This is a genomic window from Streptomyces sp. Ac-502, assembly GCF_045222935.1.
Lineage (GTDB): Bacteria > Actinomycetota > Actinomycetes > Streptomycetales > Streptomycetaceae > Streptomyces > Streptomyces monomycini.
In genome coordinates this window covers 3902134-3959804 of the sequence record NZ_JBHFFO010000001.1, presented here as the reverse complement: position 1 = coordinate 3959804, position 57671 = coordinate 3902134, and the positions used below count along the sequence as shown (strand labels likewise).

The window sequence follows — 57671 nt, the reverse complement described above, 5'->3', positions numbered from 1 at the left end:
GCGTCCACCCAGGCCGGTGCGCGTCAGGTGCACATCATCGAGGAGCCGATGGCCGCCGCGATCGGCTCCGGTCTGCCGGTCCACGAGGCCACCGGCAACATGGTGGTGGACATCGGCGGCGGTACGACCGAGGTCGCCGTGATCTCGCTCGGCGGCATCGTCACGGCCCAGTCGATCCGGGTGGCCGGCGACGAGCTGGACAACGCGATCATCCAGCACATCAAGAAGGAGTACAGCCTCCTGCTGGGCGAACGCACCGCCGAGAGCATCAAGATCACCATCGGTTCGGCGTACGACCTGGAACAGGACGAGCACACCGAGATCCGCGGCCGCGACCTGGTCTCCGGCCTGCCCAAGACCGTCGTCATCTCGGCGGCCGAGGTCCGCAAGGCCATCGAGGAGCCGGTCAACTCCATCGTCGACGCGGTCAAGACCACGCTCGACAAGTGCCCGCCGGAGCTGTCCGGCGACGTGATGGACCGCGGCATCGTGCTCACCGGCGGCGGCGCCCTGCTCCGCGGCCTCGACGAGCGCCTGCGCCGTGAGACCGGCATGCCGATCCACATCGCCGAGGACCCGCTCGACTCCGTCGCGCTCGGCAGCGGCAAGTGCGTCGAGGAGTTCGAGGCCCTCCAGCAGGTACTGGACTCCCAGCCGCGCCGCTAGCGAAAGCCGACATTCCGCCGTACGGGCGGCTGATCGTCCGTACGGCGGATCGTTGATATACAAGCACCACGCCCCGACGGGCGAGCACTGCGTATAAAGGCACCACGCCCCCGAGGGGCGAGCTGTGCGCACCAAGGCACAACCGCACTCCCCAGCGCGACCGGCGCGGGCCCGCAGCCGGCCGGTCCTACGAGGAAGGACACGGCCGCCGCACGTGAGGGACACACGAGAGAGCCGGCTGCTACTGGTGCTGCTGGTCGCGATCGCGTTCGCGCTGATCACGGTGGACATCCGCGGCGGCGAACGGTCCCCGCTCGCCCCCGCCCGGCAGGCCGCCGCCGCGGCCTTCGGCCCGGTCGAGAGCGGTATCGCCACGGTCGTCGACCCGGTGGGCAACGCGGTCGGCGCGGTACGCGACTCCGGTGAGCGGCACACCCGGATCAGCGTCCTGGAGCGGGAGAACGCCGCGCTCAAGGCGAAGCTCGGCTCCTCCGACCGCAACCGCAACCGCGCCGCCGAGCTGGACAAGATGCTCAAGACCGCCGGCACCGGCCAGTACGGCATCAAGGGCGCCCAGGTCATCGCCATCGGCGCGGCGCAGGGCTTCTCCTGGACCGTCACCATCGACGCCGGCTCCCAGGACGGCATCGCCCGCGACATGACCGTCCTCAACGGTGACGGCCTGGTCGGCCGGGTCACCACCGTCGGCCGCACCACCGCCACCGTGCTGCTCGCCAACGACCCGGACTTCACCGTCGGCACCCGCATGGAGAAGACCAACGAGATCGGCTTCGCCACCGGCCAGGGCGGTGACTCGCTGCGCGTACAGCTGCTCAACGGCAAGGCCGAGGTGAAGAAGGGCGACCGGCTGGTCACCTTCGGCTCCAGCGCCGACAAGCCGTTCGTGCCCGGCGTCCCGGTCGGACGGGTGGTCAAGGTCGACCCGTCCAACGGCGACCTGACCCGCTCCCTCCAGGTCCGCCCGTTCGTCGGCTTCTCCCAGCTGGACATCGTCGGCGTGGTCGTCCAGCCGCCCCGCGAGGACCCGCGCGACACGGTGCTGCCGCAGAAGCCCGCCAAACCCAGGCCGACGCCGACGGTCACCGTCACGGCCACCCCCACCGCGAGCGCCTCCCCCAGGAGCTGACCGATGCGCATCAAGAGGATCCTGCTCTCCGCCGCGCTGGTGGTCGTGGCCCTGCTGGTCCAGGTCAGCGTGCTGGCGCGGCTCCAACTGCCCGGTGCCACCCCGGACCTGCTGCTCCTGGTCGTCCTCGGCCTGGCGCTGGTGTACGGGCATGTGAGCGGCGCCCTGGTCGGCTTCGGCGCCGGGCTGCTCGCCGACCTCGCGCCGCCCTCCGACCACGCCATCGGCCGGTACGCGCTGGTGCTCTGCGTCATCGGGTACGTGGCCGGGCTGACCAGGCCGGACACCGGGCAGCACCGTTCGGCGACCATGCCGCTTGTCGTCGTGGTCGCCGCCGCCCTCGGCTCGACGCTGCTGTACGCGGGCGTCGGCTCGCTCGTGGGCGACTCCGCCGCCCGGCACGTCGGCCTGGGCTGGCTGCTGTTCACCGCCACGCTCTACGACCTGCTGCTGGCCCCGTTCGCCGTACCCCTGGTGATGGCGCTGGCCCGCCGGACCGAACACGACCCGCTGGCGGCGGACGCGGCAGGCGGGCAGGGCGGCTCCGCCAAGGGCCGCAAGAGCGTGCACGGCTGGATCGGCTCCGGCACCGGCCTGAAGGCGAGCCGTTCGATGCGCACCGGCCTCCCGTCCAAGCCGGCCCGGATCGGCGGCCAGCGCGGCGGACTGCTCGGCAGACCGGCCCGTAACAAGGCAGGACGCATCAAGGGGGTCAAGCGACTGTGACCAACATTCCGGAGACCGGCCGTACCTCGCGCGTCACGATCCGGCTGATCGCCATCCAGATCCTGGTCTTCTCCCTGCTGCTGACCCTCGGCGGCCGGCTGTGGTACCTCCAGATCCGCAACGGCCGGGAGTACGCCGACGAGGCCCGCAACAACCACGTCCAGCAGGTCGTCGAACCGGCCACCCGCGGCTCCATCCTGGACGCCCGCGGCATCCCGCTCGCCGACAACCAGACCCGCCTGGTCGTCTCCGCCAGCCGTACCGACCTGCTGAAGATGAAGGACGACGGCAAGGCCGTGCTCGGCCGGCTCGCCAAGGTCCTCGGCATGACCGAGACGGAGATCCGCAACAAGGTCCGGCTGTGCGACGCCAAGACGCCGCAGCCCTGCTGGAACGGCTCGCCCTTCCAGCCCATCCCGATCACCGACGAGGCCACCACCCAGCAGGCCCTCCAGATCCGCGAACGCTCCGAGGACTTCCCCGGCATCTCCGCCGAGCCCACCGCCGTACGCCGCTACGCCGCGCCCGGCAAGGCCCAGACCGCCCAGGTCCTCGGCTACCTCTCGCCGGTCACCGACGAGGAGATCCAGAAGGCCAAGGACACCCGCTCGCCGCTGCTGCGCTCCGACCAGATCGGCCGGTCCGGGCTGGAGCGCACCTACGACAGCGCGCTGCGCGGCAAGGCCGGTGTGACCCGTTACGAGGTCGACAACCTCGGCCGGGTCATCGGCAAGGCCAAGAGCGACAAGGCGGTTCCCGGCTCCAACGTCGTCACGAGCATAGACGCCCGTGTCCAGGCCATAGCGGAGAAGGAACTGGCCCAGGCGATGAAGGACGCCCGCGACACCCACGACAAGAACACCGGCACCAACTACAAGGCCGACGCGGGCGCCGTGGTCGTCATGGAGAACAAGACCGGCCGGATCGTCTCCATGGCCTCCAACCCGTCCTACGACCCCAACGCCTGGGTCGGTGGCATCTCCGGCAAGGACTACGCGAAGCTGACCGGCAAGGAGTCCAACTACCCGCTGCTGAACCGCGCGATCCAGGGCCAGGCCGCGCCCGGCTCGATCTTCAAGGTCATCTCCACCTCGGCCGCGGTCAACGCCGGGTACGACTTCAACGGCACCTATCCCTGCACCGCCTCCTTCAGCATCGGCAACCAGGTCTTCAAGAACTTCGAGTCCAAGGGTACGGCCCGATCAACCTCGGCCGCGCGCTGGAGGTCTCCTGCGACACCGTCTTCTACGGCCTCGCCTACCAGCAGTGGCAGAAGGACGGCGGCAACAAGCCGAAGAACCCGGCCGACTGGTTCTACAAGACGGCACACCAGTTCGGCCTCGGCAAGGAGACCGGCATCGACCTGCCCAACGAGGTCACCGGCCGGGTCCCGGACCGCCAGTGGAAGAAGCGGTACTGGGAGGCCAACAAGGACAGCTGGTGCAAGCAGGGCAAGACCGGCGACGACTACGTCTCGAAGATCGCCAGGGAGAACTGCGAGTCCGGCATGAAGATGCGCGCCGGTGACTCCGTCAACTACTCCATCGGCCAGGGCGACACCCAGGTCACCCCGATACAGATGGCGACGATCTACGCGGCGATCGCCAACGGCGGCACCCTCTACAACCCGACCGTGGGCAAGGCCGTCGTCAGCCCGGACGGCAAGCACATCGAGAACATCGAGCCCAAGGCGCACGGCAAGCTGCCGGTGACGGCCAAGACGCTGTCCCAGATCGACGGCGCGCTGGCCGGTGTCGCCACCCGCGGCACCGCCGCCTGGCGCTTCCAGGGCTGGCCGCAGGACAAGATCCCGATGCACGCCAAGACCGGTACGGCCGAGGTGTACGGCAAGCAGACGACGGGCTGGTTCGCCACGTACACCAAGGATTACACGATCATCATGACCATCTCCCAGGGCGGCACCGGCTCGGGCTCCGCCGGCCCGGCCGTACGCAAGATCTACAACGCGCTGTACGGGGTGGACGACAAGGGCAAGATCGACGAGAAGGCCGCGCTGCTGCCCAGGCCGCAGACCGGTCTGCCCAAGATCCTGGGCGACGGCACGATCCAGGCACAGCCCATCGAGCCCGTCGCCGCCACACCGCCGAGCGCCGCGGCCGGAAGGCGGGAACAGTGACCAGCTCGCACACGGCGAACGGCTTCACCGTCCGCCGCTACAGCCCCGACCGCGGCGCCTGGGGCCGGCTGACGGCGCGCGACTCGGTCGTCCGCCGGCTCGACTGGGTCATGCTGCTGTGCTGCCTGGCCCTGTCCCTGATCGGCGCGGTGCTGGTCTTCTCCGCGACCCGCAACCGCACCGAACTCAACCACGGCGACGAGTTCGGCTTCCTGCTGCGCCATCTGCTGAACACCGGCATCGGCCTGGCCCTGGCGGCCGCCGCGATCTGGCTCGGCCACCGCACGCTGCGCGGGGCCGTGCCGATCCTCTACACCCTCTCGCTGCTGCTGTCGCTGCTCGTCCTGACGCCGCTGGGCGCCACGATCAACGGCTCCCGCTCCTGGCTGGCCATCCCCGGCGGCCTCTCCCTCCAGCCCGCCGAATTCGCCAAGATCACGATCACGCTGGGGATGGCGGTGATCCTCGCGGGCCGGGTCGACGCGGGGGACCGCCCGCACCCCGACCACCGCACCGTCGTACAGGCCCTGGGCCTGGCCGCGGTCCCCGTCGCCATCATCATGCTGATGCCCGACCTCGGCTCCGTCATGGTCCTCGGCGCGATCATCCTCGGCGTCCTGCTCGCCTCCGGCGCCTCCAACCGGTGGGTCCTCGGGCTGCTCGGCGCCGGCGTCCTCGGCTGCGTCGCCATCTGGCAGCTGGGACTGCTGGACGACTACCAGATCGCCCGCTTCGCCGCCTTCGCCAACCCGAGCCTGGACCCGGCGGGCGTCGGCTACAACACCAACCAGGCGCGCATCGCGATCGGCGGTGGCGGGCTGACCGGCTCCGGCCTCTTCCAGGGCAGCCAGACCACCGGCCAGTTCGTCCCGGAGCAGCAGACCGACTTCATCTTCACCGTCGCCGGTGAGGAGCTGGGCTTCCTCGGCGCGGGCCTGATCATCGTCCTGCTGGGGGTCGTCCTCTGGCGCGCCTGCCGGATCGCCCGCGAGGCCAGCGAGCTCTACAGCACCATCGTCGCGGCGGGCTGCATCTCCTGGTTCTCCTTCCAGGCGTTCGAGAACATCGGCATGACGCTCGGCATCATGCCGGTCACCGGGCTTCCGCTGCCGTTCGTCTCGTACGGCGGCACGTCCATGTTCGCGGTCTGGATCGCCATAGGGCTGCTCCAGTCCATCCATGTGCAGCGGCCGGTGTCGGCCTGATTCCGCGCCGGCCGTACGGCACCCGCGTACGGCGCGTGACCTCCGTACGTCAGCGGGCGGCGCGGTAGGAGCTGTACGCGACGAGTGCGGCGAGCACCGCGGCGCTCGTCACCGTGGCGAGGAGCACCCACAGGGCGATCCGCGCCCCGCCCGCCCGCTGCCGGGCCTGAGGCCGGTCCCGGCCGGGCCGGGGCTCCCGGGGCGCCTCCGGAGCGCCGCTGAGGGCCGTGTCGGCCAGCAGTCGGCGGCAGGCGGCGGCCAGTTCGCCTGTACCGCTGTCGAGCCGCATGACCGTTTCCGCCCGCGCGGGCGCACTCGTACCGCCGTCCAGGATGCGGCCCGCCCGTAACAGCACCTCGCCGCGCGTCCCGGTGACGGACAGGCTGATCCACCGCTGGACGTGCTCGCCCCGTATGACCACACCGCCCGTCCGGTCCCGGTAGACCGTGTGCTGCTGCCACAGGACCCGGGCCAACTGGCGAGCCGTGTCCGTCAGATGCGCAAGCATCGTCCCCCCTGCTGTGATACGCGCGAACCAAGGACCGCACTGTACCGGCAGGTTACGAGCGGCCCCGGGGGAGGGGCTCCCGATCCCGGCGGCCCGGTCCCGTACCGGGGGGAACGGGGGAGTGCCCGCCCCGACGGTGGGGCGGGCACTCCCGGTCAGCTCACGCTCCCTGCTGGAGCCGCAGCAAGGAGGCCGCCAGCTGGTCCACCTCCTCGGGAGTGTTGTAGAGGGCCAGGGAGGCGCGTACGGCACTGTCCAGGCCGTAATGGGCCAGGGCCGGCTGCGCGCAGTGATGGCCCGAGCGGACGGCGATGCCCTCCAGGTCGAGGGCCTGCGCCACCGCCGTCGAGTCGTGCCCGGCGAGCGTGAAGGCCAGCACCCCGATGCGGTCGGGGGCCTCGCCCAGCACCCGCAGACCGGGCACGGCCGCCAGCGCCTGCTGCGCGTAGGCCAGCAGCTGGGTCTCGTACGCGGCGATGGCCTGGAGGTCGAAGGACGACAGCCAGTCCAGGGCCGCGAGCAGCCCCACCACGCCGGAGATGTGGCCCGTACCGGCCTCGAAGAGGTGCGGTGCGGGCGCGAACGTCGTGCGGTCGAAGGAGACGGACTCGATCATGTTCCCGCCGCCCTGCCACGGCGCCATCGACGCCAGCAGTTCGGGCTTGGCGTACAGCGCGCCGATCCCCGTGGGCGCGAACAGCTTGTGACCGGAGAAGGCGTAGAAGTCGGCGTCCAGAGCCTGCACGTCGACCGGGAAGTGGGCCACCGCCTGCGCGCCGTCCACCAGCACCTTGGCGCCGTAACGGTGCGCCAGCGCCGTCATCTCCGCCACCGGCGGGACGGTGCCCAGCACGTTGGAGGCATGGCTGACGGCCACCAGGCGGGTACGGGAGGACAGCAGGTCGGCGTAGGCGAACTGGTCGATCTGCCCGTCCGGCAGCAGCGGGACCGGCACCACCCGGGCGTGCGTCTCGGCGGCCAGCTGCTGCCAGGGCACGATGTCGGAGTGGTGCTCCAATACGGGGACGAGGATGTCGTCGCCCGGACCGACGTTGGCCCGCCCCCAGGTCTGGGCGACCAGGTTGACCGCCTCGGTGGTGCCCCGGACGAAGACGATCTCCTCGGGGGACGGGGCGCCCAGGAACTCCGCGACGGCGGCCCGGCCCGCTTCGTACAGGGCGGTGGCGTCGCGGGCCATGGTGTGGGCGCCGCGGTGGATGTTGGAGTTGGCCGAGCCGTAGAACGCGGCCACGGCCTCGATCACCTGGCGCGGCTTCTGCGTGGTGGCGCCGTTGTCGAGCCACACGAGCGGCCGACCGTTGACCAGCCGGTGCAGGATCGGGAAGTCCCGGCGCGCCATCTCGGGGGAGAAGGCGCCGCGTTGGGCACCGGGGAACTGCTGGACGGTGGAAGAGCCGGGGACGGTGGAGGGAACCGCGCCGGGGGCTGGGGCGGGGGCCGCGGGGGTGGTGGGGACGGCGTCGGTGGCGGGGAAGGCGCTGGTGGCAGGGGCTGTGGCGGCGGGGGCCGCTCCGGTGGTGGCGGTGGCCGGAACGGCGTCCGCGCCCGGGGGCGCGCTCGTGGTCGGTGCCGCGCTCATGCCGGGTATCGCGTTCATGCCCGGGACCGCACTCATGCCCGGGACCGCACTCATGTCAGGGACGGTGCCCATGCCGAGGAGCTGGTCCGCTCCCGGTACTGCCGACGCCGTACCCGGTACGGCAGTTGTAGCCGGTACGGCACGTGACGGCGTGCCGCCCGCGGCGGTGTCCGCGCTCGGAACCTGCTGCATGCCCGGCAGACCCGCCATGGCCGCGGCCGGTACGACGGTCGCCCCCGCGCCCGGATCCGCGCCCATGCTCGGTGTGGTGGTGGACGCGGTGTGGGGTGCGGTGGCCGGCGCGGTGCTCGTCGCGGTGCCCGGGGCCGCGCCCGTCGCCGTGTCCGTGCTGGTGGCAGGGGCCGCGGTGCCCGTACCGAACCCCTTGCCGAGGAGCGCGCTCAGCGGTGCCGTGAGCCCCGTGACCTCAGGAGTAGTCATGGTACTTGGACACCTCGACGTTCTGGAGGACGGCGAGGGCGTCCTCGACCAGGACGGCGGTGTTGAAGTAGGCCGTGACCAGGTACGAGGTGATGGCTTTCTGGTCCACGCCCATGTTGCGGATGGACAGGCCGGGCTCCGCCTCGTCGGGCACCTGGCTGGGACGCAGACCCACCACGCCCTGCTCGGCCTCGCCCACCCGCATCAGCAGGATCTCCGTCGTGCCCGCGCCGTTGATGCCCACCTTGTCGGACGGCAGCAGCGGCACGCCGCGCCAGGTCAGCAGCGGACTGCCGAACCGTGTGTCGGTCACCGGGGGCACACCCCGGCGGGTACATTCGCGGCCGAACGCGGCGATCGCCCGCGGGTGCGCGAGGAAGTACGCGGGCTGCTTCCACACCTTGGCCAGCAGCTCGTCCAGGTCGTCCGGTGTCGGCGCGCCGGTGCGCGGCTGCACCCGCATCCCCGGCGCGACCTGGTTGAACAGGCCGAACTCCGGGTGGTTGAGCATCATCGACTCCTGCCGCTCACGCAGCGCGTGCACGGTCAGGTTGCTCTGCGCCCGGGTCTGGTCGATGGGCTGGTTGTACAGGTCGGCGACGCGGGTGTGCACGCGCAGCACGGTCTGGGCGAGGCTCATGTGGTACTCGCGCGGCGTGTCCTCGTACTCCACGTACGTACCCGGCAGCACTGGTTCGCCGACGTGCCCGGAGGCCAGGTCGACCGGCGCCTCGGCGCCCGGCGTCGGCCCTTCGCCGGAGCAGTACGACTCCATCGAGGTACGCAACGACTCGTCCCGGTCGGCCAGTTCGGCCAGCTTGGAGCGGTGGATGCACAGCGCGACACCGGGAGTGAGGGTACGGACCCGGTACGGCAGCGTCTCGCCCTTGGCCCAGGCCTCCAGGTCGAAGAACTGGCCGTCGCCGACGATCTCCAGGAGCGCGTCCTCGCCGTAACGGCCGGTCACCCGCTTCTCCGCGCGGCCCCGCACGAGCACCCAGAGCCGGTCGGCGCTGTCGCTCTCCGAGCACAGTAACTGCCCGGCCTCGAAGGTCACCTCGTCGCACGTCTCGGCCAGTTCGCGCAGCTGCCCCTCGTCCGCCTGCCGCAGGAACGGCAGTTCGCGCAGGTCCTCGGGCACGATGCGGTGGCTGTCGCCCTCGGAGAAGGTACTGATCCGGTCGTCGCCGAGGATGAACGTACGGCGGCGGTTGACGCGGTAGACACCGGCGTCGACGTCCACCCACGGCAGGGCGCGCAGCAGGTAGCGCGGGGTGATGCCGCGCATCTGCGGCGTGGTCTTGGTGGCGGTGGCGAGTTGCCGTGCCGCATCGGGACTGAGGCTCTGGCGTCCGTTGGTGGTCATCGGTCCTCCTCGGGAAAGGGCGCGCCGACGCACCGCGGCCCTCGTGGCCGCCGCGGTCCGCACGCGGGATGAGGGACCGATCGTCCGAGTGGCAACTGCCGACGGCAAGACGGCGTATTTCCGCAACCGGCCGGAAAGGAGCTGTCCGGCATTCGCAGGTGTTCGTGGAGAGATGAACTGTTTCGGGCCGGATGCCGCGTGGCCAGCCCGGCAATCTTCCGGTCGGTGGCGCGCTACCGTCAGAACGTCCGGTCGGGGACTGCCTCGGTGCCGCACACGCGGCTAGATTCGATCCATGGCGGACACCGTGCGGGAGATCGAGCGAAAGTACGAGGCCGATGACAGCACCGAACTGCCCGACCTGACCGGCGTCGCCGGGGTCGGAGCCGTCGCGGACCAGGGCACCGTAGTCCTGCTCGCCACCTACTACGACACCCCGGACCAGCGGCTCGCCGCCGACAGCATCACGCTGCGGCGGCGCACCGGCGGCGGCGACGCGGGCTGGCACCTGAAACTGCCGGTCGCGCCCGGCGTACGGGACGAGGTGCGGATGCCGCTCGCCGACCGGGTACCGCCGAAGCTCGCGGCGCTGGTGCGCTCGCGGGTGCGCGGCGCGCGCCTGGCCCCGGTGGCGCACCTGCGGACCCGGCGCACGCTGCGGGTGCTGGAGAGCGAGCAGGGCGAACCCCTCGCCGAGGTGGCGGTCGACGAGGTGGTGGCGCACCGGGTGGACGGAGCGGGGGCGGTGGACGGCGCGGGCCGGGGGAGGAAGGCCCGGACCAGGGCCATGACCCTGGTCATGACCAGGCCCCGCCCGGGGGCCGGGTGACGGCCGGTGTCCGCTGGCGCGAGATCGAGGTGGAGCTGGTGGGGGACGGGACTCCCGCTCTCCTGGATGCCGTGGAGGAGGTCCTCGCGGCCGCCGGGGTCCGGCCCGCCAGTTCGGCGTCCAAGCTGGCCCGCGCGCTGGCGGAGACGGCGGAGGTGGCAGAGGGGGAGAGCCGGGAGAAACGGCAGAGCCGACGGATCAGCAGCCGCAGGAGCGGACAAAGCGGGGAATGTCTTCCCTGGCCGGGAAACCGACCAAGCCCGCAAAGTCGGGCAAGACGAATAAGTCCGGCAAGACGAACGAGCCCGGTAAGGCAAGCAAACCCGGCAAGGCCGGAAAAGACGCCGCGTCCCCCCGTCCCGCCGGCCTCCGCACCGCCGGCGACGCCGTCCTCGCGTACGTCCGTGAGCAGATCCGCACCCTCGTCGAGCTGGACCCGGCCGTCCGCCGTGACGTACCCGACTCGGTGCACCAGATGCGCGTCGCCACCCGCCGTCTGCGCAGTGCCTTCCGCTCGTACGGCGCGGTGCTGGACCGGTCGGTGACCGATCCGATCGGCGACGAACTGAAGTGGCTGGCCGGTGAGTTGGGCGTGGACCGGGACCGCGAGGTGCTGGCGGCGCGCCTGCGGGAAGGGCTGGGGGAGCTGCCGCGTGAGCTGCGGCTGGGCCCGGTGGCCGCGCGTCTGCGCCTGTGGTCGCAGCGCCGCCGTCTGGGCTCCCGGCAGTCGCTGCTCGCGGTTCTGGACGGGGCGCGGCACCTGGCGCTGCTGGAGAGCCTGCACGCGCTCCTGGCGGACCCGCCGCTGCGCCCGGCCGCGGCCCGCCCGCCGGGGCGCACGATGGCGAAGGCCGTGCTCAAGGACTACCGGCGGCTGGACCGGCGGATGGCGGCCGCGCTGGCGGCGCCGCCCGGGCCGGAGCGCGACGAGGCGCTGCATTCCGCCCGCAAGGCGGCCAAGCGGGTGCGGTACGCGGCGGAGGCGGCGACGCCTGCGCTGGGCCGTCCGGCGAAGAAGTTCGCCACCCGCATGAAGCGGGTGCAGCAGCTGCTCGGCGATCACCAGGACAGCGTGCTGGCCCGCGCGGCGCTGCGGGACCTCGCCGTACAGGCGCACGGCGCGGGCGAGGGCGGATTCAGTTTCGGTCTGCTGTACGGGCGGGAGGAGGCGGCCGCGGCGGCCCGGGAGCGGGAACTGCCCGAGGTCTGGCGGAAGGCGTCGAAACCGGCGCACCGCAGGAAGCTGCGCGGGTGACGCGCCGCAGGTGATCCGCCGGGCGGTGGCGCCGGCGGTACGGGGCCGCGCCGCGCCCGGCGGGCCGCCGTCCGTCCGGTGACCCACCGTCCGTACGCCGTCACCCCTTGCCCACCAGGGCGGCCCCCGTCAACAGGGCCGCTTTCCCGGGGTACGCTGGATGGTCACCCCCGCCAGCTCACGAAAGACGCCGCGATGCCTGTCGAGACGGTCTTCCCGCGCCTGGAAGCGCTTCTCCCGCATGTCCAGAAGCCCATCCAGTACGTCGGTGGAGAGCTCAACTCCACCGTCAAAGACTGGGATTCCTGCGATGTGCGCTGGTCGCTCATGTACCCGGACGCCTACGAGGTCGGGCTGCCCAACCAGGGCGTCATGATCCTGTACGAGGTCCTCAACGAGCGCGAGGGGTGCTGGCCGAGCGCACGTACAGCGTCTGGCCGGACCTCGAAGCGCTGATGCGCGAGCACAAGGTGCCGCAGTTCACGGTCGACGCGCACCGCCCGGTCAGCGCCTTCGACGTACTCGGCGTCTCCTTCTCCACCGAGCTGGGCTACACCAACCTGCTCACCGCCCTGGACCTCTCGGGCATCCCGATCGAGGCCAAGGACCGTACGGAGGACCACCCGCTGATCCTCGCGGGCGGCCATGCGGCGTTCAACCCGGAGCCGATCGCCGACTTCCTGGACTGCGCGGTGGTCGGCGACGGCGAACAGGCCGTGCTGGAGATCACCGAGATCATCCGCGCCTGGAAGGCCGAGGGCCGGCCCGGCGGGCGCGACGAGCTGCTGTTCCGCCTCGCCAGGACCGGCAGCGTGTACGTCCCCAAGTTCTACGACGTGGAGTACCTGGCCGACGGACGCATCTCGCGCGTCGTGCCGAACCGCTCCGGCGTCCCGTGGCGGGTGTCCAAGCACACCGTCATGGACCTGGACGAGTGGCCCTACCCCAAGCAGCCGCTCGTCCCGCTGGCCGAGACCGTCCACGAACGGATGTCGGTCGAGATCTTCCGTGGCTGCACCCGCGGCTGCCGTTTCTGCCAGGCAGGCATGATCACGCGCCCCGTGCGGGAGCGAAGCATCACCGGCATCGGCGAGATGGTGGACAAGGGCCTGAAGGCCACGGGATTCGAGGAGGTCGGCCTGCTGTCGCTGTCCTCCGCGGACCACACCGAGATCGGCGACATCGCCAAGGGCCTCGCCGACCGGTACGAGGAAGACAAGATCGGCCTGTCGCTGCCGTCGACCCGCGTCGACGCCTTCAACGTCGATCTTGCCAACGAGCTGACGCGCAACGGCCGACGCTCGGGACTGACCTTCGCGCCCGAGGGCGGCAGCGAGCGGATGCGCAAGGTCATCAACAAGATGGTCTCGGAAGAGGACCTGATCCGTACGGTCGCCACGGCCTACGGCAACGGCTGGCGGCAGGTGAAGCTGTACTTCATGTGCGGCCTGCCCACCGAGACCGACGAGGACGTGCTCCAGATCGGCGACATGGCGGTCAACGTCATCGCCAAGGGCCGTCAGGTGGCCAACTCCAACGACATCCGCTGCACGGTCTCCATCGGCGGCTTCGTGCCCAAGCCGCACACGCCGTTCCAGTGGGCGCCGCAGCTGTCCGCCGAGGAGACCGACGCGCGCCTGGAGAAGCTGCGCGACAAGATCCGCGGCGACAAGAAGTACGGCCGCTCCATCGGCTTCCGCTACCACGACGGCAAGCCCGGCATCGTCGAGGGCCTGCTCTCGCGCGGCGACCGCCGCGTCGGCTCGGTCATCCGCGCCGTCTACGAGGGCGGCGGCCGCTTCGACGGCTGGCGCGAGCACTTCTCGTACGACCGCTGGATGAAGGCCGCCGAGGAGACACTGCCCGAGTACGGCGTGGACGTCGCCTGGTACACCACCCGTGAGCGGACGTACGAGGAGGTCCTGCCCTGGGACCACCTGGACTCCGGCCTGGACAAGGACTGGCTCTGGGAGGACTGGCAGGACGCCCTCGACGAGACCGAGGTCGAGGACTGCCGCTGGACCCCGTGCTTCGACTGCGGCGTGTGCCCGCAGCTCGACCTGGACATCCAGATCGGCCCGACGGGCAAGAAGCTGCTGCCGCTGACCGTCGTCAAGTAAGCGTTCCAGGCGCGCAAGCGTTCCACGGCTCGTGCCCCGGCCCGGCCCCGCAGCGATGCGGGGCCGGGCCGCGGCATGTGTGCGTCGGTGCCCATAACGGGCGCGAGGGGGAGAAAACCGTATGGAGCCCACGGGTGGGCCGTCACTGGTCAAGGAACACGAACGGCAGCGGGTGCCGGAGCCCTGCGCGCCGGGCGAGGGCTGTCTGACGCGGGTGGTCCGGGTGCCGGTACGCATCGTCGTACTGGTGCTCGTGGTGCCGGTGCGCATGGTGTGGGACGCGCTCGCGGCCTGCGGCCGTGCCCTGCACCGCGGAGTGCTGCGGCCCGTGGGGCGCGGGCTGTCCTGGCTGGGGCACGTCCTCGTCGTCGCGCCGCTGGCCTGGGTGTACCGCCGGGTCCTCACGCCGACCGGACACGGCATCGCCTGGGCCGCGCGGGCTTTCGGTACGGCGCTGCGTTGGCTGGCCAAGGCGCTGTTCTACTGGCCGTGGGTCGCTCTGTGGCGGTATGTGCTGGTGCCGGTCGGTGTGGCTGTCGGCGTGGCCGCGGCCTGGCTGGTCCATCACCTGATCGTGGTGCCGGCGCTCTGGTGCTACCGCTGGGTGCTCACTCCGGCCGGACACGCCTTCAGGTGGCTCGGGCGCGGCTTCGCCCGGCTGATCCGCGGGCTGGGGACGGGCCTGGCCTGGCTCGGCCGGCACCTGGTCGTGCTCCCCGCCCAGTGGTGCCACCGGTACGTGCTGACGCCCGTCGGGCACGGCATCGTCTGGGTGGCCCGCGGCATCGCGGCCGCCGTCGCCGCCCTCGTACGGTGGACGGTCGTCGTACCGGCCGTCGCGGTGTGGCGGTACGTCCTCGCCCCGGTGGGCCGGGCGGTCGGCGCCGCCGTGACCGTCGTCGTGCGCGAGACCGGTGCCGCGTTCGGGCACTGCTGGCGGGTGGCCGGGTACGTGTCCCGGGCCGTCGGCCGGGCCCTCGGCACACTCCTGCGGTGGATCTTCGTCGAGCCGTTCCGGTGGGCGTACCGCACGGTCCTCGCCCCGGTGGGCCATGCCGTACGCGACGGCCTGTGGCGCCCGGTGCGGCGCGCGGCGGGCGCGGCGGGCCGGTCCGTACGGCACGCGCTGGCCGCCGCCCGGCAGTCCGTCCGGCAGACCCGCGCCGACCTCCGGCGGGCCCTGTTCGGAGGACCGCGGCGGCCGGAGCGCGCCGCGGTGCCGGAGCCCCGGCGGGAACCCGCGGGGCCACGGGCACGTACTCTAGGTAAGACGTCCGGGCGCGACGTGTCCTCGCCTGGGCGGGGGCCCGGACCGGGCGACGCCGGGTAGGCGTCATCCGGACGGACCGTCCCGCCCCGCGCGGGGTGACGTCCGGCAGCGCCCTCACACCAAGGAGAAGTAACACTGGGCAAGCGACAGCCCGAAGGCCCGCCGCCCGCACCGGCGGTGCAGCGCATCCGACTGCGCTACACCAAGCGCGGCCGCCTCCGGTTCACCAGCCACCGCGACTTCCAGCGCGCTTTCGAGCGGGCGCTGCGCCGCGCCGAGGTCCCCATGGCCTATTCGGCGGGCTTCACCCCGCACCCCAAGGTGTCGTACGCCAACGCCGCGCCGACCGGTACCGGCAGCGAGGCCGAGTACCTGGAGATCCAGCTTGCCGAGCGCCGCGATCCGGCCATGCTCCAAGAGCTGCTGAACGAGTCGCTGCCGACCGGTCTGGACATCACCGACGCGGTGGAGGCCCGCACCTCCGGCCTCGCCGACCGGCTGCAGGCGTCGGTGTGGGAACTGCGGCTCGACGGCGTCGAGCCGGCCGCGGCGGCACGGGCCGCCGAGACCTTCCTCGCCGCCGAAGAAGTGCAGGTCGAACGCCGTACAAAAAACGGAATGCGGACCTTCGACGCGCGCGGTGCGGTCACCCGCCTGGAAGCCGTCGCCCCCGAGGGCGATAGGCCGGACGGCAAAGCCTGTGCGATACTGCGGCTGGTTGTTCGGCATTTGACACCTGCCGTACGACCCGACGACGTCCTGTCCGGCCTCCGAGCTACGGCCGACCTGGCGCCGCCGGTCCCCGCAGCGGTGACCAGGCTGGCGCAGGGGCTGCTCGATGAGGAGACCGGCGCGGTGACCGACCCGCTCGCGCCCGACCGCGACGCTGCCGAGGCCGGCACAACAACGGCCGCCGGCTGAGCGCCGCGAGGCGCCGGACGGTCCTGCTCAGGGCCGCCGTCGTCGCGTCGCCGATCAGCCAGGGAGCCACCCCGGCCCGGCAGACGCACTGACCAGCAGACTTTCGCCGGTCCCCGACCTTCGGGCCCGGCGAGCGAGACGACAGCTCCCGTGCGGCGCCCGCGCCCCGGAGGGCGGCACCGCGCAGCACCGGCGGGCCGCGTCCGGACCAAGGCGCGGCGCCCGGGAGCGTGACGGGAGAACCGCCCGCATGCTCGAACCCATTGAGCCCAACGAACCCAGCGGCCCTTCGGAGCAGTCCTCCGAGGGCGGCACCCCCAGCGACACGCTGCCGCCGCGCCGTCGGCGCCGCGCCGCCTCCCGGCCGGCCGGCCCGCCCTCGGGGGCGGCGAGCGCCTCCGCCGGGAGCACGGTGACCGCGGACAGCGGCACCGGGACCACCGGCAGCGCGGCCGCGAGCGCCGCGCAGGACGACCGGAGCGCCGCCTCCGCGGTCGTCTCCGGCGACGACGCCAAGCCGGCGCGCACCCGCCGCCGTGCCACCCGCAAGGCCACCGCCCCCGCGGGCTCCCCGCAGGCGGCCGAGGCCGCGCAGGCCCCCGCCGAGGCTCCGGCCGCCGCGCCGGCCCCGCAGGAGACGCAGCCGGCCGCCGAGGAAGCGGCGCCGAGCGCCCGCCCCCGCCGCCGCGCCCGCCGTGCCTCCGCCCCCGCCGGCTCGCCGGCCGCCGAGACGCCCTCCGAGGCGCCCGCCGCCGAGACGCAGCCCGCGTCCGGCAACGACGCCTCCGAGGCGCCCGCCGCCCCGGAGCAGCCCGCCGCGTCCGACGACGCCAAGCCCGCCCGTACGCGCCGCCGCGCGACCCGTAAGGCCACCGCTCCGGCCGGAGCGCCGCAGCCCGCCGCCGAGCAGCCCGCCGTGGCCGCCGAGGCGCAGGCCGACGGCGTGGAAGAGGCCGAAGAGACCGACGAGGCCGAAGAGACCACGGAGGCGCCGGCCGCGGCCGCCGAGGACACCAAGCCGGCCCGTGCGCGCCGCCGTGCCACCCGTAAGGCCACCGCCCCCGCGGGCTCCCCGCAGGCGGGCGACGCCGCGGAGGGCACCCAGGCCGCCGAGCCGGCCGCCGCCGCGCCGGCTTCCGGCTCCGGCGACGCGCCGCGCCGCCGCTCGCGCCGCCGTACCGACCGTGCGGCCGAGGCCGCGCAGCAGGAGCAGGCCACCGCCGAGCAGCCGCGCGCCGAGGCCGAGGCCGCGCCGGAGGAGCCCGCCCGCGGGTCCCGCCGCCGCGGCGACCGCCGCCCGCCGACGGCCGTGTTCCAGGCGCCGGTCTTCACCGAGCCGATGTTCCAGACGCCGGAGACCGCCGCCGCGGCGGCCGCCGCCGCTGCCGAGCAGGCCGCCGAGGAGCCCGCCGCCGAGCAGGACGAGCAGCCCGCGTCCGGCGGCCGCCGCCGTCGCCGCCGGGGTGCCGCAGCCGAGCCCGAGCAGCAGCCCGCGGCCGAGCAGGCGCCCGCCCCGAAGGCGGAGCAGGCCAAGCCCGTCCAGGACGCGCAGGACGTCCAGGACGACGAGGACACCGAGGACGACACCGACGACGAGCGCGGCGACGCCGCGCAGGGCGACGACGAGTCGGGCGACCGCCCCTCCCGCCGCCGCCGTCGCGGAGGCCGCCGCCGCCGTCGCGGCGAGGCCGCCGACGGCAGCGACGACCAGCCCGGCGACGACCGGCCGTCCGACGCCGGTCAGCCGGCCGCCGAGGAGGAGCAGGCCGAGCCGGCCGCGCCCGCCGAGGAGGACGACGACGACCAGCAGGGCGGCGGCTCCAGCAGCAGCCGCCGTCGCCGTCGCCGCCGCCGTCGCAGCGGCGACGCCGGTGACGGGGACGCCGCCCAGGGCGGCGACGACCCGGAGCGCACGGTCGTCAAGGTCCGCGAGCCCCGCAAGAAGGACGAGCCCTCCGACGAGGTCCAGTCCATCAAGGGCTCGACGCGCCTGGAGGCCAAGAAGCAGCGCCGCCGCGAGGGCCGCGAGCAGGGCCGCCGCCGGGTGCCGATCATCACCGAGGCGGAGTTCCTGGCGCGCCGCGAGGCCGTCGAGCGTGTGATGGTCGTCCGCCAGAGCGGCGAGCGCACCCAGATCGGCGTCCTGGAGGACGACGTGCTCGTCGAGCACTTCGTCAACAAGGAGCAGGCGACCTCGTACGTCGGCAACGTCTACCTCGGCAAGGTGCAGAACGTCCTGCCGTCGATGGAGGCCGCCTTCGTCGACATCGGCAAGGGCCGCAACGCCGTGCTGTACGCGGGCGAGGTCAACTTCGAGGCGCTCGGCATGGCCAACGGGCCGCGCCGCATCGAGACCGCGCTGAAGTCCGGCCAGTCCGTGCTCGTGCAGGTCACCAAGGACCCGATCGGCCACAAGGGCGCCCGCCTGACCAGCCAGGTCTCGCTGCCCGGCCGCTACCTGGTCTACGTGCCCGAGGGCTCGATGACCGGCATCAGCCGCAAGCTCCCGGACACCGAGCGGGCACGCCTGAAGCAGATCCTGAAGAAGATCGTCCCCGAGGACGCGGGCGTCATCGTCCGTACCGCCGCCGAGGGTGCCAGCGAGGACGAGCTGCGCCGCGACGTGGAGCGCCTCCAGGCGCAGTGGGAGGACATCCAGAAGAAGGCCAAGGCGGGCTCCACCAGCTCGCCGAGCCTGCTGTACGGCGAGCCGGACATGACCGTCCGGGTGGTCCGCGACATCTTCAACGAGGACTTCTCCAAGGTCATCGTCAGCGGTGACGAGGCGTGGGAGACCATCCACGGCTATGTCTCGCACGTGGCGCCGGACCTGGCCGACCGCCTCCAGAAGTGGACCTCGGACGTCGACGTCTTCGCGACGTACCGCATCGACGAGCAGCTGATGAAGGCGCTGGACCGCAAGGTCTGGCTGCCCTCCGGCGGCTCGCTGGTGATCGACAAGACCGAGGCCATGGTCGTCATCGACGTCAACACCGGGAAGTTCACCGGTCAGGGCGGCAACCTCGAAGAGACCGTGACCAGGAACAACCTGGAGGCGGCCGAGGAGATCGTGCGCCAGCTGCGGCTGCGCGACCTGGGCGGCATCGTCGTCATCGACTTCATCGACATGGTGCTGGAGTCCAACCGGGACCTGGTGCTGCGGCGGATGCTGGAGTGCCTGGGCCGCGACCGTACGAAGCACCAGGTCGCCGAGGTCACCTCGCTGGGCCTGGTCCAGATGACCCGTAAGCGGGTCGGCCAGGGCCTGCTGGAGTCCTTCTCCGAGCCGTGCGTGCACTGCAACGGCCGCGGCGTCATCGTCCACATGGACCAGCCGGCCTCGGCCGGCGGCGGTGGCGGCGGCAAGCGCAAGAAGAAGGGCAAGGGCGGCGGGTCCGGCCAGGACCACCCGCAGCACGAGCTCCAGCACGACCACCAGCACCAGGACGACCACCAGGACGCGGAGAGCGCGCGCGCCGGTGAGCACCCGGAGCTGGAGCCCGTCGCGGTGACCGAGGCGGAGCTGCAGCCCGCGGTGGCCGACACCGATGAGTGGTTCGGCAGCCCGGCGGAGGCCGAGGCGGCAGCCGGTGGCGTACGCGGCCGTGGCCGCCGTCGCGCCAGCCGCAAGGTGTCCGCCCCGGCAGGTGCCCCCAAGGCGTCCGAGGCCGCCGCGATCGTGGTGGAGGCCGCCGAGCCCGCCCCGGCCGCCGAGCCGGAGCCCGTCGTGGAGCCGGAACCGGCCGCGGAGCCCGCGCCGGCCCGTCCGCGCCGCCGTGCGACGCGTAAGGCGTCGGCCCCCGCGGGCTCGCCCAAGGCCGCCGAGGATGCCCCGGCGGCGGAAGCCGCACCGGAGCCGGTCGCCGAGCCGGCTGCCGAAGCGGTCGCCGAAGCCGCCGAACCGGCTGTGGAGGCCGCTGCGGACGCCGCCGCGAGCATGGACGCCGCTGTCGGCACGGAGGTCCCCGAGGCCGCCGAGGCCGCCGAGGAGGCGCCCGCCAAGAAGACCGCGGCGAAGAAGGCGGCCAAGAAGGCGCCCGCGAAGAAGGCGGCGGCCAAGAAGACGGCCACCACCAAGAAGGCGGTGGCGAAGAAGACCACCACCGCCAAGAAGGCCACGGCGGAGAAGGCCCCGGCCGCCAAGAAGGCCACCACCAAGAAGACCACCGCGAAGAAGACCACGACGAAGAAGGCGGCGGCCAAGAAGACCGCTGCCGCCGAGCAGGCCCCGGCCGCGTCGGTGTCGGCTTCGACGGAGGACTGAGCAGGACGGACCGCGTCCCGGGCCTTCGCGCCCGGGGCCGGTTTGACCCCCTGGTCAAGGCCCCGTAACCTTGACCGTCGGCGTCTATAGCGCGCCAAACCCCTGAGCAAACACCTCCCGGTCCGCCGGGGAGGCCGCTCATCCACTCGGAAGTCACGGGATCGTCATGAACCCGTGCGAGCGGCTGGCATCAGTGGTCCCTATCTAGCGAGAGAGTGAGATCCGCGTGTACGCAATCGTGCGTAGCGGCGGCCGCCAGCACAAGGTTGCTGTTGGTGACGTCGTCGAGGTTGACAAGATTTCTGCCGGCAAGGTTGGCGACGCGGTCGAGCTCTCGACGCTGCTCGTCGTCGACGGCGAGTCGGTTACCAGCGACCCGTGGGTGCTGGCCGGGGTGAAGGTCCAGGCGGAGATTGTGGACCACCACAAGGGCGCCAAGATCGACATCCTGAAGTACAAGAACAAGACCGGCTACCGCAAGCGGATCGGTCACCGCCAGCAGTACACGGCGATCAAGATCACCGGCATCGACTCGCCGGCGAAGTAAGGGACTGAGGAGACATGGCACACAAGAAGGGCGCATCGTCCACTCGGAACGGTCGCGATTCCAATGCTCAGCGGCTCGGCGTGAAGCGCTTCGGCGGTCAGGCCGTCCTCGCCGGTGAGATCCTGGTCCGCCAGCGCGGCACCCACTTCCACCCGGGCACGGGCGTCGGCCGCGGCGGCGACGACACCCTGTTCGCCCTGGCCGAGGGTGCGGTGCAGTTCGGCACCCACCGTGGCCGCAAGGTCGTGAACATCGTCCCGATCGCCGAGTGACCCACCACTTCGGCATCGAGCGATAGCTCAGCAGCACCACTTCGAGGGCGGACCGCCTCTCCCCGCAGTACGCGGGAAGGCCGGTCCGCCCTTGGCGTGTTAGTACAGAGACAATCCCGTCGTATCTGGAGGCATCCCCACCATGACCACCTTCGTGGACCGCGTCGAGCTGCACGTCGCCGCGGGTAACGGAGGCCACGGCGTGGCCTCCGTGATGCGCGAGAAGTTCAAGCCGCTCGGCGGCCCGGACGGCGGCAACGGCGGCCGTGGCGGCGACGTGATCCTGGTCGTCGACCAGGACGTCACCACGCTGCTGGAGTACCACCACCACCCGCACCGCAAGGCCACCAACGGCCAGCCCGGCGCCGGCGACCACCGCGCCGGCAAGAACGGCCAGGACCTGGTCCTGCCCGTCCCGGACGGCACCGTCGTCCTGGACCGCGCGGGCAACGTGCTCGCCGACATGGTCGGCCAGGGCACCACCTTCGTCGCCGGGCAGGGCGGCCGCGGCGGCCTCGGCAACGCCGCGCTGGCCTCCGCCCGCCGCAAGGCCCCGGCTTCGCGCTGCTCGGCGAGCCCGGTGAGGCCCGCGACATCGTGCTGGAGCTCAAGACCGTCGCGGACGTCGCGCTGGTCGGCTACCCGAGCGCCGGCAAGTCCTCGCTGATCTCGGTGCTCTCGGCCGCCAAGCCGAAGATCGCCGACTACCCGTTCACCACCCTGGTGCCCAACCTCGGCGTGGTCACGGCCGGTTCGACCGTCTACACCATCGCGGACGTCCCCGGCCTGATCCCCGGCGCCAGCCAGGGCAAGGGCCTGGGCCTGGAGTTCCTGCGGCACGTGGAGCGCTGCGAGGTGCTCGTGCACGTCCTGGACACCGCGACCCTGGAGTCCGACCGCGACCCGGTCTCCGACCTCGACATCATCGAGGCGGAGCTGGCCCAGTACGGCGGCCTGGACAACCGGCCGCGGGTGGTCGTCCTCAACAAGATCGACATCCCGGACGGGCAGGACCTCGCCGACATGATCCGCCCCGACCTGGAGGAGCGCGGCTACCGCGTCTTCGAGGTCTCGGCCGTCGCGCGCACCGGCCTCAAGGAGCTGTCGTACGCGCTGGCCGGCATCGTCGCCGAGGCCCGCGCCGCCAAGCCGGTGCAGGAAGCCACCCGTATCGTCATCCGCCCGAAGGCCGTGGACGACGCGGGCTTCACGGTCACCCCGGAGGGCGAGAACTTCTTCCGCGTCCGCGGCGAGAAGCCGGAGCGCTGGGTGCGCCAGACCGACTTCAACAACGACGAGGCCGTCGGCTACCTCGCCGACCGCCTCAACCGCCTCGGCGTCGAGGACCAGCTGCGCAAGGTCGGCGCGCACGCCGGCGACGGCATCGCGATCGGCCCCGAGGACAACGCGGTCGTCTTCGACTGGGAGCCGATGATGGCGGCGGGCGCCGAGATGCTCGGCCGCCGCGGCGAGGACCACCGCATGGAAGCGCCGCGTCCGGCCGCGGTGCGCCGCCGCGACCGCGAGGCGGCGCGGGACGACGCGGAGGACGAGTACCAGGACTTCCGTCCGTTCTGACGTCTCCGGCGGACGTCCGTACGTGCGCAAGGCCCCCGGGTGCACCCGGGGGCCTTTCCCGTGCCGTACGCCGTTTCGCGCCGCATCCCGGAGGGTTCCCACAGCGGGCGGCGAGGCGTGCCGTGGGAATCCGACGGGCGCCCGCCGGGCCCCCTGCCGTAGATTGCGGTGGTACGGAAACACCCGTACGGAACCTCCCGGACACGGGACCGTCCGTACGCGGCGGCGCACAGGCGAGCACAGGGGTAGGCAGTGGCAGGCGCAAGGCAGGACGTGACGGACGCCCGCAGGATCGTGGTCAAGGTCGGTTCGTCCTCGCTGACCACGGCGAGCGGCGGCCTGGACGCGGACCGGGTGGACGCGCTGGTGGACGTGCTGGCCAAGCACCAGGACAAGGAGATCGTGCTGGTCTCCTCCGGCGCCATCGCGGCCGGTCTGGCACCGCTCGGCCTGGACCGGCGGCCCCGCGACCTGGCCCGGCAGCAGGCCGCCGCCAGCGTCGGCCAGGGCCTGCTGGTCGCCCGCTACACCGCCTCCTTCGCGCGCTACGGCCGCCGCGTCGGCCAGGTCCTGCTCACCTCGGACGACACCAGCCGCCGCGCCCACTACCGCAACGCCTTCCGGACCCTGGACCAGCTGCTGGCCATGGGCGCCGTACCGATCGTCAACGAGAACGACACCGTCGCCACCGACGAGATCCGCTTCGGCGACAACGACCGGCTGGCCGCCCTGGTCGCCCACCTCGTACGCGCCGACCTGCTCGTGCTGCTCTCGGACGTGGACGGGCTCTACGACGGCGACCCGAGCCTGCCCGGCACCTCCCGGATAGCGCAGGTGAGCGGCCCGGCCGACCTGGAAGGCATCTCGATCGGCAGCGCCGGCCGGGCCGGCGTCGGCACCGGCGGCATGGTCACCAAGGTCGAGGCGGCCCGGATCGCCGCCGCGGCCGGCATCCCGGTCGTCCTGACCTCCGCCGTGCACGCCGCCGACGCCCTGGCCGGCGGCCCCACCGGCACCCACTTCCTGCGCACCGGCCGCCGCTCCGCCGACCGGCTGCTGTGGCTGGCGCACGCCTCCACCCCGCGCGGCGCGCTGGTGCTGGACGACGGCGCCGTCGAGGCCGTCGTCGAACGGCACTCCTCGCTGCTGCCGGCCGGTATCGCCGCGGCCGAAGGGGAGTTCAGCGCCGGCGACCCGGTCGAACTCCGGGACACCGCGGGCCGCGCCGTCGCCCGCGGCCTGGTCAACTTCGACGCGCGGGAGATCCCGCGGCTGATCGGCCGTTCCACCCGTGACCTCGCCCGCGAGCTGGGACCCGCGTACGAACGCGAGGTCGTGCACCGGGACGATCTGGTCGTACTGCACCACTGACGGCCGTCACAACAGGGAAACAAGTGGCAGGAAAGGTCCAAAGACCAGCCTTTCCACGGAGACCTTCTCGAAAATGCCCCCGCGACGGCCCGCGGGCTGGTCAACTTTGTTGCGGGGACGGCGTCCGGGGAGCGCCGTCCGCCGCGCGCGAGTGCGCGCCGTGAGACAGCAGTGCCGGACCACTGCCGAGGAACCGCCCGCGACCGGGCTCCGGAGCAGCGCGATCCGCGGTGACCCGGGCGGTCCGCACGCGGCGGCGCATCCGGCGGCGGGCCGGTGCCGGTGACGGACGACAGCACCGATCGGCTCCGCCCCCGTACGTACGAGCGGAGCGATACGCATAACAGGAGGCCGCCGGTGAGACGAGGGCGCTCAGGGGCGCTGCCCCGAGGGACGGCGGAGCGCACACTGACCAGCGTCGGACCCGCCGGACCGGCCGGCGGGTCCGCGTCCGGGGACCGTGCCGGGCCGGGCGGGGCGACGTCCGAGCGGCCGTCGCCCGGGCGCCGCGAGGCGTCCCGGCTGTGGCACGTCACCCTCAGCGTCTCGGGGGCCGAGGCCCCCGTCCAGGAGGTCCGGCGGGCACTGGAACAGCTCGCTCACGACCACCCCTTCCTGCTGACCAGCCGCTACGCCAACGACCACGCCGAGATCCGCTACTGGGAAGAGGCCCGCGACCTGCACGACGCCGCGGCGGTCGCCCTGCGGCTGTGGGGCGAGCACCGTTCCTCGGCCGGGCTGCCGCCGTGGGAGATCGTGGGCCTGGAGGTCATCGACCGGGAGACGTACCACCAGCGCGTCGCCGAGGGGTACGGGCCGCCGCCCGCGTCCCGGTTGGGCGTGCATCCGTACTAAGACCGGTACGGACGCCGGCAGGGGCACCTGTACGGGCGGGCGCCCGCACCGGCGGGCGGCGGGCCGTGCTCGTGGCCCGTGGCCCGTCGGGCGCGGACCGCGGCGTCTTGCCAGATGGAACGCGGCCGGACCGCGTTCCGCCGCCCGGTTACGCTTTCCGCCATGACCAGCGAATCAGCGCACCCCTCACCCGTCATCGAGACCGCCCGGCGCGCCAAGGAGGCGGCGGCCGTCCTGGCGCCGCAGCCGCGCACCGCGCGCGACGGCGCGCTGCTCGCCATCGCCGACGCCCTGGTGGCCCGTACCGAAGAGATCGTCGCCGCCAACGTCGGGGACGTCGCCAAGGCACGGGCCGCGGGCACCGGCGAGTCCCTGGTGGACCGGCTCACCCTGACCCCCGAGCGGGTCACCGCGATGGCCGCCGACGTCCGCGACGTGGTGGCGCTGCCCGACCCGGTGGGCGAGGTGCTGCGTGGCTCCACCCTGCCCAACGGCCTCGACCTGCGGCAGGTCCGCGTCCCGCTGGGCGTCGTCGGGATCATCTACGAGGCCCGGCCGAACGTGACCGTGGACGCCGCCGCGCTGTGCCTGAAGGCGGGCAACGCGGTGCTGCTGCGCGGCTCGTCCTCCGCCTACGCCTCGAACACGGCGCTGGTCGAGGTGTTGCGGGACGCGGTGGCGAGCGTCGGACTGCCGGCCGACGTCGTCCAGCTGGTGCCGGGGGAGAGCCGCGACTCGGTGCGCGAGCTGATGCGGGCGCGCGGCCTGGTGGACGTGCTGATCCCGCGCGGCGGCGCCTCGCTGATCCGTACGGTCGTCGAGGAGTCCACGGTCCCGGTGATCGAGACCGGCACCGGCAACTGCCACGTGTACGTGGACGAGCACGCCGACATCGACATGGCGCTGGACATCCTGATCAACTCCAAGGCGCAGCGGCCCAGCGTCTGCAACGCCGCCGAGACGGTGCTGGTGCACGCGGGCATCGCCGAGACGTTCCTGCCGCGGGCGCTGGAGGCGCTGACCCAGGCCGGCGTGATCGTGCACGGCGACACGGCGTGGCAGCAGGCCGGCCCCGGCCTGGTCGCGCCGGCCACGGACGAGGACTGGGCGGCCGAGTACCTCTCGTACGACATCGCCGCGGCCGTCGTGCAGGACCTGGACGCGGCGGTCGCGCACATCCGCCGCTGGTCCTCCGGGCACACCGAGGCGATCGTCACCACCTCGCAGGCGGCGGCCCGCCGCTTCACCCAGCTCGTGGACTCCACGACGGTCGCGGTCAACGCGTCCACCCGCTTCACCGACGGCAGCCAGTTCGGGTTCGGTGCCGAGATCGGCATCTCGACGCAGAAGCTGCACGCCCGCGGCCCGATGGGGCTGCCGGAGCTGACCTCGACGAAGTACGTCGTCACCGGGGACGGCCACACGCGCTGACGGTACGGGCGGAGGTTTCCGGCGGACCGGGACGGCGCCGGTCCGCACGCCCGTCCGCGGCCGGATTCCCGTCCTACCCGCCCACGACCGTCCGCCCCGGGCTAGTCTGGAGGAGTGCCGGACGACGTGGGGGGCAAGCCGTTCCCGGACGGCGAGGAGCCCGACGAGCACAGTCAGCCGAGCCACGGGGAAGCGGACGAGGACTTCGCCTCCGTGGTCCTCGACGAGGACTTCGTGCGGTCCGCGCGCTTCCACGAACCCACCGCGGTGGAACGGATGCTGGCCGCCGCCCAGGCACGCGCCGAGGCCGACGCCGCCCGCGGCCGCCCGGGGTACGGCACCGACCCGGACGCCGACGACGCCCCGGACGGCCGCCCCCGCGCCACGGGCCGCCGCTACGGCCGTGGCGCCGGCGCCGACCCCGGGCGGGGCGCGGACCCGGACGCGTACGGCCCCCACGGTCCGTACGGCCCGTACGGCGGCGCCCTGCGCCCGTACCGCGGCAGCGTCCGCTGGCACCGCCCGGTGGCCTGGGTGCTCGCCGTCCTCATGGGCATCGGTCTCGTCGCGCTCGCCTTCTCCGCGGTCTACCGCGGCGCGTCCGGGGACGCACGCAGACTCCGGCGCCCCCGCCCGCGACCAGCGGGGTGGAGGGCGTACCGCCCGTCCGCTCCAGCCTGGTGCCGTCGGCGTCCGCCTCGGCCGAGTCGACGCCACCACCCGCTTCCGCCGCTCCGCGCACCGGCTGAGAGCCCGGAGCCGCGCGCCCCGGGGCGCCGGGCGGCTCCCGCGCACGGGTGCGTCCGCCGCAAGCGGGGGCCGCAACTCCGGCAGAACCCGCCGAACTTGTCCCGTACCAGGGCGTTTACCGGCGCCTCCGCGGACCTACTCTTGTGGTATGGCCGGTGCTGGTGACCCTCCCGAAGGGACCCCCGAGGGCGCCGGGGGAGGCGGAGAGGACGAATACCGATCCGTCGTCTTCGACGAATCGTTCGTACGAGCTGCACGCCTTCAGGAGTACTCGGCGAGGGAGCGCATGGAGGACCACGCACGGGCCGTACGCACCCGGCACGCCTGGGCGCGGCTCGGCGGCGCCCGGCAGGCCGTGCTCCTGGCCCTGCTGATCGTCATCGCCTTCGGCACCGCTATCTACATGGGGGTCCGCCACCCCTACCGGCCCCCGAGCCGATGGCGGCGGAGCCGCTGCGGTCCACGGTCGTGCCGCTGGCGCCGGACGGCGCCGTGCCGGGCGGAAAACCGGCCGACCTCTTCGCGCGCAGCCCCGCGGCGCAGTACCGCATCGGCGCGGCGGGCGTGAACCTGCCCGCGGTCTCGCGGACCGAGCACTTCTCGGACGGTCAGGTCGTCTCCGCCCTGACCCTCGCCAAGGACTACCTGGTGCGCTCCTCGATCGACCCGGCCACCCTGACGGGCGGCTCCGTACGGCCGGTGGGGCTGCTGCTCGACCCCGGCCAACTCGACCAGTTCGACCGGAGCCTGGCGCATCCGGCCGACGACGGGCGGCACGCGGCCACCGGCTGGCTGACCCGCTTCGATCCGGACCAGGTGGAACTGGCCGACACCGATGTGCGGGTGACCGGCACGCTGTCGGCCACCGAGGTGGGCGCGGACGCGCTGGAGGTGAGCGCCGACTTCACCTTCGCCTACGCGGTACGTCCGGCTGGTGCTGGTGCTGGTGCTGGTGCTGGTGCTGGTGCTGGTGCTGGTACGGGTAGGGGTGGCGGTGCCGGGGCTCGCGACGGGGCCGGGACCAAGGCCGCGGCGGGGCAACAGGCCGCCGCCGCCTCGCTGTTCACCGTCCGCCGCGAACTGCGCTTCCGGATCAGCCGCGACGACCTGGACGACCACCGCCTGGAGGTGCTGCAGAGCAACCTCCAGGCAGGGCCGATGTCCTGCTCCGCCGACGCGTCGAGCACCTTGCGTCCGCTGCTCGCGGGGCAGCGCGCCGGGGACGCCGGGCCGGCGGCCACCGACCCGTACGCCCGCGGCCGTTCGAACACCGGGCTGTGCGGGAAGCTGGCGGCTACTTCCCAGCCGGGCCCGGCCCGTCCGGCCCGTTAGCGCCGTCCGCTCCGTTGGCGCCGTCCGGCCCGTTCGCACCGCCCGAGCCGCCCGTACCACCGGAACCGCCCGGCCGGGAGCCGCCGCGGAAGACCGTGTCCCGCAGCTTGCCGCCGAGGTCACCGGCACCGCCGGCGATGTCGCGCACCAGACCCATCAGCGGGTCCTTGCTGGTGCGCACCGACTCGGCGTAGTGCGCGGCGGACTCACGGAAGGAATCGGACACCGAGGTGTCCTTGTCCTCGTCCCTGCGCGGGTAGTGGCCGTCCATGATGCGCTGGTAGTCGCGGCTGGCCGCCCACTTCTTCAGCTCGGCCGCCCGCACGGTGGTGAACGGGTGGCTGCGCGGCAGCATGTTCAGCACCTTCAGCACGGAGTCGCGCAGGTCGCCGCCTGCCTCGTACTCCTCGGCCTGCTTCAGGAACGCGTCCACGTTCATCTCGTGCAGGTGGTTGCCGCCGGCCAGCTTCATCAGCCCGCGCATGGACGCCTGGAGATCCTGCCCGACCAGCAGCCCGGCCCGGTCCGCCGACAGCTCCGACTTGCGGAACCATTCGCGCAGCGCCGTCACTATCGCCATGATCGCGACGTTGCCCAGCGGGATCCAGGCGATCTTCAGTGCCAGGTTCGTCAGGAACAGCAGGATCGTGCGGTACACCGCGTGCCCGGACAGGGCGTGGCCGACCTCGTGGCCGACGACCGCGCGCATCTCCTCCTCGTCGAGCAGCTCGACCAGGCCCGTCGTCAGCACGATGACGGGCTCGTCCAGGCCGATGCACATGGCGTTCGGCTGGGGGTCCTGATTCACGTACATCGGCGGGACCTTCTCCAGGTCCAGGATGTAACAGGCGTCCCGCAGCATGTCGTTGAGGTGCGTGAACTGCTGGTCGCTGACGCGCACCGAGTCCGACAGGAACATCAGCCGCAGGCTGCGCTCCGGCAACAGGCCGCTGAGCGTCTTGAAGACGGTGTCGAACCCGCTCAGCTTGCGCAGCGCCACGAGCGCGGAACGGTCTGCCGGGTGCTCGTAGGCGCGGGACGAGATGCCGGGGAACCGCCTGCGGTCCCGGCTCGGTACGCGCTCGCTGCCGCCTGGGCTCTCCGTCATTGGGGCCTCCCCTGTTCGACTGCGTGTGATTCAGACTAGAGGACGCCACTGACAGCCATTTGGATGCCCAGGCGTACGCTGGCGAGCGCACCGGGGCCCGCAGATGCCCACATGCCCGTACAAAGGGAGCGCTTCAGTCATGCCGAACACGAGCGTGCTGCTCGCCGCCGCGGCGGAGACCTCGAAGAACGACGGCCCGGGATGGATCCTGCGCACCGTCCTGATCGTCGGCATCCTCGGCGCCGTGTTCCTCGCGTGGGTCCTGCTGCGCAATTACGGGAAGGACGACCACGACGGCCAGAACGGCCGCGACGACCGGGACTGACCCCGCCCCTTCCCGGCCTGCCCACCCGCCCGCGGACCCGGAGCGGCCCCCGCGGACGGGCGTGCGAGCGCCCTCCCGGCGGAGTCGGCGTGAGACCCGGGCGAGCTCGCGCATACGATGTGGCGGAAGTCTCTGTCCGACCCCATCCCGGATTGGTTCTGCCGACGATGAGCCTGCACACCACCGCACAGCACCTGGTCACCCTCGCCGAAGGCGGTCAGGAGGGCGGCGCGCACGAGAGCCTGAACCCGTTCGTCACGGGTGGCGGCGCCCTGATCGCCCTGCTCCTGCTGCTCTGGATCACCACCCGCTTCAACCGGGACCGCTGAGGGCGGGCACCGGGACCCCGGCACCGCGCAGCGCCCAGTAGGGTCTGCACGCATGGGAGAGCAGACAGGGCCCGTGAAGCGGCGGCTCGGAGTGATGGGCGGGACATTCGACCCGATCCATCACGGACACCTGGTCGCCGCCAGCGAGGTGGCCAGCCAGTTCCACCTCGACGAGGTCATATTCGTCCCGACCGGGCAGCCGTGGCAGAAGAGCCACAAGACGGTGTCGCCGGCCGAGGACCGCTATCTGATGACGGTCATCGCGACCGCGTCCAACCCGCAGTTCTCCGTCAGCCGGATCGACATCGACCGCGGCGGCAAGACGTACACCATCGACACGCTGCGGGAGCTGCACCAGCAGCACCGTGACGCGGACCTCTTCTTCATCACCGGCGCCGACGCGCTCGGCCAGATCCTGACCTGGCACGACGCGCCGGAGCTGTTCTCGCTCGCCCACTTCATCGGGGTGACCAGGCCCGGGCACGTACTCGCCGACCCCGGGCTTCCCGAAGGGGCGGTGTCCCTGGTCGAGGTGCCGGCGCTGGCCATCTCCTCGACCGACTGCCGGGCGCGCGTCGCCCAGGGGGACCCGGTCTGGTACCTGGTGCCGGACGGTGTCGTGCGCTACATCGACAAGCGCGACCTGTACCGCGAGGACCCGACCGGCCACGACGGCCGTTGACATCCGCTGCCGACGGCCGCCGACGACGACCGCCGACGGGGCTCACGGAAAGGGGCACCGGTGAACGACCGACACGACCCGTACGTGCCGCGGGACCCGTATGCCCAGGACCAGCAGGGGCAGCCGGGGTACACCTACGACGCCTACGGGCAGCCGGTGTACCCGGAGGCGCCGCAGCAGGCCGCGTATGACCAGTACGGGCAGCCGGTGGGTTACGACCCGTACGGCGCACCGGGCCCGTACGATCCGTACGGCCATCAGCAGCAGGGCGGGCAGCCGGGCACCGGGCAGCAAGGGCATCAGGACCAGGGCCACCAAGGCCAGGGCTACCAGGGGTACGGCTACGACCCGTACGGTCAGCAGCAGGTGCCGCAGCAGACGCCCCAGCAGGCGCAGTACCCCCAGCAGTACGACCCGTACGGGCAGCCCCAGCAGTTTCACCAGCCCCAGCAGACACAGCAGGGCCAGCAGACGCAGCAGCACGGCCTGCCGCAGCAACAAACACCGCAGCAGGCCCAGCAGCAACAGCAGCAGGGCTGGATCCCGCAGCAGTCGACGCAGCCCTCGTACGAGCAGGTCTCCTATCAGGAGCCGGAGCCTCAGCCGTACGGGCAGCCCGACCGGGAGACCGCCGAGCGGACCCCGCGCGACGGAGCCCCGGGTGGCACAGGCCGTGCGCCCGGCCAGGGGGCCGCACCGGGCCCCGGGGACGCTCCGGACACGGACTACCTCACCGAGCAGTTCTCGTTCATCGAGGAGCCGGCCGAGGACTCCGAGGACGTCATCGACTGGCTCAAGTTCACCGAGAGCCGTACCGAGCGCCGTGAGGAGGCCAAGCGGCGCGGCCGCAGCCGCAAGGTCATGCTGATCGTGCTGCTGGTCCTGCTGCTCCTCGGCGGCGTCGGCTACCTGTGGTGGGCGGGCAAGCTGCCCGGCCTCTCGGGTGCCGAGGCGGGCAAGGAGGCCGGGGGCGCCGGGGAGAAGCGCGATGTGCTCGTCGTGCACCTGAAGGACCCCAAGGGCAACAGCTCCACCGCGCTCCTCGTGGACAACGAGAGCACCCACAAGGGCACCACGGTCCTGCTCCCGAACAGCCTGGCGGTCTCCACCGAGGACGGCGGGTCCACGACGCTGGCCAAGTCGGTCAAGGACCAGGGCATCGACCCCACCCGGGAGGCCCTGAACACGCTCTTCGGCGCCGACATCAAGGCCAGCTGGCGGCTGGACACCCCGTACCTGGAGAACCTGGTCGAGACGACCGGCGGCATCACGCTGGACACCGACGCGACCGTCCCCGGCGCCAAGAAGGGCGACGGCCCCCTCGTCAAGCAGGGCAGGAGCCAGGAGCTGAACGGCCAGGCAGCCGTGGCGTACGCCACGTTCCAGGGGCCCGGCGAACCGCAGACCAAGCAGCTGGAGCGCTTCGGCCAGGTGATGCAGGCCACCCTGAAGAAGGTCTCCAGCGACGCGGACGGCGCCACGGCCACCGTGAAGTCGCTGCTCCAGGTGCTGGACCCGCCGCTCACCGAGGCCGAGCTGGGCAGCTCGCTCGCCCAGCGCGCCGAGCTGGCGAAGGCCGGCTCCTACGGGACCACCCTGCTGCCGGTGCAGCAGGACGGCACGCTCAGCCGGCAGGCGGCGGACGGTGTGGTCAAGGAGGTGCTCGGCGGCACGGTCAAGAAGGCCGACCCCAGCTCGACCCCGAGGGTCAGCGTCCAGAACGCCACCGGCAAGAAGGAAGCGACCGACAAGGCGCGGATCGCCCTGGTCAACGGCGGGTACTCGTTCGTCGAGGGCGGCACCGCGGCGGCCAGGCCGGCCTCCCAGGTGACGTACGCGGACGCCGCCCAGAAGGCGAAGGCCGAGGAGGCCGCCAAGACGCTGGGTCTGCCGGCCGGCGCGGTCAAGCAGGGCCAGACGGCCCCGAACGCCGACGTGACAGTGGTGCTGGGGCAGGACTACAAGGGCTGAGGGCGCCGGGCCCGCCGGGCCGGTGCTCGGCGGACCGAGGGCGGTACGGGGCATCACGGCCCCGGCCGCCCCGGCTCCGGGGCCGGGGCGCACCGCCCGTAAAGCCAGGTGGGAGTGTCGGCGGTCCGTGAGACCCTTGGTGGGTACCCGCGAGCCTGTGTCATGACCCCGGCCAGGCGCCCGCCGTCTGGCCGGGGTCATGACACAGGCTCCGTCCACCCGTCCCGAAAGCTGGATTGTGACCGCCACCGACCGCTCCATCGAGCTCATCCAGGCCGCCTCGCTGGCGGCCGCCGACAAGCTCGCGCACGACATCATCGCGTACGACGTCAGCGACGTGCTCTCGATCACCGACGCGTTCCTGCTGGCCTCGGCCCCCAACGACCGCCAGGTCAAGTCGATCGTCGACGAGATCGAGGAGCGGCTGAACAAGGAACTGGGCGCCAAGCCGGTGCGCCGCGAGGGCGACCGCGAGGCCCGCTGGGTCCTGCTCGACTACGTGGACATCGTCGTCCACGTCCAGCACAGCGAAGAGCGCGTCTTCTACGCCCTCGAACGCCTCTGGAAGGACTGCCCCGAGCTGGACCTCCCCGAGGAGGCCAAGGCCACCCGTGGCAAGGCCGCCGCGCACGCCGACGCCACGGCGGCCGAGCAGGACGGAGACCTGAGCTGAACGGCAGCGGGAGCGGCCGTGGCCGCCGGATAGTCCTGTGGCGCCACGGCCAGACGGCGTGGAACCTGGAGCACCGCTTCCAGGGCTCCACGGACATCGAGCTGACCGAGGAGGGCGTGGCGCAGGCGCGGCGCGCCGCCCGGCTGCTCGCGGCCCTCGAACCGGACGCGATCATCGCCTCCGACCTGCGCCGGGCCGCCGCCACCGCCCGTGAGCTGGCGGCCGTCACCGGTCTGGAGATCACGCACGAGGCGGGGCTGCGCGAGACGTACGCGGGCGCCTGGCAGGGCCTGACCCACCAGGAGATCGTGACGCAGTACGGCGAGCAGTACGCGGCGTGGAAGCGCGGCGAGCCCGTACGGCGCGGCGGCGGCGAACTGGAGACCGAGGTCGCCGACCGTGCGGCCCCGATCGTGGAGCGCAGCGCCGACAAGCTGCCGGACGGCGGCACCCTGGTCGTCGTCAGCCACGGCGGCACGATCCGTACGACCATCGGGCGGCTGCTGGGCCTGGAGTCCCACCACTGGGAGGGACTGGGCGGCCTGTCGAACTGCTGCTGGTCCGTGCTGGGGGAGGGCGCCCGCGGCTGGCGGCTGATGGAGCACAACGCCGGCACGCTGCCGGAGCCGGTGCTCGGCGACGACGCCTGAGCGGTCCCGCGGCCGGTCCCCGGGGACCGGCGGGCCGCCTCTCCGGGGGCCCGGAGCGGCCGGATTTCACATTTGGGCTGGTCGCAGGCTAGAGTTCTTCTTGTTCGCGGCGCCGCCGGGGAAAACCCCGGAGGATCGGAACAAGACCCGGGGCTATAGCTCAGTTGGTAGAGCGCCTGCATGGCATGCAGGAGGTCAGGAGTTCAATTCTCCTTAGCTCCACACCTCGGATGATCCCGTCTCCCTCTCTGGGAGGCGGGATCATTTCGTGCACGAACGGGCGCACGAACCGGTGCGTAACGGTGTAGACCTTGTCGGGATCCCGCCCTGCGGGACCGCGTGGCCGGCCCGCGTTCGACGCCTCTCCCTCCGGCGCTCCGGCCGCCGTACGGCGGTGTGCTGGTACAACGGGTACGGCGGCGGGACTGACCCGGTCGGCGGTCCGTGGCAGAATTCGGACGGCGCCGGCAGGGGAGGAGAGAACGCGATGCCCACGAGCATCATGGAGGAGGTCGACGACCTGCTCGATGCGACCGCTCCCGTGCAGAGCGCCGGCCCGCTGCCCGAGGACGCTCCCCGTCCGGCCCATCCCGCCCGCCCCGCCGACGGCACGCGCAGCACCGGCAGCGCCGTGCTCCAGTGCCCGTCCTGCGGCTCGGCCCATGTGGCGCAGGTGCTGGGCGACAACGGCGGCATCTCGTTCGTCTGTACGGCCTGCGGCCACAGCTGGAGCTGACTGATGGGCGCTCACAGCAGGAAATGCGACTGGTGCGGCAGCGGGACGCCGATCGTCCGGGACATGGAGCCGGTCAACCCCGAGTACCAGTACTGGTGCGAGGAGTGCGCGCGGGCCCTGGTCATAAAAGGCGACCCGATCGAGACGTACCGCGAACTCGACGGGGAGCCGATCTACGGGCGCCTGCTCGACGAGCACTGCACGCTGAAGCGTTTCTATTCGTTCGCGACCGCCTGAGCGCGGGCGGGTGGCCGGTGGGGGCGGTGGGCCGGGGAGCCCGCTGAGATGCCACGGCGGGCATCAGTGCGAAATTTCCCGTGGAAGGCGGAACTCCGTTCGAAGGGCGGGGCGTTGAACGCGTGAAGCTGCCGCCGGAGACGGCCGGCGGCACGGGGGAAGCGATACGGGGGTCGCATCGTGAGTGACGTGACGATTCATCCTGTCCGGGAAGCGTCGGTGGACCGGCCGTCCGACGCGCCGCACAAGCGGGAAGCCGCGGCCGGACTGACACCCTTCGTCGACGAGCTGCGCATCCCGCCCGTCCTGCGGCCCGGCCGCAAGGAGGCGCTGCGCGGCATCGACATCGACCAGACCGCCACCTGGGTCCGGCTGCACTCCGAGCTCCCGCCGACGAAGGTGTGGGCGTACGAGGGGCACTACCCGGGCCCGACGATCGAGGTGCGCCGTGGCCGGCGGCTCCGCATCAACTGGAACAACCGCCTCACCGGCGGCTATCCGGTCACCGCCGCCGAGGCCAAGCCCTCACAGAGCGCGCCCCGGCCCACCGAGGAGCCGGGCCGCGCGAGCAGCACCCTCGTGGAGGGCGTCGCCGACCTGCCGCCCTGGACGGTCACCCACCTGCACGGCGCGGTGACCGGCGGCGGCAACGACGGCTGGTCGGAGAACGCCGTCTCGCCCGGCGACTCCCAGCTCTCGGAGTATCCCAACGACCACCGTGCGACGTGCTGGTGGTACCACGACCACGCCATGGACATCACCCGGTGGAACGTCTTCGCGGGCCTGGCCGGGATGTACCTGATCCGCGACGACGAGGAGGACGTGCTGCAACTGCCCTCCGGCAAGCGGGAGATACCGCTCGTCATCCAGGACCGTAACCTCGACACGGACCCGGACGGCCGCCTGACGGGCCGTCTGCTGCACAAGACCCGGATCGTGACCGAGGACAAGGACGGGAAGAACGTCACCCTGCCCTTCACCGGCCCCTACACCCTCGTCAACGGAGTCATCTGGCCCCACGCCGACGTCGCGGCGTGCTGGTACCGCTTCCGCGTGCTGAACGCGGCGAACAGCCGCACCTTCCAGCTCCGGCTGGTGGACGACGCGACGGGCGCGCCGGTGACGGGCGCGGTGTGGCAGATCGGCTCGGACGGCGGCCTGCTGCCGCGGCCGGTCCCGGTGGACGGCCCGCTGCCGATGGCGTCCGCCGAGCGGATGGACCTGCTCATCGACTTCGGCCTGCTGCGCGGGCGTACGCTCCGGCTCGTCAACGCCACGCCCGGGGTGGCGTATCCGGACGTGATGCAGTTCCGGGTCGGCACCACGCAGGTGCGCGACCCGTTCGTGCTCCCGCAGGTGATCTCCCCGTCCTTCGAGCGGCTCACCCACGACTCGGCACCCCACCACGAGCACCGGCTCGTCGTCCTCACCCCGCCCGGCCCGGTCGGCAATTTCCACCCGGAGATGTGGGAGGTGGAGGAGATCCCCGACACGGGCTTGCAGTTCCCCGTCGAAGGAGTCGTCCAGATCCACGGCGCGGACGGAAAGACCCGCACGTACCGCCGTAAGGCCCGGATGTTCGACGACACGCTGGGCCACACGGTGCGGCACGGCGACTGGGAGCAGTGGAGCTTCCTGAACCTGGGCGGTGCCGGCGTCCACCCGATGCACATCCACCTCGTGGACTTCCAGGTCCTGAGCCGCGACCGCTATCCGGCGGACGGTGACCCGGACAGCCCGTACGACAACAAGGTCGGCGGCACCCGCGTCCCGCTCGAATACGGCGGCCCGGTCCCGATATCCCCGGGTGACCAGGGCTGGAAGGACGTCATACAGGTCCCGCCGGGCCAGATGGTCAACGTGCTCGCCCGCTTCCAGGGCGCGACGGGCCGGTTCATGTACCACTGCCATCTGCTGGAGCACGAGGACATGGGCATGATGCGGCCGTTCGTCGTCATGCCGCGCGAGGTGCTGAAGTTCCATCACCACCAGCCGGGCGGGCACGACCACGGCGCGCACTGAGGCGGGGGAGAGGCAGGCGCTGAGGCGAGGGCTGGCGCAGGGCCGGGGAGACGCCCCGGCTCAGCGTCCCGGCGTAACCGCCGCAAGCTCGGGTCCCGATGTGGCGCCCCGGCTCAGCGTCCCGGCGTGGCCGCCTCGGGACCGGCGCCCGGCGTGGCCTCGCCCTGCCCCGCGCTCGGCAGTGCCCCGCCTCCACCCGCACCGTCCCTCCGCACCAGCACGGCGGTCAGCACCAGGAAGACCAGCCCGGCGATCGGATAGATCCCGGACAAGAGCATCTGGCCGCCGTTCTGGCGCAGTTCCTCATGGTGGTGGTAGCGGTGCGGCACGAACCACAGCGCGAACGAACAGAAGAGGAGGCCCATCGCCAGCGTCCCCGCCCACCAGCGACGGCCGGCCCGGCTGCCGAAGCCGCCACGGCCGATCGCCTCCGAGCCGAGCAGGATCAGCATCGGTACGCCCCACACCCAGTGGTGCGACCAGGAGATCGGGCTGACCAGCAGCGCGGTCACGGCACAGGCGACGGCCGCCCAGGCCCGGCGGCCGCGCAGCAGCGCGCCGACCGCGGCGGACAGCCCGAGCACGGCCACGACGGCCGCGGCCGCCAGCCACCACAGGCCGGGGTCGTGGGTGTGCAGCAGCCGGGCCAGCGCGCCGCGCAGCGACTGGTTGGCGGTGATCTCCACCTCGCCGACCCGGTCGGCAGCGAAGATGATCTCCGTCCAGAAGCGGCGGGAGTCGTGCGGCAGGACGAGCGCGGACAGCAGCGCGGTGCCCAGGAAGGTGAGACAGGCCACGGCGGCCTGCCGCAGCCAGGGGTTCCACGCCTCCCGCGCCCCCGCGCCCGCCCGCAGCCGCTGCCAGGCCCGTACGAGCCCGGCCAGCGCGAGGAAGACCGCGAACAGGGCCGGGGTGAGCTTGATACCGGCCGCCAGCCCGATGCCGATCCCGGCCCACCGGTTGCTGTCCTTACGGGTCAGGTCCCACAGGACCAGCACGGCGAGCAGCAGGTTGATCTGCCCGTAGCGCAGCGTCGTCCACACCGGCTCGCACCAGACCAGCAGCGCCGCCACCCCCAGCGCCGCGGCGAGCGGCGGCACCCGCTTCGGCCGCCCCACGAGCCGCAGGCCGAGGTGGACGACGGCGACCAGCAGCAGGAGGTTGCCGAGGGTGGCGAGGGTACGCATCTCCGGTACGCCGACCAGCGTGAGCGGCGTGAACAGCAGCGCCGCGAAGGGCGGATAGGTGTTGGGCAGGTGCGCCGAGGTCGCGACCATGTCGTAGAGGTCCTCGCCGTTGCGGGCGGTCCAGCCCTCGGCGCGGTAGACCATCAGGTCGACCATCGTCACGTGCGCCAGCCGCTGCGCGACCCAGAAGGCGGCGAAGGACAGCACACAGCCGACGGCCGCCACCAGCAGCGGACGGCGACGGACGAGGTCCCTCAGCGGGGAGGAACCGCCGGGTGCAGCGGACTGTTCCAGCTCCAGCGCGGACACGGCGTACAGCTCCCCAGGACGAATCGGGCACGGCCCGCCGACAGTACATCGCCCCCTCGCCCGGGGCCCCAGGACAACCGATTTGGCAGAAGGCGGGGAGGGCCGTGTAATGTAGGCGATGCCGCAGCGGGGAGCCGCAAGGAAAAGAACCGCGGCGGACCACAGCGAGGGGCTATAGCTCAGTTGGTAGAGCGCCTGCATGGCATGCAGGAGGTCAGGAGTTCAATTCTCCTTAGCTCCACAGAAGGATCAACAGTGAGGCGACTCACAGAGATCCACGAGATCCCGTCCGGTCTGGATGACCGGGCGGGATTCTGCGTTTTCCGGAAGTCCTTCCCCCGCAGGCGTCGATGGATCGCACTGCGTCGTGGCCCCTCCCTCAGGCTCCCTCAGAACTTCTCCAGCTCAGGTTTTCTCCAAGCGCAGGGCGAGGGCGGGGCAGCGGCTGACCGCGCGCTGGGCGCGTTGGTGGAGCCGGGGCGGTAAGGCGGTGTCCGGGATGAGGGGGTAGCCGTCCGGGTCGAGGCGTACGGCTTCGGGGAGGAGTCTGGCGCACAGGCCGTGCCCTTCGCACAGGGTCCAGTCCACCGCCAACCGGCCCGTGGCAGCCGTCGCGCCCGCAGTACCCGTGCCCGTACCGTCGGCCGCGTCGCCCGTCTCCGGTGCGGGGAGAGGGAGTACCGCGGCGGTCTCCCGGCCGCATCCGCCGCCCAGGGTGTGCGCGGCGAGATCGTCGGGGAAGGCGTCCAAGGCGGAGAGCATGAACCGCACGGCGCCGTCGGGGTGTTTGCAGGCGCCGCGCCCGTTCACGGTCTGCGTGGCACGCCGTACGCCTTCCAGTGCTTCCTGGCCGCCGCCCGCCAACGTGTCCGCCAGCGCGCTCGCCAGGGAAGGCAGGCCCAGGCGGCAAGGCCCGCACTGGCCCGATGACTCAGCGGCGAGCCAGCGCGCTACCAGCAGGGTTTCGCCGAGTGGGCAGGTGCCGGCGGGCACCGGCAGTACCGCGCCCGCGCCGAGCGCTCCGCCAACGGCCGCGAGTGCTTCGCGGGTGACCACCGTCGCGTACGCGGTCGTGGCGGCCAGCCAGGCGCCGTGGTAGCCGCCCACCAGGACGCCGCCGGGGGCCGGGTCGGCGGCACACACCTGGAGGACGTACGGAAGCGGCACCCCGCTCGGTGCCTCGACGACGGTGGGGGAGGGCACCGCGCCGGACACGGTCAGGAGCAGGGTGCCGGGTTCGTGGGGCGCCCCGGTCGCGGCGTACCGGTCGGCGCCCGTCCGGGCCGCGACGGCGAGCTGCGCGAACGTCTCGGCGTTGGAGAAGAGCGTGGGCGCGCCGCCGAGCCCGGACTCCGCAGCCCGCACCCGCCGCCCCGGCGGCAGCGCCGGTCCGCCCTCCGCGGCCCGGATCAGCGCGGACGCCTCGCCGGAGACGAGCCGTTCCGGTACGCGGACGAGCCGGGCGCGCAGCGACCGCCCGCGCCGCCGGTCGCTCAGGCCGCGCTCGGCCAGCGCGTCCCGCACCGACCGCTCGGCCGCGTCCTTGGTCACACCCACCACCAGCGTGCGGGCGCCGAGCGCGTCGGCGGCGAGCAGCGCGCCGTCCAGGACGAGGTGTGGCGCGCGGCACAGCAGGACGGTGTCCTTGCGGCACGCGGGCTCGCCCTCGCAGCCGTTGACGACGACCGCGGGCCGGACGCCCGAGCGCCGCGCGTGGTGGGCCACCGCCTCCAGCTTCCGTACGAGGGGAAGCCCGCGCCGCCACGACCGCGCAGCGCGATGGCGCCGGCCAGCTCGGCCAGCCGGTCCGCCGACAGGGACGGCGATGAGCCGTGGACGAGCAGGTGGGCCCGGCGGTCGAGACGCTCGCCCTGGTCGAAGCCCGCGGTCAGCCGGGGCGGGCCGATGGTCTGGACGGGCGGTACGTCGGGCAGCGGGCCGGTCATGATCGGCTCCTGCCGTGCGAGGCGGGCCGGGCGGGGACGATGTGGAGCGCGTGCCGGCCGTACGGCGGTGAGGAGTCAGGTGGCGAGGCTCCCGGATACGAGGTGAGAGGTGACGAGACATCCGGATACGAGGAGTACGCCGGCGGGGAGTCCGGGGACGAGGGGTACGGCGGTGGGGAGTCCGGGGACGTGGGGTGCGAGTACGGGTACGCGGGGGGTGGCGGAGGCGGCGGGGCATCGGCAGAACGGGCGCGCAGGCGGGCCCGGAGGACGTGCGGGAGGAAGGTGCGCGCCAGGAGGGCGGCGGCGACCGCCGCCAGGGACAGCGCGTACCCGGTGGTGACCCACCCGGAGGGGGCGCGACCCGACTTCAGGCCGTGGACGAGCCCCAGGCACCAGGCCGGGTACGCGCAGGCGTGCAGGGCGCGCCAGCGCTCCGAGGCCCGGCCGCGGCCGGCGAAGGCGCTGCGGAGCGCGCCGGTCGCGGCGGCCAGCACCATCAGGTAGCCGGCCACGGCACCGAAGCCGATCAGTGTGGAAGCGTCGGCGGGCGTCCTGGTGAACGGCAGCAGCGCGTTCAGTACGTACGCGTGCCCCTCGGCGACCTTGACCGCGATGTGCAGGGCCAGGAAGCCGAGCGAGGCGGTGCCCAGGGCCCGGTGGACTCCCTGGGCGAGCAGTCGGCTGCGGGGGAGCAGGACCGTACGGCCCGCGGCGACCAGCCCCCAGACGACCGCGGCCGTGAGGGAGACGAGTGCCAGCACACCGCCGGTGAAGTCGAGGAAGCCGCGCAGCGGGTCGGTCCCGGAGAGCAGGAGGAGAGCGAGAGCGGCGACGGCTCCGGCGGCGGCCGCGGGACGGCGGCGCAGGCGGGGGCGGCGCGGGACCGGGACCGGGCCTGTCATCGGGCCCGGAGGGGCGGTGTGGCGCGGGCCGTCCCGGGGGCCGTGACGGCGCGGGCGCGGGCCGGGGGACGGGCGGGACAGGCCCGGGAGGCCGTCCGGAAGGCGGAGCGGGAGGCGGACAGGGAGGCGAGGTAAGCCGGGGGGCCGCGGGCCGGGGGCGACGCGGCTCTTGCGGTGGGGGCGCATGCGGGAAAAGTAGGGCGGGCCGGGGTCCGGGAGGCGGGCTTTCCGTAAGCGGCGTGCTGCGGGGCGGCGCGCTGCTACCGTCGGGTGCCGGGTTTGTTCGAAGGAGCCGGGCCATGTGCCGCCCGGTGCCGCCAGAGGCGTTGCTTCCGCGTGCTTCCGCCCGCCCCGGAAGTTCCCGCCCGTAGGCGCGTGCCCCTTCGCCAGTTGGACGGCTCCCAGCGGGCCCGGCGGCCCCTGCGGTACCCTGACGCCATGCGTGCCGTACGCCTTCTGCTTAGCGGGCCGCGCTGATCAGTACCGACCGGTGAGCTTCCGGTCGGCATCGGCGCGGCGTCCCCTCCTGTGCGAGGGGTCTTTTTGTTTCCGCAAAAGTCGCACTTTTTCGCAGTAGCCGCAGGCAGAGACGACCGATGGAGCTTTGAGGACGATGACCGAGACGACTTCGGCTGCCGAGGTGGCAGCGCCGCACCGCTACACGGCAGCGCTGGCCGCCGACATCGAGGCGCGCTGGCAGGACTTCTGGGAGGCGGAGGGCACGTACGAGGCCCCGAACCCGAAGGGCGACCTGGCGGGTGACCCGGAGCTGGTGGCCAAGCCCAAGAAGTTCATCATGGACATGTTCCCGTACCCCTCGGGTGCGGGCCTGCACGTGGGCCACCCGCTCGGCTTCATCGCGACCGACGTGTACGGCCGCCACCTGCGCATGACCGGCCACAACGTGCTGCACACCCTGGGCTTCGACGCCTTCGGCCTGCCCGCCGAGCAGTACGCCGTGCAGACCGGCACGCACCCGCGCGTCTCCACCGAGGCCAACATCGTCAACATGCGGCGCCAGCTGCGCCGGCTGGGCCTGGGCCACGACCCGCGCCGCTCCGTGGAGACGATCGACCCGGACTACTACAAGTGGACCCAGTGGATCTTCGTCCAGGTCTTCAACTCCTGGTACGACGCCGACGCGAAGAAGGCGCGCCCCATCGCCGAGCTGGTGGCGCAGTTCGAGGCCGGAGAGCGTACGACGCCGGACGGACGCCCCTGGAACGCGCTGAGCGCCGCCGAGCGCGCCGAGATCCTGGGCGAGTACCGCCTGGCGTACGCCTCGGACGCGCCGGTCAACTGGTGCCCCGGCCTGGGCACCGTGCTGGCCAATGAGGAGGTCACCGCCGAGGGCCGGTCCGAACGCGGGAACTACCCGGTCTTCAAGGCCAAGCTGCGCCAGTGGAACATGCGCATCACCGCCTACGCCGACCGCCTGCTGGAGGACCTGGACGGGCTGGACTGGCCGGACGCCATCAAGCTCCAGCAGCGCAACTGGATCGGCCGCTCCGAGGGCGCGCGGGTGGACTTCCCCGTGGGCGACGAGAAGATCACCGTCTTCACCACCCGTCAGGACACCCTGTTCGGCGCCACCTACATGGTGCTGGCGCCCGAGCACGAGCTGGTCTCCGGTGAGCGTTCGATCGTCCCGGACGCCTGGCCCGAGGGCACCCACGAGGTCTGGACCGGCGGGTACGGCACCCCGGCCGAGGCCGTCGCCGCGTACCGCAAGCAGGCCGCGGCCAAGTCGGACGTCGAGCGGCAGGCCGAGGCCAAGGACAAGACCGGCGTCTTCACCGGCGCGTACGCGACCAACCCGGTCAGCGGCGAGCGCGTCCCGGTCTTCATCGCCGACTACGTGCTGATGGGCTACGGCACCGGCGCGATCATGGCCGTCCCGGCGCACGACAGCCGTGACTTCGCCTTCGCGCGCGCCTTCGAGCTGCCCATGCGCTGCGTCGTGGAGCCGTCGGACGGCCGCGGCGAGTCCCCTGCCACCTGGGACGACGCCTTCGACTCCTACGAGGCGAAGATCGTCAACTCGGCGGGCGCCGACATCGCGCTGGACGGCCTGACCGTCCCGGACGCCAAGATCAAGATCACCGAGTGGCTGGCCGCCGCCGGCATCGGCGAGGGCACCGTCAACTTCCGCCTGCGCGACTGGCTGTTCAGCCGCCAGCGCTACTGGGGCGAGCCCTTCCCGATCGTCTACGACGAGGACGGCGTCGCGCACGCGCTGCCCGAGTCGATGCTGCCGCTGGAACTGCCCGAGGTCGACGACTACTCGCCGCGCACCTTCGACCCGGACGACGCCGACACCCAGCCCGAGACCCCGCTGTCCCGTAACGAGGACTGGGTCAACGTCGAGCTGGACCTGGGCGACGGCCCGAAGATGTACCGCCGCGAGACCAACACCATGCCCAACTGGGCCGGTTCCTGCTGGTACGAGCTGCGCTACACCGACCCGCGCAACGACACCGCGCTGGTCGACCCGGAGGTCGAGCAGTACTGGATGGGCCCGCGCGAGGGGCAGCCGCACGGCGGCGTCGACCTGTACGTGGGCGGCCAGGAGCACGCCGTACTGCACCTGCTGTACGCGCGGTTCTGGTCCAAGGTGCTGCACGACCTGGGGCACATCGCGTCCTCCGAGCCGTTCCACAAGCTGTACAACCAGGGCATGATCCAGGCGTTCGTCTACCGGGACAGCCGCGGCATCGCCGTACCCGCCGCCGAGGTGGAGGAGCGCGACGGCGCGTACTACTACCAGGGCGAGAAGGTCAGCCGCGTCCTGGGCAAGATGGGCAAGTCCCTGAAGAACGCCGTCACGCCCGACGAGATCTGCGGGGAGTACGGCGCGGACACCCTGCGCCTGTACGAGATGGCGATGGGCCCCCTGGACGTCTCGCGTCCGTGGGACACCCGCGCCGTGGTCGGCCAGTACCGCCTGCTGCAGCGGCTGTGGCGCAACGTCGTGGACGAGGCGACCGGCGAGACCACCGTCGTCGACGCCGAGCCGGACGAGGACACGCTGCGCGCGCTGCACAAGGCGATCGACGGCGTCGGCCAGGACATGGCCAACCTGCGCTTCAACACCGCCATCGCCAAGGTGACGGAGCTGAACAACCACCTGACCAAGGCGGGCGGCCCGGTCGCGCGCTCGGTGGCCGAGCGCCTGGTGCTGCTGGTCGCGCCGCTGGCCCCGCACATCGCCGAGGAACTGTGGCGCAAGCTGGGCCACACCGAATCGGTCGTCCACCAGGACTTCCCCGTCGCCGACCCGGCCTACGTGGTCGACGAGACCGTGACCTGCGTCGTGCAGATCAAGGGCAAGGTCAAGGCGCGCCTGGAGGTCTCGCCGTCCGTCTCGGACGCGGACCTGGAGGCGGCGGCGCTGGCGGACCCGGCGGTCGTGGCGGCGCTGGGCGGCGCGGGCATCCGCAAGGTGATCGTGCGGGCGCCGAAGCTGGTGAACATCGTTCCCGCGTGAGGCGCTGATCCCGTCGCCGGAGCCCTTCGGGGCGTGGCTGGATCCGGACGGTCGCCGGGCTCTCCGGAGCGTGACTGAGGGATGACCACTACGGGCAGGTTGGGGGTTCGAAGGGAACCCCGGCCTGCCCGTGGCGTTTACGGTGGAAGAGCCGGGACCCCGGCGCCTCCGCCCACCGTGCCGTCGCCATCGAGGAGTAACCATGGAAGCCGTCGCCGCGATCTTCGGGCTCCTCTTCCTGCTGTTCGTCGCGGCCGGTGTCTTCGTCACGGTCAAGGCCGTCAAGGCGGCCAAGCGCGGGGTGGACCGCGGGGTGGCACAGGCGCGCCGGACCGTCGAGGACACCACCCTCAGGGCCCGCCAGTTCACCCAGCCCGGCGTGGCCGGTGAGCTGGCCCAGCTGCGGCTCTCGCTGCGTACGTCCATGCGGGCCACCCAGGACGCGCTGCACACCGGCGCCGAGCAGGACACCTCGCTGACCGAGGCGCTGGGCCTCTTCGAGCGGCTCAGCGCCCACGGCCACGAGCTGGACGACGAGCTCAAGCGGCTGGAGCGGGAGCCCGCCAAGGCCGGCATCGCGGCCCGGCTGCCCGAGCTGCGCGAGCGGCTGGAGCGCATCACGCACTCCGCGGAGTCGCTGCGGTGGGCCGCCCGGGACCGCGCACGGCAGTTCGCCGACGACGACCTCGCCGCGCTCGGCGAGCAGATCGACATGGAGGCCGGAGCCCTGCGGCACTGGTCGAAGGAGCCGCTGGAGGACCGCATCGAGGCGTCCGGGGGCGCGTCGGCGGCCGCCGGGGCGGGGGCGTCCGGGGGCGCGTCCGGGGCTTCTTCGGAAGGGGCGGCGGCGGGGCGTAAGTCCTGGGGAGCCGCCGAGGACGAGACTCCCGCCATCACGGCCCGTGACCCGCGTACGCAGCCCACGTACGCATGGCAGAAGGCGCCGCGTACGGAGCGGACGACCTGAGGGCGGAAGGGCGGGCGGAGGGCCCTTGGTGCCGACCGGGCCGGTGACGTCGATGTCGACCGGATCGGTGACGCCGGGCGGGTTCCTGATGCTGACGGGGCCGGTGAGGCTGGGCGGGCTCCCGAGGCCGGGCGGGCTCCCGAGGCCGGGCTGGCTGTTGTGGCCGGGCCGGTGACGTCGGTCGGGCCGGTGGGCGCGGGTCAGGCAGACGGTTCCACGCGGGCCGGGTGGGCTGATCGCGTCGGCCGAGGCGAGCAACCGGCAGCCGCCGCCGGGCGTCTTCCTCCCGGTCCGGCCGGTGCCGGCGGATCTTGGTAGGGGCCCGCACTGTCGGCCTCCGGGATCCCCGGATAACCTCCCAGTCATGTCCCGCCATGTCGCGATCGTCACCGATTCAACGGCCTACCTGCCGCGGGCGGCACTGCGGCGCCACCGGATCACGGCGGTACCGCTCACCGTCGTCCTCGGCGACCAGGCCCTGGAGGAGGGCACCGAGATTTCGGCGAGATCGGTCGCCCAGGCCCTGCAGAAGCGCAAGTACGTGACGACATCGCGGCCGAGCCCCGAGGCCTTCGCGTCCACCTACCGGGCCATCGCCGAGGCGGGGGCCGCGAGCATCGTCTCGCTCCACCTGTCCTCGGAGTTCTCCGGCACGTACGACGCGGCGGTACAGGCGGCCGCCGCGGCCCCCGTACCGGTGCGGGTCGTGGACACCGGCATGGTCGCCATGGCGCTCGGCTTCTGTGCCCTGGCGGCGGCCGAGGCCGCGGAGACCGGCGGCAGCCTGGACGAGGCGGTGGCCGCGGCCGAGAAGCGCGCCGAGCAGACATCCGCCTACTTCTACGTCGACACCCTCGACTACCTGCGACGGGGCGGCCGGATCGGGGCGGCGCAGGCGCTCCTCGGGTCAGCCCTCGCGGTCAAGCCCCTGCTCCAGCTCGCCGAGGGGCGGATCGACCTTCTGGAGAAGGTCCGTACGGCTTCGAAGGCGATCGCCCGGCTGGAGGAGATCGCCGTGGAGCGGGCCGGGGAGGCGCAGGTGGACATCGCCGTACACCATCTCGCGGCGGCCGAACGGGCGGACGCGCTCGCGGAACGGCTGCGTGAGCGGGTGCCGGGGCTGGCCGAGCTGCATGTGAGCGAGGTGGGAGCGGTGATCGGGGCGCACACGGGGCCGGGGCTGCTGGGGGCAGTGGTCTCGCCGCGTTAGCGCGGAAGTCCTCCTTCGGGTGACGCGGTTATCCACAACGAGCCGGTTATCCCCGGGATGTGACGGCTCGCAGCGGGCTCGGCGCGAAGTGCCTAACGTTCGTGGGCATGACGCCGCAATCACTCTCTGTAACTGATTCGTCCGGTCGGTCCGCTACCGGCTCTGGTCCAGACTTCGGCTCCGGTCCAGGCTCCGGCTCCGGTCCAGGTTCCGGCTCGGGTTTCGGCCCCGGCTCGCACTTCGGCTTCGGGCCCGACCCCGGTTCCGGTTTCGACCCGGACCCCGGTTTTGACCCTGGCACCGGTTTCGACCCTGGCACCGGTTTCGACCCTGGCACCGGTTTCGACCCGGGCACCGGTTTCGACCCGGGCCCCGGTTTCGGGTCCGGGCTCGGCCTGGCCTCCCGGCCCGACTTCGCTCCGGATCGCGGCACCGATGCCCCGCCCTCCCGCCGGAGGACCGTGCGTGACGCGGTGCACGGGCGCGCCGCCCGGCGTGCGGAGACCGCCACTGCGGTACGTACGCGGGCCGCGGGCCTCTTCCGGGGCCCACCCGGCCCGGACCGGCGCGCGAGCCCCGCGCAACCGGGCGGCAGCCCACCGTCCTCGGGCGATCCGTCACCTCCGGGCAGCCCGCCGACTCCGAGCCTCCCGGAAAGTTCTGCCGCCGCAGATGCTCCAGGCATCACAGACACCACTTGTACCGCAGAAGGCCCAAGCGCCCGAGAGACCCCAGGCGCCCCAGGCGCACCAGCCGCTGACGACCTGACCGATGACCGGCCCCAGGGCCCCCGCGAAGGCGCGCGTCCCGACCGTGTCGCCCGGCTGGCGCTCGCCGTGCGGGAGCGGCTGCCGCTGTGGGTGCAGTCGCGATGCGCGATCGCCCCGAAAGCGCTGGCTGCTCTGGCCGTGGTGTTCGCGGTGGCGGTGGCCTTCGCGGCCCATCACTTCTGGGTGTCCCGGCCCGAGCCCGTCCGCGTACCGGCCGCCGCCCGGGCCCCGGCGCTGTCGGCTCCGGCTCCCGCACCGCAGCCACAGGTGGCGGCGCCGCCACCGGGAGGCGCGCCGCCGACCGTCGCGGGGCGGCTGCTCGTGGTCGACGTCGTCGGGAAGGTGCACCGTCCCGGCATCCACCGGCTGCCGCAGGGAGCCCGCGTCGCCGACGCGCTGCGCGTGGCGGGCGGGGCGCTGGACGGTGCGAACACCCGAGGACTGAACCGGGCCCGGCTGCTGGTGGACGGCGAGCAGATCGCCGTGGACGCCCCAGGGGCCGTGCCGGGCGCGGGCCCCGGAGCGGCCACGGGAGCCGGGGCCGGAGCGGCTTCCGGGGCGGGCACCGGCGGTGGTGCGGCGTCCGGAAGCGCCGGCGTGTCCGGTGGTACGGGCGCCGGAGCCGCGCCCGTCAGCCTGAACTCCGCGACCGCGGAACAGCTCGACGGCCTCCCCGGAGTCGGCCCCGTCCTGGCCCGGCACATCATCGAATACCGCACCGCACACGGCGGCTTCACCTCCGTGGAACAGCTCCGCGAAGTGAACGGCATCGGCGACCGCCGCTTCGCCGACCTGCGGCCGCTGGTCCAGCCATGACCCGGCACCCCACCACGCCGCCTCATCCGCCCCCACGACCCCATTCGCCTTCACGGCCCCAGCCGCCCCCACCGCCCCAGCCCTCCGGCCCCCACACCGCACCCGGCACCATCTCCGCCCGAACGGCCGCCCCGACGGCCGCCCGCACCGCCGTCCACGCGACGGCATCCTCCCCTACGGCGCCGCCGACCCCCGCCGGCCGGACGAAGCCGTCGATCTTCGACTGGCCGGGCCCGCGGCGGCCGCGTGGGGCGCGGCGGCACTGGCCCTGGGGTGGTCCGGCGGCTCGGTGGCGGCGGCGTGTGCCGTGGCCGCGGTGCTGGCGGCGATCGTGGTCGTCATCGCGGTCCGCCGGCCACGGCGGCGGGCCACCGGGGCCTTGGCCGCCCTCGCCGCGGTGCTGCTGGGCGCGGTCGCCGGAGCCGCGTCCGCCGCTCTGCACGCGGCGGACGTACGGCGCGGTCCGCTGCCGGAGCTGGCGCGGCGGCACGCCCCGGTCACGGCCGAGGTGGAGCTGACCGGCGATCCGCGGCTGACCCGCCCACGGGTGAGCGGCGCCCGCCAAGCGCCGCCCGCCGTCGTGTTCACCGGAGACGCCCTCCGCGTCACCGCCCCGGACGGTTCGGTGACCGCCACCCGTACCCCCGTACTGGTCGTCGTGCACCGCACGAAACACCTCGCCGACTGGCAGCGCCTCCTGCCCTCGACGCGCGTGCGTGTCGCGGCCCGCGCGGCGCCACCCCTCCGGCCGTCCGACCGGGCCGCAGCCGCCCTACGGGTCACCACGGGACCAGGACCTCACGTGGTGGGCGCCCCCGACGCCTTTCAGCGACTCGCCGGTGACCTGCGGGCCGGGCTCCGGGAGGCCAGTGACGACCTGAGTCCCGACGCCCGCGCTCTTCTGCCTGGCCTGGTGGTCGGTGACACCGCGCGTGTCCCGCCCGACCTCGACGACGCCTTCCGCACCACCGACCTGACCCATCTGCTCGCCGTCTCCGGCAGCAACCTGACCATCCTGCTCGTCCTGCTCATCGGCCCGCCCCACCTCGCCGTACGGGCCGAACGCCGCGGCCTGGCGCCGCTCCTGGGCCTCTCGCTGCGCACCACCGCCCTCCTCGGCGGATCGATCGCCCTCGCCTTCGTGATCGTCTGCCGCCCCGACCCCAGCGTGCTGCGCGCCGCCGCCTGCGGACTGATCACCCTGCTCGCCATCGGGACGGGGCGCCGCCGTTCGCTCGTCCCCGCGCTCGCCGCCGCCGTCCTGGCCCTCGTGCTCTACGACCCGTGGCTCGCCCGCAGTTACGGCTTCCTGCTGTCCGTACTGGCCACCGGCGCCCTGCTGACCCTCGCTCCTCGCTGGAGCGCGGCCCTGCGACGCCGCCGCGTGCCGCCCCGCCTCGCCGAGGTGCTCGCCGCGGCGGCCGCGGCGCAGGCGGTCTGCGCGCCCGTCGTCGTGGTGCTCGCCGCACGCGTCGGTCTCGTCGCCGTCCCCTGCAACCTGCTGGCCGAGCTCGCCGTTGCCCCGGCCACCGTCCTGGGGTTCGCGGCGCTCGCCACCGCACCGTTCGCGCCGCCCCTGGCCCATGCCCTGGCCTGGTGCGCGAGCTGGCCGACCGAGTGGATCGCCGGTGTGGCCCGTACGGGGGCCGGCCTTCCGGGGGCGGAGATGGACTGGCCGGGCGGGTGGGCGGCGCGCTGTCGCTGGCCGTCGTGACGGTGGCGTTCGTCCTGGTGGGACGGCGATTGTCACGCCGGCCCTGGGTGTGTGTCCTCGGTGTCCTGGCACTGCTCGTCGCGGTGCTGCGGCCGGTCCCGGTCACCCGCGTCATCACCGGCTGGCCGCCTCCCGGCTGGCGGGCGGTGGTGTGTGACGTCGGCCAGGGCGACGGTCTGGTGTTCGCGGCGGGGGAGGGCACCGCCGTGGTCGTGGACACCGGCCCGGAGCCGGACGCCATCGACCGCTGCCTGACCGACCTGGGCGTACGCCGTATCGCGCTGCTCGTCCTCACCCACTTCCACGCCGACCACGTCAGCGGGCTGCCCGGTGCCTTGCGCGGGCGCTCGGTCGGCGCCATCGAGACCACGACCCTGCCCGAACCACCCGGCCAGGCCGCCTTCGTGCACCGCACCGCGGCGGCCGCAGGCGTGCCGGTGATCGGCTCCACGCCGGGGAGCGGCGCAGCATCGGTCCGCTCAGCTGGGAGGTCCTGTGGCCGCCAGGATTCGGCCCCGGCCAGCCCTACCCCGGGCCCGCCTCGCGTGCCGTCGAAGGCCCCAACGACGCCAGCGTCACGCTGCTGCTGCGCACCGCCGGACTGGACTTCCTCCTCCTGGGCGACCTCGAACCGGTCGCGCAGCAAGCGTTGACGACCGCGCGCCCCGACCTGGGGGCCGTGGACGTCCTCAAGGTGGCGCACCACGGGTCCGCGTATCAAGATCCACAGCTGCTGCGCCGCCTGGCGCCGCGCGTCGCCCTGATCAGCTGCGGCGCCGGCAACCCGTACGGCCATCCGGCGCCGCGCACCGTCCAGTCGCTGCGCTCCCGAGGGGCCCGGGTGCTGCGTACGGACACCGACGGCGCCATCGCGGTACTGGGCGGCAGGGACCGGCTGACCACCACCGTCAGGGGCCGCAGGCGGAGCCCGGTGTGCTCGCCAGGTCGGCGCAGGGCACGTGCTCGTACTTGCGCAGGATGTTCTTCGCCGTGTCGGAGTCCATGAACGCCCGGAACTTCGCGGCGAGCGAGCCCGCCTCGGGCTGCCCGTACGTGTAGAGGTACTCCACCGTCCAGAAGGGATAACTACGTTGACCAGCCCACTCGATGTCGGGTTCACGCCCGTTCAGCCGGACGCGGGTCACCCGCGGGTTCTTGGCCGCCGCGTACACCTCCGCGTACCCGATCGCGCCCGGCACGCGGCCGACCGTGTCCAGCAGGCTGCCGGTGCCGTTCACCTCGCAGCGCGTGACGCGGGCCGTCGCGTCGCGGTCCTTGCCGCCGCAGTCGTACGACGACACCGTGCCCGGCTCCGAGCCGCGCAGCACGGTCGTCTCGAACGCCCGCCGGGTTCCGGACGTCGCGTCCCGGCCGACGATACGGACCGGCAGGTCGCTGCCGCCGAGCTGTTTCCAGTTGGTGTACCGGCCGTCGTAGATGCCGCGCAGCTGCTCGGAAGTGAGGTTGTCGACGCCGGTCCGGCCGTTGACGACCATGCCGAGCAGGATGACGCCGACCCGACGGCCCGCCAGCTTCCGGTAGATGGCGGGTGCGGCGACGTCCGACACCGCCAGGTACGCCGGTCCGCCGGCCGGCGCGGATCTCCCCGCCCGGTTGAGCCGCCCCAGCCCGGACAGGCTGCCGCTCTCCGCCACCTCGATCTCGGCTCCCCGGCAGCGCGCCGCGTACTGCCGGGCGATCTCCCGCATCGGCGGTGCGAAGGCGCTGGAGCCGTCGACGGTCAGCCGCCCGGTCGCGCACTCCGCACTCGCCACCACCGCCGGCCCGTTGAGCAGCAACCCGCCCAGCAGGCCGACCAGGATGATGCAGACGCCACCCAGACCGAGGCTCAGTTTGCGCGGTCCCCAGCGCTGCGCGTTGCGCCGGATCCGCCCGCCGCTGATGAACCCGCCGACGACGACCTCGCCCGGCCGGCCGCCGTCCGCGCACCCGGCACGGCTGCGATGCGCCCCGTCCCCGCCCCCGCCCCTGTTCCCGTCCCCGCCCCTGTCCCCGTCCCCGGCTCCGTCCTCCGCCGACAACAGGACCAGCAGCTTGAAGTGGTTGCGCTTGTTCAGCGGCACTTTGGGTATGACGAGCCGGCCACCGTCGTACCGCAGACCGCCGCCGTTGCGGGTGAGCATCCCGACCAGGTCCGGCGGGTTGGCGTCCGGCACCTCCACCCCGATGACCGTGCGCCCGGTGAACTCGGCCGTCAGCGGCTCCTGGTAGTCCTGCCGCACGATGTCCTTGCCGCCGTCGTTCTCGAACCGCAGCAGCGCCAGGGTGGCGTCGGTGATCTCCTGGTCCTGCCTGAGCAGCCGCAGCCGCACCAGGCTGTGGGCGTCCCGCGGGCTCATGCCGATCGCGGTGTCCATCTGGACGCGGTAGCCGATGCGCTTGCGGCCCGGCAGGAACCGCTCGACGGCCCAGAGCACGGCCGTGGCGACGAGCCCCGCCGCGGCGAGGAGCGTCTCGGTGTCCGGCAGGGTCATGACTACCTCGCACAGCTGATCGGATGGCGGAATGCCTGCAACGTAGGGACGCGGGAGACAGCCCGGTACGGCTTCGGCAACCCGACACCAGAGGTTCGTCCGCCGGCCGCGCGACCGGTGGCGGCAGGGTGCCCGCCGGGCCCGGACGCCCCCTTAATCAGGACCTGTAAACTCCAGAAATATGAGGATGAGCGAGGGCGTCGAATGGGCCCTGCACTGCTGCGTGACCCTGGCCTCGCTCGGCGACGCGCGTCCCGTCTCGACGGCCCGGCTGGCCGCCTCCTTCGACCTGCCCCAGGCCTATCTGAACAAGCGCCTCCAGGCCCTGGTCCGGGCCGGCGTCCTGACCTCGACCCCTGGCGCCCGCGGCGGCTTCCGGCTGGCCAGGCCGCCCGAGCGGATCTCCCTGATGGACGTCGTCGCCGCCATCGAGGGCACCGACGACGCCTTCCGGTGCACCGAGATCCGCCGCCAGGGCCCCGGCACCGGAGCGCCCGACCGGGACTTCCGCCGCCCCTGCGGCATCTCCACCGCGATGCGCAAGGCGGAGCTGGCCTGGCGCCGCGAGCTGGCCAAGCAGACCGTCGCCGACCTCCTGGCCGGCGTCCCGGGACCGGCCGCGGAGCGCACCCGCCGCTGGTTCGCGACCGAGAGGACGAGCACCTGATGGACTCCCCGCAGACCCGTTCCGCCTCCCGGGCGGACGGCGGAACGGCGGCCGGCTGCCACTCGGACGCAGAACGGATGCGGGCCGAGCCGCTCGACCAGGCACGTACCGACGCCTACCTGCGGCGTATCGGTGCCGACCGTCCGGCGGTGCCCGACGCCGAGGCGCTGCACGACCTGCACCTGCGGCATCTGCGGGCCGTCCCCTTCGAGAACCTCTCCGTGCATCTCATGGAGGACGTCGCTCTGGAGTACGAGCCGCTGGTGGACAAGGTCGTCGGTGCCTCGCGCGGCGGATTCTGCTACGAACTCAACGGTGCCTTCGCCGCGCTGCTCCGCGCCCTCGGCTACCGCGTCGAGCTCCTCGCCGCCCGGGTCGTCGGCCCGGAAGGCCCCGGCATCCCGTACGACCACCTCGCGCTGCGTGTCCACACCGCCGACGACCAGGGCGGGCCGTGGCTCGCCGACATCGGCTTCGGCAGGAACAGCCAGTACCCGCTGCGCCTGGACAGCCGCGAGCAACAGCCCGACCCCGCCGGGCTGTTCCGCATCGAGGAGACCGCCGACGGCGATCTCGACGTCCTGCGGGACGGCGTGCCCCAGTACCGGCTGGAACAGCGGCCGCGTGCCCTGGCCGACTTCGAGGCGGGCTGCTGGTACCACCGCACCTCGCCGGGCTCGCCCTTCACCCGCTCACTGGTCTGCTCCCGGCTGACGGAGACCGGCCGCGTCACGCTCTCCGGCCGTACGCTCGTGATCACCGACGCCGACGGCGGCCGGGACGAGCGCGAACTGTCCGAAGCCGAGGTGCTCCCCGCCTACCGCGCCCACTTCGGCATCACGCTGGACCGCATACCGGAGCTGCGCGGCTGACGGGTGCCTGCCCGGCAGACCGAGACGTGCTCCTGCCCGGCGCGCGGTTGACGTGCGCCGGTCAGGCGGGCTGCCGACGTGTCACTCGGCCTCCAGCCAGCCCTCGTACTCGTCCGCCAGGGCGTCCAGCTTCGCGGGGTCGTGCACACCCGTGGGATCTTCGACGACCACCAGCCACTGGGCGTCCTCGGCGTCGTCCTCGCCCGCCAGGGCGTCCCGGACGAGCTGGGGTTCCTCCGTGACACCGAAGCGCTCGGCCAGCGCTTCGGCTACCTCCTCGGCGGAGTCGCGGTCGGGCAGCACCAGAACATGTCGTACATCGCTCACCTGGCCATTGTCCCGGTCGTCGGCCGGTGGCGCTGTCAGTGCCGCTGTTGTCAGTGAGGCTGCTCTCAGTGACGCCGTTGTCAGTGTCGCCGTTGTCGGTGACGGCGCTGTCAGTGGGGCGTGGGATGCTGGTGCGCGATGGCCAGGAAAGCAGCAAACGACGACCCGCTCACCCCGCTCACGCTCGCCGTGGGCCAGGAGGACCTGCTCCTGGACCGCGCCGTGCAGCAGGTGGTGGCCGCGGCCCGCGCCGCCGACGCGGACACCGATGTGCGCGACCTCACGCCCGACCAGCTCCAGCCGGGCACGCTCGCCGAGCTGACCAGCCCCTCGCTGTTCGCCGAGCGCAAGGTCGTGGTGGTCCGCAACAGCCAGGACCTGTCCGCGGACTCGGTCAAGGACGTCAAGAAGTACCTCGGTTCCCCGGCCGAGGAGATCACCCTCGTGCTGCTGCACGCCGGCGGCGCCAAGGGCAAGGGCCTGCTGGACGCCGCCCGCAAGGCCGGTGCGCGGGAGGTCGCCTGCGCCAAGATGACCAAGCCCGCCGACCGCCTCGCCTTCGTGCGCGGTGAGTTCCGTACGGCGGGCCGGTCCGCCACCCCGGAGGCGTGCCAGGCGCTGGTGGACGCGATCGGCAGTGACCTGCGCGAACTGGCCTCGGCCTGTTCGCAGCTGGTCGCCGACATCGAGGGCACCATCGACGACGCCATCGTGGCCCGCTACTACCGCGGTCGCGCCGAGGCGTCCAGCTTCACCGTCGCGGACCGTGCCGTGGAGGGCCGGGCCGCCGAGGCGCTGGAGGCGCTGCGCTGGGCCATGTCGACGGGCGTCGCCCCCGTCATGATCACCAGCGCGCTCGCCCAGGGCGTCCGCGCCATCGGCAAGCTGGCCTCCGCCCCGCGCGGCGCCCGCCCCGGTGACCTCGCCCGCGAGCTGGGCATGCCCCCTGGAAGATCGACCGGGTGCGGCAGCAGATGCGCGGCTGGTCGGCGGACGGCGTGGCGACGGCGCTGCGTGCGGTGGCCGAGGCCGACGCCGGCGTCAAGGGCGGCGGTGACGACCCCGAGTACGCACTGGAGAAGGCCGTCGTCACCATCGCCCGCGCGGCCCGCTCCCGCTGACCGCCGGGGGAGTGGAGCAGGGGGCGAGAGGAGAGGCGCGGGGCCGGGGGCCGGCCTCAGCTCCGCAGTTTCCGGAGTGTCTCCGTCGCGCTCGCCTTGAGCATCCCCGTGACCTGCTCGGTCGTCGGTGGCTTGGCCGGGCTGCTGCGCGAGGTGTAGCTCGACCAGGTGATCTGGTAGGTCGCCCAGCCGTCCCGGACGCCGAGGATCACGTACGAGCCGCTGCTGTCGTCGGACCGGCTGACGAGATACGCCTCGTCACCGATGCCCGGCACCGGGGTGACCCGGTAGGCGACCGAGCTGCGCTGGCTCTCGTACGCGCGGTAGCTGTCCGCGAACTCGGCCGACGGGTCGGTCTTCTTGTGCAGGGTGGCGCTGCTGTAGACCCAGGTCGAGGAGTAGCCGTCGCCGTCCGCGCCGGACGGCTTCAGCTCGGCGTTGCACCACATCGAGTCCATCGCGCCCTGCTGGACGCCGCTGTACTGCGGATTCTGCGGGTTCTGTGCGCTGCTGCCGGAGGAGCCCGACGACGAGGAGCTTCCGGCCGGTTTGATCTTGAAGTTCGCGTTTTCGAACGGCGTGAACGCGGTGCGGTTGCACAGGTCGGACGTGTACGAGTAGCCCGCCAGGTCGGGGTCGGGCCGCGCACCCCCGAAGGCACCGGCGGCGAAGAGGATCGCACCGCCCATCGCCGACGCGGCGACCGCCCCGCCGAGCGCCCACAGCCAGTGCTGCGTACCTCCGCCGCCGCCACCGGTACCGCTCACACCAGCCCCAGCCCCGACCCCAGGCCCAGGTCCAGCCCCCAGCTCTTGAGCGTACGGATTGTGCTGCGGCCCCCGGGCCCGTACGGCCCCGGCCCGGCCCCCGCTCCCGGCTGGTGCGGCAGGAGCGGCGGCTGGGAGGGAACGGACGGCTGTGGCTGCGGGTAGGGATGGTGCTGATCCCCCGGAATCGACATGCGCGGCAGCGTAGCGGACCGGAACCGGCCACATGGCCGTAATCGTGACCTGGACCACACCGGCCCGTCACCCGCCCAACCCGTGCCCAGGTCAAGCGGCCAACCCCCACCCTTGCCCAGGACCGAACGGCAGCCCCACCTCCGCCCCAGGTCTCAGCAGCCTCCACCCCCGCCCCACGACAAAAGACCCCGCATCACCCTGGGGAAGGGTGACCGCGAGGTCCTTCGTCTCAAGCTGTGTGTGCGCCGCACCCGCGTGGCGAACGCAGGCCGTGTGCGGCGCGGTGGTGCACCGGAAGGAGCGGAGAGAGGGGCCGCTGGGCCCTTACCGGCAGTGGTGAAGCGTCAGAACAGGTCAGGCCTTGAGGGCCGCGACCTTCTTGGCCAGCGCCGACTTCTTGTTGGCGGCGGCGTTCTTGTGGATGACACCCTTGCTGACGGCCTTGTCCAGCTTCTTGGCGGCCTCGGCCTGGGCGGTGGCGGCCTTCTGCAGGTCGCCGGCCTCCACGGCCTCACGGGTGCGACGGATCGCGGTACGCAGCGAGGACTTGACAGCCTTGTTGCGCTGACGAGCCTTCTCGTTGGTCTTGATC

General features: G+C 72.9%; 38 protein-coding genes, 2 tRNA genes and 9 pseudogenes (2 of these 49 only partly in view). 37 read left to right on the top strand and 12 right to left on the bottom strand.

From position 1 onward, the window contains the following. The 5 genes and pseudogenes from ACEXOX_RS17920 to rodA all read left to right on the top strand — a co-directional run. A protein-coding gene (locus ACEXOX_RS17920) for a rod shape-determining protein (RefSeq protein ID WP_003985182.1) crosses the window boundary here: on the top strand, positions 1 to 666 show its 3' portion. 354 nt of this gene lie to the left of the window's left edge; 666 of the gene's 1020 nt are visible here — the last part of the coding sequence; its start codon lies off the left edge, out of view; its stop codon occupies positions 664 to 666. A 214-nt stretch (positions 667 to 880) separates the two neighbouring features. Continuing rightward, positions 881 to 1813 carry a rod shape-determining protein MreC gene (gene mreC, locus ACEXOX_RS17915; RefSeq protein ID WP_406521801.1) on the top strand — a complete coding sequence of 311 codons (933 nt, stop codon included), beginning with the start codon at positions 881 to 883 and terminating at the stop codon, positions 1811 to 1813. A 3-nt stretch (positions 1814 to 1816) separates the two neighbouring features. Beyond that, positions 1817 to 2539 (top strand): rod shape-determining protein MreD, encoded by a 723-nt coding sequence (mreD, locus tag ACEXOX_RS17910; protein WP_406521799.1) that lies wholly within the window; start codon positions 1817 to 1819, stop codon positions 2537 to 2539. After that, positions 2536 to 4676, top strand: a pseudogene (gene mrdA / locus ACEXOX_RS17905) (penicillin-binding protein 2). Before mreD ends, mrdA begins: the two are co-directional and overlap by 4 nt. After that, entirely contained in the window at positions 4673 to 5881 is a 1209-nt protein-coding gene (gene rodA, locus ACEXOX_RS17900; protein WP_406521798.1) for a rod shape-determining protein RodA, read from the top strand. Before mrdA ends, rodA begins: the two are co-directional and overlap by 4 nt. Positions 5882 to 5930: 49 nt before the next feature. On the opposite strand, the gene ACEXOX_RS17895 is transcribed toward rodA, so the two are convergent. The 3 genes from ACEXOX_RS17895 to ACEXOX_RS17885 all read right to left on the bottom strand — a co-directional run bounded on the left by ACEXOX_RS17895 (position 5931) and on the right by ACEXOX_RS17885 (position 9796). Next, a complete protein-coding gene (locus tag ACEXOX_RS17895) occupies positions 5931 to 6389 on the bottom strand; it encodes a hypothetical protein (RefSeq protein WP_406521797.1) in 459 nt (152 codons plus the stop codon). Positions 6390 to 6549: 160 nt separating this feature from the next. Continuing rightward, complete coding sequence (locus ACEXOX_RS17890) at positions 6550 to 8430, bottom strand: SufS family cysteine desulfurase (RefSeq protein WP_406521795.1); 1881 nt, start codon at positions 8428 to 8430, stop codon at positions 6550 to 6552. Further along, entirely contained in the window at positions 8417 to 9796 is a 1380-nt protein-coding gene (locus tag ACEXOX_RS17885; protein WP_030020532.1) for a family 2B encapsulin nanocompartment shell protein, read from the bottom strand. Before ACEXOX_RS17885 ends, ACEXOX_RS17890 begins: the two co-directional genes overlap by 14 nt. 295 nt (positions 9797 to 10091) lie before the next feature. On the opposite strand from ACEXOX_RS17885, the pseudogene ACEXOX_RS17880 reads away from it, so the two are divergent. The 13 genes and pseudogenes from ACEXOX_RS17880 (at position 10092) to ACEXOX_RS17820 (ending at position 28591) form a co-directional block, all read left to right on the top strand. Beyond that, positions 10092 to 11880: pseudogene (locus ACEXOX_RS17880) on the top strand (CHAD domain-containing protein). Positions 11881 to 12075: 195 nt separating this feature from the next. Beyond that, a pseudogene (locus tag ACEXOX_RS17875) lies at positions 12076 to 14000 on the top strand (TIGR03960 family B12-binding radical SAM protein). 121 nt (positions 14001 to 14121) lie between these two features. Continuing rightward, complete coding sequence (locus ACEXOX_RS17870; RefSeq protein WP_406521793.1) at positions 14122 to 15330, top strand: hypothetical protein; 1209 nt, start codon at positions 14122 to 14124, stop codon at positions 15328 to 15330. Positions 15331 to 15447: 117 nt separating this feature from the next. After that, the gene (locus tag ACEXOX_RS17865) at positions 15448 to 16191 is read left to right on the top strand and encodes a TIGR03936 family radical SAM-associated protein (protein WP_406521792.1); all 744 of its coding nucleotides are present in this window, start codon (positions 15448 to 15450) and stop codon (positions 16189 to 16191) included. A gap of 250 nt (positions 16192 to 16441) precedes the next feature. After that, complete coding sequence (locus ACEXOX_RS17860) at positions 16442 to 20455, top strand: ribonuclease E/G (protein ID WP_406521790.1); 4014 nt, start codon at positions 16442 to 16444, stop codon at positions 20453 to 20455. 226 nt (positions 20456 to 20681) lie between these two features. Beyond that, positions 20682 to 21002: a 50S ribosomal protein L21 gene (gene rplU, locus ACEXOX_RS17855; RefSeq protein WP_030020525.1), complete on the top strand. Its 321-nt coding sequence runs from the start codon at positions 20682 to 20684 to the stop codon at positions 21000 to 21002. Between the two features lie 14 nt (positions 21003 to 21016). After that, positions 21017 to 21274, top strand: a complete 258-nt coding sequence (rpmA, locus tag ACEXOX_RS17850) for a 50S ribosomal protein L27 (RefSeq protein ID WP_030020524.1) — start codon at positions 21017 to 21019, stop codon at positions 21272 to 21274. Positions 21275 to 21416: 142 nt separating this feature from the next. Then, a pseudogene (gene obgE / locus ACEXOX_RS17845) lies at positions 21417 to 22852 on the top strand (GTPase ObgE). A gap of 273 nt (positions 22853 to 23125) precedes the next feature. Then, positions 23126 to 24223: a glutamate 5-kinase gene (gene proB / locus ACEXOX_RS17840; protein WP_406526383.1), complete on the top strand. Its 1098-nt coding sequence runs from the start codon at positions 23126 to 23128 to the stop codon at positions 24221 to 24223. Positions 24224 to 24580: 357 nt separating this feature from the next. After that, positions 24581 to 25078, top strand: coding sequence for a hypothetical protein (locus tag ACEXOX_RS17835; RefSeq protein ID WP_406521788.1), 498 nt, complete (start codon positions 24581 to 24583; stop codon positions 25076 to 25078). A 162-nt stretch (positions 25079 to 25240) separates the two neighbouring features. Further along, positions 25241 to 26509, top strand: a complete 1269-nt coding sequence (locus ACEXOX_RS17830; RefSeq protein WP_406521787.1) for a glutamate-5-semialdehyde dehydrogenase — start codon at positions 25241 to 25243, stop codon at positions 26507 to 26509. 114 nt (positions 26510 to 26623) lie between these two features. After that, a pseudogene (locus ACEXOX_RS17825) lies at positions 26624 to 27258 on the top strand (hypothetical protein). A 149-nt stretch (positions 27259 to 27407) separates the two neighbouring features. Then, positions 27408 to 28591 (top strand): annotated as a pseudogene (locus ACEXOX_RS17820) (hypothetical protein). Here the strand turns inward: ACEXOX_RS17820 and ACEXOX_RS17815 are convergent. Beyond that, a complete protein-coding gene (locus ACEXOX_RS17815; protein ID WP_406521785.1) occupies positions 28554 to 29699 on the bottom strand; it encodes a M48 family metallopeptidase in 1146 nt (381 codons plus the stop codon). The pseudogene ACEXOX_RS17820 and the gene ACEXOX_RS17815 sit on opposite strands and share 38 nt — an antisense overlap. Positions 29700 to 29838: 139 nt before the next feature. Here ACEXOX_RS17815 and ACEXOX_RS17810 point away from each other — a divergent pair, with 139 nt between their 5' ends. The 10 genes from ACEXOX_RS17810 (at position 29839) to phsA (ending at position 37324) form a co-directional block, all read left to right on the top strand. Then, positions 29839 to 30024 (top strand): hypothetical protein, encoded by a 186-nt coding sequence (locus ACEXOX_RS17810; RefSeq protein WP_406521783.1) that lies wholly within the window; start codon positions 29839 to 29841, stop codon positions 30022 to 30024. A gap of 167 nt (positions 30025 to 30191) precedes the next feature. Continuing rightward, positions 30192 to 30353: a hypothetical protein gene (locus ACEXOX_RS17805; RefSeq protein WP_031001894.1), complete on the top strand. Its 162-nt coding sequence runs from the start codon at positions 30192 to 30194 to the stop codon at positions 30351 to 30353. Positions 30354 to 30405: 52 nt separating this feature from the next. Beyond that, positions 30406 to 31035 (top strand): nicotinate-nucleotide adenylyltransferase, encoded by a 630-nt coding sequence (gene nadD, locus ACEXOX_RS17800; RefSeq protein WP_406521781.1) that lies wholly within the window; start codon positions 30406 to 30408, stop codon positions 31033 to 31035. A 60-nt stretch (positions 31036 to 31095) separates the two neighbouring features. After that, positions 31096 to 33006, top strand: a complete 1911-nt coding sequence (locus ACEXOX_RS17795; protein ID WP_406521780.1) for an LCP family protein — start codon at positions 31096 to 31098, stop codon at positions 33004 to 33006. A 238-nt stretch (positions 33007 to 33244) separates the two neighbouring features. Further along, complete coding sequence (gene rsfS, locus ACEXOX_RS17790; protein ID WP_030020512.1) at positions 33245 to 33679, top strand: ribosome silencing factor; 435 nt, start codon at positions 33245 to 33247, stop codon at positions 33677 to 33679. Further along, positions 33676 to 34329 (top strand): histidine phosphatase family protein, encoded by a 654-nt coding sequence (locus ACEXOX_RS17785; RefSeq protein WP_406526382.1) that lies wholly within the window; start codon positions 33676 to 33678, stop codon positions 34327 to 34329. Before rsfS ends, ACEXOX_RS17785 begins: the two co-directional genes overlap by 4 nt. A gap of 149 nt (positions 34330 to 34478) precedes the next feature. Continuing rightward, a tRNA-Ala gene (locus ACEXOX_RS17780) sits at positions 34479 to 34551 on the top strand. A gap of 265 nt (positions 34552 to 34816) precedes the next feature. Then, positions 34817 to 35065: a hypothetical protein gene (locus tag ACEXOX_RS17775; RefSeq protein WP_406526691.1), complete on the top strand. Its 249-nt coding sequence runs from the start codon at positions 34817 to 34819 to the stop codon at positions 35063 to 35065. A 3-nt stretch (positions 35066 to 35068) separates the two neighbouring features. Beyond that, complete coding sequence (locus ACEXOX_RS17770) at positions 35069 to 35302, top strand: hypothetical protein (RefSeq protein ID WP_030020510.1); 234 nt, start codon at positions 35069 to 35071, stop codon at positions 35300 to 35302. 180 nt (positions 35303 to 35482) lie between these two features. Beyond that, positions 35483 to 37324 (top strand): O-aminophenol oxidase PhsA, encoded by a 1842-nt coding sequence (gene phsA / locus ACEXOX_RS17765; protein WP_406521778.1) that lies wholly within the window; start codon positions 35483 to 35485, stop codon positions 37322 to 37324. Positions 37325 to 37437: 113 nt separating this feature from the next. Here the strand turns inward: phsA and ACEXOX_RS17760 are convergent, their stop codons facing one another. Further along, positions 37438 to 38820: a glycosyltransferase 87 family protein gene (locus ACEXOX_RS17760; protein WP_406521776.1), complete on the bottom strand. Its 1383-nt coding sequence runs from the start codon at positions 38818 to 38820 to the stop codon at positions 37438 to 37440. Positions 38821 to 38988: 168 nt separating this feature from the next. On the opposite strand from ACEXOX_RS17760, the gene ACEXOX_RS17755 reads away from it, so the two are divergent. Continuing rightward, positions 38989 to 39061 (top strand) — tRNA-Ala (locus ACEXOX_RS17755). Between the two features lie 164 nt (positions 39062 to 39225). Here ACEXOX_RS17755 and ACEXOX_RS17750 read toward each other — a convergent pair. Both ACEXOX_RS17750 and ACEXOX_RS17745 read right to left on the bottom strand, forming a co-directional pair. Continuing rightward, positions 39226 to 40766 (bottom strand): annotated as a pseudogene (locus ACEXOX_RS17750) (NADH-ubiquinone oxidoreductase-F iron-sulfur binding region domain-containing protein). After that, positions 40763 to 41671: a hypothetical protein gene (locus ACEXOX_RS17745; protein WP_406521774.1), complete on the bottom strand. Its 909-nt coding sequence runs from the start codon at positions 41669 to 41671 to the stop codon at positions 40763 to 40765. Before ACEXOX_RS17745 ends, ACEXOX_RS17750 begins: the two are co-directional and overlap by 4 nt. Before the next feature lie 613 nt (positions 41672 to 42284). On the opposite strand from ACEXOX_RS17745, the gene leuS reads away from it, so the two are divergent. From leuS to ACEXOX_RS17720, 5 genes and pseudogenes are all read left to right on the top strand, one after another. Beyond that, entirely contained in the window at positions 42285 to 45158 is a 2874-nt protein-coding gene (gene leuS, locus ACEXOX_RS17740; protein ID WP_406521772.1) for a leucine--tRNA ligase, read from the top strand. A gap of 202 nt (positions 45159 to 45360) precedes the next feature. Then, on the top strand, positions 45361 to 46125 hold the full coding sequence (locus ACEXOX_RS17735) for a hypothetical protein (protein ID WP_406521770.1): 765 nt from the start codon (positions 45361 to 45363) through the stop codon (positions 46123 to 46125). Positions 46126 to 46489: 364 nt separating this feature from the next. Further along, positions 46490 to 47335, top strand: coding sequence for a DegV family protein (locus tag ACEXOX_RS17730; RefSeq protein WP_406521768.1), 846 nt, complete (start codon positions 46490 to 46492; stop codon positions 47333 to 47335). Between the two features lie 836 nt (positions 47336 to 48171). Beyond that, positions 48172 to 48921, top strand: coding sequence for a helix-hairpin-helix domain-containing protein (locus tag ACEXOX_RS17725; protein ID WP_406521766.1), 750 nt, complete (start codon positions 48172 to 48174; stop codon positions 48919 to 48921). Between the two features lie 166 nt (positions 48922 to 49087). Further along, positions 49088 to 51527: pseudogene (locus ACEXOX_RS17720) on the top strand (ComEC/Rec2 family competence protein); the annotation flags it as partial. Between the two features lie 16 nt (positions 51528 to 51543). On the opposite strand, the gene ACEXOX_RS17715 reads toward ACEXOX_RS17720, so the two are convergent. Then, positions 51544 to 53130 (bottom strand): substrate-binding domain-containing protein, encoded by a 1587-nt coding sequence (locus ACEXOX_RS17715; protein WP_406521764.1) that lies wholly within the window; start codon positions 53128 to 53130, stop codon positions 51544 to 51546. A 181-nt stretch (positions 53131 to 53311) separates the two neighbouring features. Between ACEXOX_RS17715 and ACEXOX_RS17710 the strand changes: the two genes are divergently transcribed. Continuing rightward, on the top strand, positions 53312 to 53797 hold the full coding sequence (locus tag ACEXOX_RS17710) for an RrF2 family transcriptional regulator (protein ID WP_406521762.1): 486 nt from the start codon (positions 53312 to 53314) through the stop codon (positions 53795 to 53797). Positions 53798 to 53874: 77 nt separating this feature from the next. Continuing rightward, entirely contained in the window at positions 53875 to 54669 is a 795-nt protein-coding gene (locus ACEXOX_RS17705; RefSeq protein ID WP_406526381.1) for an arylamine N-acetyltransferase, read from the top strand. 81 nt (positions 54670 to 54750) lie between these two features. On the opposite strand, the gene ACEXOX_RS17700 is transcribed toward ACEXOX_RS17705, so the two are convergent. After that, positions 54751 to 54996, bottom strand: a complete 246-nt coding sequence (locus ACEXOX_RS17700) for a hypothetical protein (protein WP_030023012.1) — start codon at positions 54994 to 54996, stop codon at positions 54751 to 54753. A 138-nt stretch (positions 54997 to 55134) separates the two neighbouring features. Here ACEXOX_RS17700 and holA point away from each other — a divergent pair. Continuing rightward, positions 55135 to 56117 (top strand): annotated as a pseudogene (gene holA, locus ACEXOX_RS17695) (DNA polymerase III subunit delta). A gap of 56 nt (positions 56118 to 56173) precedes the next feature. Here holA and ACEXOX_RS17690 read toward each other — a convergent pair. The 3 genes from ACEXOX_RS17690 to rpsT form a co-directional block, all read right to left on the bottom strand. Next, positions 56174 to 56884, bottom strand: coding sequence for a hypothetical protein (locus ACEXOX_RS17690; RefSeq protein WP_406521760.1), 711 nt, complete (start codon positions 56882 to 56884; stop codon positions 56174 to 56176). After that, positions 56881 to 57078, bottom strand: coding sequence for a hypothetical protein (locus ACEXOX_RS17685; RefSeq protein WP_406521758.1), 198 nt, complete (start codon positions 57076 to 57078; stop codon positions 56881 to 56883). Before ACEXOX_RS17685 ends, ACEXOX_RS17690 begins: the two co-directional genes overlap by 4 nt. A gap of 355 nt (positions 57079 to 57433) precedes the next feature. Next, positions 57434 to 57671, bottom strand: partial view of a 30S ribosomal protein S20 gene (rpsT, locus tag ACEXOX_RS17680; RefSeq protein ID WP_030023016.1) — the 3' portion only. 29 nt of this gene lie beyond the right edge of the window; 238 of the gene's 267 nt are visible here — the last part of the coding sequence; its start codon lies beyond the right edge, outside the window; its stop codon occupies positions 57434 to 57436.

Coding starts and splice junctions, on each gene's coding strand:
- ACEXOX_RS17830 (WP_406521787.1), top strand. CDS start 25,241: ATGACCAGCGAATCAGCGCACCCCTCACCCGTCATCGAGACCGCCCGG.
- ACEXOX_RS17810 (WP_406521783.1), top strand. CDS start 29,839: ATGCCGAACACGAGCGTGCTGCTCGCCGCCGCGGCGGAGACCTCGAAG.
- leuS (WP_406521772.1), top strand. CDS start 42,285: ATGACCGAGACGACTTCGGCTGCCGAGGTGGCAGCGCCGCACCGCTAC.
- ACEXOX_RS17870 (WP_406521793.1), top strand. CDS start 14,122: ATGGAGCCCACGGGTGGGCCGTCACTGGTCAAGGAACACGAACGGCAG.
- ACEXOX_RS17705 (WP_406526381.1), top strand. CDS start 53,875: ATGCGGGCCGAGCCGCTCGACCAGGCACGTACCGACGCCTACCTGCGG.
- ACEXOX_RS17805 (WP_031001894.1), top strand. CDS start 30,192: ATGAGCCTGCACACCACCGCACAGCACCTGGTCACCCTCGCCGAAGGC.
- mreD (WP_406521799.1), top strand. CDS start 1,817: ATGCGCATCAAGAGGATCCTGCTCTCCGCCGCGCTGGTGGTCGTGGCC.
- ACEXOX_RS17710 (WP_406521762.1), top strand. CDS start 53,312: ATGAGGATGAGCGAGGGCGTCGAATGGGCCCTGCACTGCTGCGTGACC.
- rpmA (WP_030020524.1), top strand. CDS start 21,017: ATGGCACACAAGAAGGGCGCATCGTCCACTCGGAACGGTCGCGATTCC.
- ACEXOX_RS17715 (WP_406521764.1), bottom strand. CDS start 53,130: ATGACCCTGCCGGACACCGAGACGCTCCTCGCCGCGGCGGGGCTCGTC.
- ACEXOX_RS17775 (WP_406526691.1), top strand. CDS start 34,817: ATGCCCACGAGCATCATGGAGGAGGTCGACGACCTGCTCGATGCGACC.
- ACEXOX_RS17815 (WP_406521785.1), bottom strand. CDS start 29,699: ATGACGGAGAGCCCAGGCGGCAGCGAGCGCGTACCGAGCCGGGACCGC.
- ACEXOX_RS17730 (WP_406521768.1), top strand. CDS start 46,490: ATGTCCCGCCATGTCGCGATCGTCACCGATTCAACGGCCTACCTGCCG.
- ACEXOX_RS17890 (WP_406521795.1), bottom strand. CDS start 8,430: ATGACTACTCCTGAGGTCACGGGGCTCACGGCACCGCTGAGCGCGCTC.
- ACEXOX_RS17735 (WP_406521770.1), top strand. CDS start 45,361: ATGGAAGCCGTCGCCGCGATCTTCGGGCTCCTCTTCCTGCTGTTCGTC.
- ACEXOX_RS17895 (WP_406521797.1), bottom strand. CDS start 6,389: ATGCTTGCGCATCTGACGGACACGGCTCGCCAGTTGGCCCGGGTCCTG.
- ACEXOX_RS17860 (WP_406521790.1), top strand. CDS start 16,442: ATGCTCGAACCCATTGAGCCCAACGAACCCAGCGGCCCTTCGGAGCAG.
- ACEXOX_RS17685 (WP_406521758.1), bottom strand. CDS start 57,078: ATGTCGATTCCGGGGGATCAGCACCATCCCTACCCGCAGCCACAGCCG.
- ACEXOX_RS17745 (WP_406521774.1), bottom strand. CDS start 41,671: ATGACAGGCCCGGTCCCGGTCCCGCGCCGCCCCCGCCTGCGCCGCCGT.
- ACEXOX_RS17885 (WP_030020532.1), bottom strand. CDS start 9,796: ATGACCACCAACGGACGCCAGAGCCTCAGTCCCGATGCGGCACGGCAA.
- nadD (WP_406521781.1), top strand. CDS start 30,406: ATGGGAGAGCAGACAGGGCCCGTGAAGCGGCGGCTCGGAGTGATGGGC.
- ACEXOX_RS17770 (WP_030020510.1), top strand. CDS start 35,069: ATGGGCGCTCACAGCAGGAAATGCGACTGGTGCGGCAGCGGGACGCCG.